49 protein-coding genes (2 of these 49 cut by a window edge) are annotated in these 57536 nt (G+C 65.1%); 19 read left to right on the forward strand and 30 right to left on the reverse strand.

Translation table 11 applies throughout. The features are described from left to right. The 7 genes from F8R15_RS00350 to F8R15_RS00380 form a co-directional block, all read right to left on the reverse strand. Positions 1-1376 carry the 5' portion of a DNA polymerase Y family protein gene (locus tag F8R15_RS00350; RefSeq protein ID WP_152842821.1) on the reverse strand. The gene continues 100 nt to the left of window position 1, outside the view, so the window shows 1376 of its 1476 coding nt (coding positions 1-1376); the start codon lies at positions 1374-1376; the stop codon falls past the left edge of the window. 96 nt (positions 1377-1472) lie between these two features. Beyond that, positions 1473-2699, reverse strand: a complete 1227-nt coding sequence (locus tag F8R15_RS00355) for a glycosyltransferase (RefSeq protein ID WP_152842823.1) — start codon at positions 2697-2699, stop codon at positions 1473-1475. Then, complete coding sequence (locus tag F8R15_RS00360; RefSeq protein ID WP_152842825.1) at positions 2696-4306, reverse strand: ABC transporter ATP-binding protein; 1611 nt, start codon at positions 4304-4306, stop codon at positions 2696-2698. The genes F8R15_RS00355 and F8R15_RS00360 overlap by 4 nt, the downstream gene beginning before the upstream one ends. Beyond that, positions 4303-5415: an ABC transporter permease gene (locus F8R15_RS00365; RefSeq protein ID WP_078569392.1), complete on the reverse strand. Its 1113-nt coding sequence runs from the start codon at positions 5413-5415 to the stop codon at positions 4303-4305. Before F8R15_RS00365 ends, F8R15_RS00360 begins: the two co-directional genes overlap by 4 nt. After that, complete coding sequence (locus F8R15_RS00370; protein WP_078539650.1) at positions 5415-6572, reverse strand: microcin C ABC transporter permease YejB; 1158 nt, start codon at positions 6570-6572, stop codon at positions 5415-5417. The genes F8R15_RS00365 and F8R15_RS00370 overlap by 1 nt, the downstream gene beginning before the upstream one ends. 32 nt (positions 6573-6604) lie before the next feature. Beyond that, the gene (locus F8R15_RS00375; RefSeq protein ID WP_152842827.1) at positions 6605-8521 is read right to left on the reverse strand and encodes an extracellular solute-binding protein; all 1917 of its coding nucleotides are present in this window, start codon (positions 8519-8521) and stop codon (positions 6605-6607) included. Positions 8522-8673: 152 nt separating this feature from the next. Further along, positions 8674-9222: a cytochrome c family protein gene (locus F8R15_RS00380; RefSeq protein WP_152842829.1), complete on the reverse strand. Its 549-nt coding sequence runs from the start codon at positions 9220-9222 to the stop codon at positions 8674-8676. 204 nt (positions 9223-9426) lie between these two features. Between F8R15_RS00380 and F8R15_RS00385 the strand changes: the two genes are divergently transcribed. After that, positions 9427-10284 (forward strand): prephenate dehydratase, encoded by an 858-nt coding sequence (locus F8R15_RS00385; protein ID WP_078539653.1) that lies wholly within the window; start codon positions 9427-9429, stop codon positions 10282-10284. An 11-nt stretch (positions 10285-10295) separates the two neighbouring features. On the opposite strand, the gene F8R15_RS00390 is transcribed toward F8R15_RS00385, so the two are convergent. Beyond that, entirely contained in the window at positions 10296-10763 is a 468-nt protein-coding gene (locus F8R15_RS00390) for an SRPBCC family protein (RefSeq protein WP_152842830.1), read from the reverse strand. Positions 10764-10827: 64 nt separating this feature from the next. Then, positions 10828-11859, reverse strand: coding sequence for an NAD(+) diphosphatase (nudC, locus tag F8R15_RS00395; RefSeq protein WP_152842832.1), 1032 nt, complete (start codon positions 11857-11859; stop codon positions 10828-10830). A 234-nt stretch (positions 11860-12093) separates the two neighbouring features. Here nudC and F8R15_RS00400 point away from each other — a divergent pair, with 234 nt between their 5' ends. From F8R15_RS00400 to F8R15_RS00415, 4 genes are all read left to right on the forward strand, one after another. Continuing rightward, positions 12094-14010, forward strand: coding sequence for a 5'-nucleotidase C-terminal domain-containing protein (locus tag F8R15_RS00400; RefSeq protein WP_152842833.1), 1917 nt, complete (start codon positions 12094-12096; stop codon positions 14008-14010). Positions 14011-14184: 174 nt separating this feature from the next. Further along, complete coding sequence (locus tag F8R15_RS00405) at positions 14185-15198, forward strand: ABC transporter substrate-binding protein (protein WP_152842834.1); 1014 nt, start codon at positions 14185-14187, stop codon at positions 15196-15198. 73 nt (positions 15199-15271) lie between these two features. After that, complete coding sequence (locus tag F8R15_RS00410; protein ID WP_078539658.1) at positions 15272-16060, forward strand: ABC transporter ATP-binding protein; 789 nt, start codon at positions 15272-15274, stop codon at positions 16058-16060. After that, entirely contained in the window at positions 16060-16821 is a 762-nt protein-coding gene (locus F8R15_RS00415; protein ID WP_078519584.1) for an ABC transporter permease, read from the forward strand. Before F8R15_RS00410 ends, F8R15_RS00415 begins: the two co-directional genes overlap by 1 nt. Before the next feature lie 194 nt (positions 16822-17015). On the opposite strand, the gene F8R15_RS00420 is transcribed toward F8R15_RS00415, so the two are convergent. Both F8R15_RS00420 and F8R15_RS00425 read right to left on the reverse strand, forming a co-directional pair. Next, positions 17016-20273 carry an efflux RND transporter permease subunit gene (locus tag F8R15_RS00420; protein WP_152842835.1) on the reverse strand — a complete coding sequence of 1086 codons (3258 nt, stop codon included), beginning with the start codon at positions 20271-20273 and terminating at the stop codon, positions 17016-17018. After that, positions 20263-21252, reverse strand: a complete 990-nt coding sequence (locus tag F8R15_RS00425) for an efflux RND transporter periplasmic adaptor subunit (protein ID WP_152842836.1) — start codon at positions 21250-21252, stop codon at positions 20263-20265. Before F8R15_RS00425 ends, F8R15_RS00420 begins: the two co-directional genes overlap by 11 nt. Before the next feature lie 199 nt (positions 21253-21451). Between F8R15_RS00425 and serS the strand changes: the two genes are divergently transcribed. Both serS and F8R15_RS21335 read left to right on the forward strand, forming a co-directional pair. Beyond that, the gene (gene serS / locus F8R15_RS00430) at positions 21452-22741 is read left to right on the forward strand and encodes a serine--tRNA ligase (RefSeq protein ID WP_152842838.1); all 1290 of its coding nucleotides are present in this window, start codon (positions 21452-21454) and stop codon (positions 22739-22741) included. A gap of 123 nt (positions 22742-22864) precedes the next feature. Then, entirely contained in the window at positions 22865-23038 is a 174-nt protein-coding gene (locus F8R15_RS21335; protein WP_172976133.1) for a hypothetical protein, read from the forward strand. A gap of 83 nt (positions 23039-23121) precedes the next feature. Here F8R15_RS21335 and der read toward each other — a convergent pair whose 3' ends face one another. From der to F8R15_RS00445, 3 genes are all read right to left on the reverse strand, one after another. After that, on the reverse strand, positions 23122-24636 hold the full coding sequence (gene der / locus F8R15_RS00435) for a ribosome biogenesis GTPase Der (RefSeq protein ID WP_078519589.1): 1515 nt from the start codon (positions 24634-24636) through the stop codon (positions 23122-23124). A 49-nt stretch (positions 24637-24685) separates the two neighbouring features. Then, entirely contained in the window at positions 24686-26008 is a 1323-nt protein-coding gene (locus F8R15_RS00440) for a PQQ-binding-like beta-propeller repeat protein (RefSeq protein WP_368730984.1), read from the reverse strand. A 73-nt stretch (positions 26009-26081) separates the two neighbouring features. Next, the gene (locus tag F8R15_RS00445) at positions 26082-26759 is read right to left on the reverse strand and encodes a hypothetical protein (RefSeq protein ID WP_152842840.1); all 678 of its coding nucleotides are present in this window, start codon (positions 26757-26759) and stop codon (positions 26082-26084) included. Positions 26760-26956: 197 nt separating this feature from the next. On the opposite strand from F8R15_RS00445, the gene F8R15_RS00450 reads away from it, so the two are divergent. Next, complete coding sequence (locus tag F8R15_RS00450; RefSeq protein WP_152842842.1) at positions 26957-28126, forward strand: efflux RND transporter periplasmic adaptor subunit; 1170 nt, start codon at positions 26957-26959, stop codon at positions 28124-28126. Beyond that, positions 28123-31677 carry an efflux RND transporter permease subunit gene (locus F8R15_RS00455; protein ID WP_152842844.1) on the forward strand — a complete coding sequence of 1185 codons (3555 nt, stop codon included), beginning with the start codon at positions 28123-28125 and terminating at the stop codon, positions 31675-31677. Before F8R15_RS00450 ends, F8R15_RS00455 begins: the two co-directional genes overlap by 4 nt. A 184-nt stretch (positions 31678-31861) precedes the next feature. On the opposite strand, the gene F8R15_RS00460 is transcribed toward F8R15_RS00455, so the two are convergent. Continuing rightward, entirely contained in the window at positions 31862-33709 is a 1848-nt protein-coding gene (locus F8R15_RS00460) for an ABC transporter ATP-binding protein/permease (RefSeq protein WP_152842846.1), read from the reverse strand. 137 nt (positions 33710-33846) lie between these two features. After that, positions 33847-35325 carry a LysM peptidoglycan-binding domain-containing protein gene (locus F8R15_RS00465; RefSeq protein ID WP_152842847.1) on the reverse strand — a complete coding sequence of 493 codons (1479 nt, stop codon included), beginning with the start codon at positions 35323-35325 and terminating at the stop codon, positions 33847-33849. 135 nt (positions 35326-35460) lie between these two features. On the opposite strand from F8R15_RS00465, the gene F8R15_RS00470 reads away from it, so the two are divergent. Then, positions 35461-36015 carry a TIGR00730 family Rossman fold protein gene (locus F8R15_RS00470; RefSeq protein ID WP_078519596.1) on the forward strand — a complete coding sequence of 185 codons (555 nt, stop codon included), beginning with the start codon at positions 35461-35463 and terminating at the stop codon, positions 36013-36015. On the opposite strand, the gene rarD is transcribed toward F8R15_RS00470, so the two are convergent. After that, positions 36001-36942: an EamA family transporter RarD gene (rarD, locus tag F8R15_RS00475; RefSeq protein ID WP_152842849.1), complete on the reverse strand. Its 942-nt coding sequence runs from the start codon at positions 36940-36942 to the stop codon at positions 36001-36003. The two genes, F8R15_RS00470 and rarD, sit on opposite strands and share 15 nt — an antisense overlap. Positions 36943-37075: 133 nt before the next feature. On the opposite strand from rarD, the gene F8R15_RS00480 reads away from it, so the two are divergent. Next, a complete protein-coding gene (locus tag F8R15_RS00480; RefSeq protein WP_152842851.1) occupies positions 37076-37921 on the forward strand; it encodes a DUF1206 domain-containing protein in 846 nt (281 codons plus the stop codon). Between the two features lie 210 nt (positions 37922-38131). Here F8R15_RS00480 and F8R15_RS00485 read toward each other — a convergent pair whose 3' ends face one another. The 5 genes from F8R15_RS00485 to F8R15_RS00505 all read right to left on the reverse strand — a co-directional run bounded on the left by F8R15_RS00485 (position 38132) and on the right by F8R15_RS00505 (position 41890). Continuing rightward, positions 38132-38587, reverse strand: coding sequence for a host attachment protein (locus F8R15_RS00485; protein WP_083074757.1), 456 nt, complete (start codon positions 38585-38587; stop codon positions 38132-38134). Beyond that, the gene (locus F8R15_RS00490; protein WP_152842853.1) at positions 38587-38814 is read right to left on the reverse strand and encodes a hypothetical protein; all 228 of its coding nucleotides are present in this window, start codon (positions 38812-38814) and stop codon (positions 38587-38589) included. The genes F8R15_RS00485 and F8R15_RS00490 overlap by 1 nt, the downstream gene beginning before the upstream one ends. A gap of 159 nt (positions 38815-38973) precedes the next feature. Continuing rightward, complete coding sequence (locus F8R15_RS00495) at positions 38974-39573, reverse strand: superoxide dismutase (protein WP_078546351.1); 600 nt, start codon at positions 39571-39573, stop codon at positions 38974-38976. A 102-nt stretch (positions 39574-39675) separates the two neighbouring features. Then, positions 39676-40521, reverse strand: a complete 846-nt coding sequence (locus tag F8R15_RS00500) for a DMT family transporter (RefSeq protein ID WP_152842855.1) — start codon at positions 40519-40521, stop codon at positions 39676-39678. A gap of 349 nt (positions 40522-40870) precedes the next feature. Beyond that, positions 40871-41890: a ribose-phosphate pyrophosphokinase gene (locus F8R15_RS00505; RefSeq protein ID WP_078519603.1), complete on the reverse strand. Its 1020-nt coding sequence runs from the start codon at positions 41888-41890 to the stop codon at positions 40871-40873. A 111-nt stretch (positions 41891-42001) separates the two neighbouring features. Between F8R15_RS00505 and F8R15_RS00510 the strand changes: the two genes are divergently transcribed. The 5 genes from F8R15_RS00510 to purF all read left to right on the forward strand — a co-directional run bounded on the left by F8R15_RS00510 (position 42002) and on the right by purF (position 47004). Continuing rightward, positions 42002-42601 carry a 2-hydroxychromene-2-carboxylate isomerase gene (locus tag F8R15_RS00510; protein WP_152842856.1) on the forward strand — a complete coding sequence of 200 codons (600 nt, stop codon included), beginning with the start codon at positions 42002-42004 and terminating at the stop codon, positions 42599-42601. Further along, complete coding sequence (locus F8R15_RS00515) at positions 42602-43417, forward strand: alpha/beta fold hydrolase (RefSeq protein WP_152842858.1); 816 nt, start codon at positions 42602-42604, stop codon at positions 43415-43417. Positions 43418-43421: 4 nt separating this feature from the next. Next, on the forward strand, positions 43422-44786 hold the full coding sequence (radA, locus tag F8R15_RS00520) for a DNA repair protein RadA (RefSeq protein ID WP_152842861.1): 1365 nt from the start codon (positions 43422-43424) through the stop codon (positions 44784-44786). A gap of 22 nt (positions 44787-44808) precedes the next feature. Further along, entirely contained in the window at positions 44809-45420 is a 612-nt protein-coding gene (locus F8R15_RS00525) for a CvpA family protein (protein ID WP_078519607.1), read from the forward strand. A 105-nt stretch (positions 45421-45525) separates the two neighbouring features. Continuing rightward, positions 45526-47004, forward strand: coding sequence for an amidophosphoribosyltransferase (gene purF / locus F8R15_RS00530; protein WP_152842863.1), 1479 nt, complete (start codon positions 45526-45528; stop codon positions 47002-47004). 68 nt (positions 47005-47072) lie between these two features. On the opposite strand, the gene F8R15_RS00535 is transcribed toward purF, so the two are convergent. Genes F8R15_RS00535 through F8R15_RS00545 form a run of 3 tightly spaced genes read right to left on the reverse strand, consistent with a single transcriptional unit; the run spans position 47073 to position 48434 of the window. Next, positions 47073-47483: an MliC family protein gene (locus tag F8R15_RS00535; RefSeq protein ID WP_152842865.1), complete on the reverse strand. Its 411-nt coding sequence runs from the start codon at positions 47481-47483 to the stop codon at positions 47073-47075. After that, on the reverse strand, positions 47480-47857 hold the full coding sequence (locus tag F8R15_RS00540) for a cell division protein ZapA (RefSeq protein WP_078569416.1): 378 nt from the start codon (positions 47855-47857) through the stop codon (positions 47480-47482). The genes F8R15_RS00535 and F8R15_RS00540 overlap by 4 nt, the downstream gene beginning before the upstream one ends. After that, positions 47850-48434 (reverse strand): hypothetical protein, encoded by a 585-nt coding sequence (locus F8R15_RS00545; RefSeq protein ID WP_152842867.1) that lies wholly within the window; start codon positions 48432-48434, stop codon positions 47850-47852. Before F8R15_RS00545 ends, F8R15_RS00540 begins: the two co-directional genes overlap by 8 nt. Before the next feature lie 200 nt (positions 48435-48634). On the opposite strand from F8R15_RS00545, the gene tkt reads away from it, so the two are divergent. From tkt to F8R15_RS00560, 3 genes are read left to right on the forward strand one after another with little or no spacing between them, the layout of a single operon-like run. Then, on the forward strand, positions 48635-50653 hold the full coding sequence (tkt, locus tag F8R15_RS00550; protein ID WP_152842869.1) for a transketolase: 2019 nt from the start codon (positions 48635-48637) through the stop codon (positions 50651-50653). A 41-nt stretch (positions 50654-50694) separates the two neighbouring features. After that, positions 50695-51582 (forward strand): DMT family transporter, encoded by an 888-nt coding sequence (locus F8R15_RS00555; RefSeq protein WP_172976134.1) that lies wholly within the window; start codon positions 50695-50697, stop codon positions 51580-51582. A gap of 11 nt (positions 51583-51593) precedes the next feature. Continuing rightward, a complete protein-coding gene (locus F8R15_RS00560; protein WP_078519614.1) occupies positions 51594-52469 on the forward strand; it encodes a lysophospholipid acyltransferase family protein in 876 nt (291 codons plus the stop codon). A 49-nt stretch (positions 52470-52518) separates the two neighbouring features. On the opposite strand, the gene F8R15_RS00565 is transcribed toward F8R15_RS00560, so the two are convergent. The 5 genes from F8R15_RS00565 to F8R15_RS00585 form a co-directional block, all read right to left on the reverse strand. Continuing rightward, the gene (locus F8R15_RS00565) at positions 52519-54120 is read right to left on the reverse strand and encodes an APC family permease (RefSeq protein ID WP_078603912.1); all 1602 of its coding nucleotides are present in this window, start codon (positions 54118-54120) and stop codon (positions 52519-52521) included. Between the two features lie 119 nt (positions 54121-54239). After that, positions 54240-55655 carry an aldehyde dehydrogenase family protein gene (locus F8R15_RS00570; RefSeq protein ID WP_152842873.1) on the reverse strand — a complete coding sequence of 472 codons (1416 nt, stop codon included), beginning with the start codon at positions 55653-55655 and terminating at the stop codon, positions 54240-54242. A 61-nt stretch (positions 55656-55716) separates the two neighbouring features. Next, positions 55717-56502 carry a metal ABC transporter permease gene (locus F8R15_RS00575; RefSeq protein WP_078519617.1) on the reverse strand — a complete coding sequence of 262 codons (786 nt, stop codon included), beginning with the start codon at positions 56500-56502 and terminating at the stop codon, positions 55717-55719. Continuing rightward, the gene (locus tag F8R15_RS00580) at positions 56495-57295 is read right to left on the reverse strand and encodes a metal ABC transporter ATP-binding protein (RefSeq protein ID WP_152842875.1); all 801 of its coding nucleotides are present in this window, start codon (positions 57293-57295) and stop codon (positions 56495-56497) included. The genes F8R15_RS00575 and F8R15_RS00580 overlap by 8 nt, the downstream gene beginning before the upstream one ends. Beyond that, positions 57292-57536, reverse strand: partial view of a Fur family transcriptional regulator gene (locus F8R15_RS00585; protein ID WP_368730985.1) — the 3' end only. Its footprint extends 265 nt past the window's final position; only the last 245 of its 510 coding nucleotides appear in the window; its start codon lies beyond the right edge, outside the window; it ends in the stop codon at positions 57292-57294. The genes F8R15_RS00580 and F8R15_RS00585 overlap by 4 nt, the downstream gene beginning before the upstream one ends.

Raw genomic sequence — 57536 nt, forward strand, 5'->3', positions numbered from 1 at the left:
ATGCCGCGCCGCCAGTTCGGATCGTCGAACCACCATTCCGGGGTCAGCCGCTCCGGCCCCTCGATACGTTCCGCGCTGAGCGACTGGCGGCGCCAGCGGAAGCGGCGGGGCGGATCGGGGGCGTCGGACATGAGCGGCTCGGGCGGGAACAGCCGCAGCGGGCGGGGATGCGGCTGGTGCCAGTTGCCCTCGGGGTCGGTGAAGGCGGCGGGCGCGATCAGGAAGCTGCGCTCGGGGATATGGCTGTCGGCGGGCAGGTAACGCTGGACGTTCTCCAGCCCGATGCGCAGCCCGATCCGGGTGATCAGATCGCCCAGCTTGTCGCGCCGCTCGGTGGCGATTGCGCCGATCTGGCGAACGGGCAGTGCCTCGACCTGCGTGGCGGCGAGGCGCATCTGGTCGATGCCGAAGCCCGCGTCGATATCCTCGATGCCGCGCGCGAAGAGGGCCGCGATCCGGGTGGGGTCGCGGAGCGGGGTGGCCAAGCGCAGCTCGACCTCCTGGCTGGCCTGATCGACGCGGCGCAGGGTGAGGCAGAGCACCCGCGCGCCGGTCTCGTTTTCCTTGAGTTTGACGCAGAGCCGGTCCAGCAGCCGCTCGATCCCCGCCATCACGTCGTCCTGCTCGCCGATCGGCTCGGGCAGGGTTAAGCGAGTGCCGTAATGGGGCGGATCGGCCACGGGCGAGACCTGTTCGGGCAGATCGCCCAAGGCCTGATCGAGCCGCGCCATCAGCCCCGCGCCGAAGCGGCGCACGAGGGGCGCGCGCGGTGTGCGGGTCAGATCACCGATCTCGCGCAGGCCTAGCCGCTGCAGCCCGGTGACCGTATCATGCGGCAGGCGCAGCGCGGCCACCGGCAGCTTGCCCAGTGCCGAGAGCCGCGCGCCCGGCGCAGCCCGGCCGGGGGCGAAATGCGCCAGCGCCCAGGCCGCACCGCGCGTGTCGGCGAGGCCCAGCCGCGCGGTGATCCGGGCGCGCTCCAGCCGGGCGGCCATCTCGGCCATCATCGGCTCCTCCCCGCCCCAGAGGTGATCCGAGCCGGTGATGTCGAGCACCAGCCCCTCGTCCTCCAGCCCCACCCAAGGGCAGTAGCGCGTGGCCCAGCGGCGCAAAGTTTCGAGAAACTGCGCCTCGCGGGCGGGATCGGCGGGCGCGGTCTGCAGCGCGGGGCAGAAGGCGCGGGCCTCGGACAGCGCCATGCCGCGGCCGAGCCCCTGCCCCTCGGCCGCGGCGTTCAGGCAGTGCAGCCGGTCGGTGTTGCCCTCGCGCAGGACCAGCGCGAAGGGCCCCTCAACGAGCCGCGCGCGAAGAACCCGGTCGCTCGCCAGCCGGGGAAACCAGAGGGTGAGAATACGCCGTGTGCGCCCGTCGAGCATGTCGCTGAGCCTAGGGTTCGAGTCATTTGTTCGTGCTTTGTTCTTTTTAGATCTCGCGGGATGCGGAGTCGAGTCCGTCTCGCGGAAGGGCGCGTATCAGGGGGTGGCGATCGCACCCTCGACGAAGGCGATCAGGCGCGGCAGGCAATGGGTGCGCAGATCGTAACGCTCGCACATATGGGCGCGGGCTGCCTCGCGCATCGGGGTGAATTTTTGCGGGGTCGCCAGCCCTTCGGTGAGCGCCTTCGACCAACCAGGGATATCGAAGAAATCCACCAGCCGCCCGGTCTGTCCGTCGGTGATCACCTCGCGCACCGGCGCGGTATCCGAGGCCACGATGGCGCAACCCGCGGCCATCGATTCCATCAGCGACCAGCTGAGCACGAAGGGATAGGTCAGATAGGCATGGGTGCGGCTGACATGGAGCATGTCGACGTAATCGCCGTAAGGGATGCGGCCCAGAAAATGCACGCGGCTCATGTCCAGTCGGTCGCGCACCTCGTCGAGGAATTTCTGCTTCCAGCTTTTGGCGTCCTTCGGCGGGGCGCCATAGCTTTGACCCTCCTCGCCCACGATCAGCACATGAGCCTCGGGCCGCGCGGCGAGCACATCTGGCAGCGCGCGCATGAAGGAGTGGTAGCCGCGATAGGGTTCGAGCGAGCGGTTCACGAAGGTCAGAACCTCGTCGCCGGGGCGGAAGGTGAGCGTCGTCTCCGGCACGGTGAAGCGCGCCTGCGGGTTCGGCGCGAGCCGCGCACAGTCCACCCCGTCATGGCAGATGGTGAGCTTGGCGCGCAGCTCCGGCGGGAAGGTTTCGGCCTGAAACTCGGTCGGGGCAAGCCCCGCATCGGCCTGCACCATCGACTGGATCAGATGGGCCGAACGTGCGGTGGTGGAGATCCGGGTCTCGAGGCCGGGGCGCTGGAACTCGGCATCGAAATCCGTGTCCATCCCGGTCGTGCGATACATCAGTTCGGCATAGACCAAGAGTTTCGCCTCGGGCCAGACCTCGCGCAGGAACAGCGTCTCGCCCCAGCCGGAATGGCCGAAAATCACATCCGGCACATAGCCGTGCCTGTCGCGCAGCTGCCGGGCGGCGAGCGCGACCTTTGCCCCGCGCGCCGCGCTTTCGGCGTAGAGGCGCGTGAGCCGCGAGGACATCTCGACCGGATCGGGCTTGCGGTATTTCACCACCTTCACCGGCGAGGGGCGCTGGTTCGTCTCGACCGTCAGGGCCAGAATGTCATGACCGCGTGCGGCCAGAGCCGGTGCCAGATGTACGAACTGGCCCGGGAAGTTCTGGTGAACGAAGAGGATCTTCATGCAATCTCGGGGGTCAGCGAACTCTCCCCCAAGGCGGCCACCATCAACTGGCGGGTATAGGCGGTCTGCGGATTGGCGAAGACCTCCGCCGCGTTGCCCGCCTCGACCACGTCGCCGCGCTTCATCACCATGATCTTGTGGCTGAGCGCGCGCACCACCCGAAGGTCGTGGCTGATGAACAGATAGGCGAGCCCGTGGCGTTTCTGCAGGTCGCGCAGCAGGTCCACGATCTGCACCTGCACCGTCATGTCGAGCGCGGAGGTCGGCTCGTCCAGCACCACCACCTTGGGGCGCAGGATCATCGCGCGGGCGATGGCGATCCGCTGGCGCTGGCCACCCGAGAATTCATGCGGGTAGCGCTCCATCATCGCAGGATCGAGCCCGGTCTCCTCCATGATCTCGGCCACCATCTCGCGACGGTTGCGGCCCGGATCGACCCCGTGGACGGTCAGCCCCTCGCCGATGATCTGCTCCACCGTCATGCGCGGGGAGAGCGAGCCGAACGGGTCCTGGAACACGATCTGCATGTCACGGCGCAGCGCGCGCAGCTTGTTCGCCTGCCAGCTGGAGATGTCCTGGTTCTCGTAGATGATCGGCCCTTCGGAGGCGATGAGCCGCATGATCGCGAGCGCGAGCGTGGTCTTGCCCGACCCGGATTCGCCCACGATGCCCAGCGTCTCCCCTGCCCTCACCGACAGCGAGGCGTCGTTGACCGCCTTCACGTGACCGATGGTCTTGCGCAGCAACCCGCGCTGGATCGGAAACCAGATTTTCAGATGCTCGGTGCGCACCAGTTCGGGCGCGTTCTCGGGCACCGGTTCGGCGCGGCCGGTGGGTTCGGCCTCCAGAAGTTTCTTCGTATAGGGGTGCTTGGGGTTGGCGAAGATGTCTTCGGTCTCCCCCTGCTCCACGATCTCGCCATGCTGCATGACGCAGACCCGGTCCGCGATGCGCCGCACCACGCCGAGGTCGTGGCTGATGAACAGCAGGCTCATCCCCATGTCGCGCTTCAGATCGGCCAGCAGTTCGAGGATCTGCGCCTGAATCGTCACGTCGAGCGCGGTCGTCGGCTCGTCCGCGATCAGTAGATCGGGCCCGTTCGCGAGCGCCATCGCGATCATCACGCGCTGGCGTTGCCCGCCAGAGAGCTGGTGCGGGTAGTCCTGCAGCCGGTCCGCCGGGTTCTGGATGCCGACCTTGTCGAGCAGGTCGATGATACGTTTCTTGGCCTCTTCGCCCGTCACGCCCTGGTGCAGCGCGAGGCTTTCGCCAATCTGTTTTTCCAGCGTGTGCAGCGGATTGAGCGAGGTCATCGGCTCTTGGAAGATGAAGCTGATATCGTTGCCGCGCACCTGCATCAGCTCGCGCTCGGTCGCGCCGACCATCTCGCGGCCCTCGTAGCGGATCGAGCCTTCGACCTTGGAATTGCCACCCACAAGCGTCACGGTCGAGAGCGCGGTCACGGATTTGCCCGAACCGGACTCGCCCACCAGCGCGACGGTCTCGCCCGCATTCACGGTAAAGCTCACGCCTTTCACGGCGGGGGTGAATTTGCCCTCGGAGCTGAAGGCGACCTTCAGATTTTCGACCTCGAGAACCGGTTTCATCGGAACACCTTTCTGGGATCGAACGCGTCACGGATGCCCTCGAAGACGAAGACCAGAAGCGAGAGCATGATGGCGAAGGTGAAGAAGGCCGAGAAGGCCAGCCACGGTGCTTGCAGGTGCTGCTTGCCCTGCAGTGCGAGTTCCCCAAGCGACGGCGCGGAGGACGGCAGCCCGTAGCCCAGATAATCGAGCGAGGCGAGCGCGCCGATCGCACCGGTGATCACGAAGGGCAGCATGGTCAGCGTCGCGACCATCGCATTGGGCAGGATGTGGCGGAACATGATCACCCGGTCCGACACGCCAAGCGCACGGGCGGCGCGGACATATTCGAAATTGCGCGCGCGCAGGAACTCGGCGCGGACGACGCCGACCAGCGCGGGCCAGCCGAAGAGGATCGAGACCATGACAAGCAGCCAGAAACTTCGGCCCAGGATCGCGAAGAGGATGATGATGACGTAGAGCGCGGGCGTGGAGGACCAGATCTCCAGAATACGCTGGAAGAACAGGTCCACCTTGCCGCCGAAATAGCCCTGTACGGCACCCGCCGCGATCCCGATGATCGAGCCGATCCCGGTCACGATCAGCGCGAACAGCACCGAGGTGCGGAAGCCGTAGATCACCCGCGCCAGCACGTCGCGCGCGGTGTCATCCGTGCCCAGCCAGTGATCGGCATCGGGGGCCGAGGGCGCGGTGCCCACATCGTTGATCGTGTTGAAGCTGTAGGGGATCGGCGGCCACAGGAGCCAGCCTTTCTCGATCTTCTCGCCATCGACCTCGCCCGCCTGCAGCGCCTCGTTCGCGAAGGCTTTCGGGTCGTCCGCGTCGAAGCAGCCCTCGGTGCCGCCCGTCTCGATCAGGCATTGCACGGTCGGGTCGCGATAGATCGCCTCGGTGCGGAAATCGCCGCCGAAGGCGGTCTCGGGGTAGAAGTTGTAGATCGGAAAATACAGCTCGCCGCGGTAGCTGACCACGATGGGTTTGTCGTTCGCGATGAACTCCGCGAACATCGCGAGGACGAAGAGCACGGCGAAGATGATCGCGGACCAGAAGGCACGGCGATTGGCCTTGAAGTTGCGCCAGCGGCGTTGGTTGAGAGGAGACAATGCCATCAGCCGGACCTCTTCTCGAAATCGATCCGCGGGTCAACGAAGACATACATCATGTCGGAGATAATGTTCACGACGAGCGAGATCAGCCCGAACATGTAGAGCGTGCCGAAGATCACCGGGTAGTCGCGCTCCACCGCCGCCTGGAAGCCCAGCAGGCCCAGACCGTCGAGCGAGAAGATCGTCTCCACGATGATCGACGCGCCGAAGAAGATGCCGAGGAACTGCGCCGGGAAGCCCGCGATCACGATCAGCATCGCATTGCGGAAGACGTGGCCATACAGGACCTTCTTCTCGGACAGGCCCTTGGCGCGGGCGGTCATCACGTATTGCTTGTTGATCTCGTCGAGGAAGGAGTTCTTCGTCAGCAGCGTCATCGTGGCGAAGCTCGCGATGGTCGTGGCCGTCACCGGCAGCGCGATGTGCCACAGGTAATCGAGCGCCTTGCCGATCATCGTCAGCTGATCGAAATTATCCGATGTCAGGCCGCGTAGCGGGAATATCTTGAAATAGCTGCCGCCAGCGAACAGCACCATCAGCATAACCGCGAACAGGAAGCCCGGGATCGCATAGCCCACGATGATCGCGCCGGAGGTCCAGGTGTCGAAGGGCGTGCCGTCGCGCACCGCTTTGCGGATGCCGAGCGGGATCGAGATGATATAGGCGAGGATCGTCGACCACAGACCCAGCGTGATCGAGACCGGCATCTTGTCGATCACGAGGTTCACGACGCTCTCGTTGCGGAAGAAGCTGTTGCCGAAATCGAAGGTCAGATAGCCCTTCATCATGATCGCGAAGCGCTGCCAGGCCGGGATCTTCTCCTTGTGGCAGGCCGGGTCCGCCAGATCGGGCGTGCCGGTGAAACCGTCGTCGCAGACGATCCGCGCGAAGCCCATCTGCACCTCGAGCTGGTTGAGCAGCTCCGGAGAGATACCGCGCGCGCCCTGATAGCCGCTATCCTCGACGCCGCCCTGGTTCTGCGTACCCGCATCCCCACCGCCCGAGATATTGCGCATCGAATCCGCCTCGCCCTGCACGCGGGCGATCACTTGCTCGATCGGCCCGCCGGGGACGAATTGCGTCAGCGTGAAGTTGATGATCATGATTCCCAACAAAGTGGGGATCACCATCAGCAATCGCCGCAGGATATAGGCGCCCATGTCCGGCCCTCTGCTCGTTTATCGGCGGTCGCTCAGAGTGCGCCGCTCGCTTTCAGTTTCTTGGCCTTGTCGGCGTCATACCACCAGAAATCCAGCTCTCCCAGAGCGTAAGGCGGCAAGTTTTTCGGGTGATCGTACATATCGTAGTAAGCGACCGTATAGGTGGGCTTGAACCATTGCGGCACCCAGAAGCGCAGGGCGCGCAGGCTGCGGTCCAGCGCATGGACGCGCGGCAACAGCTCTTCTTCGGTATTCGCCTCTTCGACCATCCGGATCATCTTGTCGATCGCCGGGTTCTTCAGCCCCATCGCGTTGAACACGTCATCGGTCGAGCCCGAGCCGAAATACTGCTGCAGGTTCGAGCCGGGGATTTCGTCCTGCCCCAGATGGGTGGTGATCATGTCGAAGTCGTGGCTGCGACGGCGGTTCTCATATTCGCTGTCGTCGACGCGGTCCATTCTGGCGTCGATGCCGAGCGCGCGCAGGTTCTGCACATAAGGGTTGATGACACGGTCGAAGGTCTGGCTGTCATTGAGGATCGCGACGGTCAGTTTCTCGCCCTTGTCGTTGCGGCGCATCCCGTCATCGCCGACGGTCCAGCCCGCATCTTCCAGCAGCTTCGCCGCCTTGCGCATATTCTTGCGGTCCAGCTGGCGCTTGCCCGAGACCGGCTGGATCACCGCATCGTCGGTCAGGATGCCATCGGGCAGGTCCTTGGCGAGCGGTTCGAGGATTTTCTTCTCCGCGTCCGAGGGCTTACCCTGCGCCTGCAGCTTGGAGTTTTCCCAGAAGCTCTCGACCCGGTCATAGAGCCCGTAGAAGAGCGTTTCGTTCGACCATTCGAAATTGAAGACGAGCCCCAGCGCCTCGCGCACGCGGACGTCGTCGAATTTCGGCTCGCGCAGATTGATCGCAAAGCCCTGCCCCGAGGCGATGTTGCCGTTGGGCAGTTCCGCCTTCACGACCTCGCCCGACTGCATCGCCGGGAAGTCGTAAGCGGTGGCCCAGATGATCGAACTGGCCTCGTTGCGGAAGGTGTAGGTGCCCGACTTGAAGCCCTCGAAAGCCGATTGGTAATCGCCGAAATACTCGACGCGGATCTTGTCGAAATTCGAGCGCCCCTTGTTGATCGGAAGATCCTTGCCCCAATAGTCGGGGTTACGCTTCCACGTGATCGCGCGATTGCTTTTGACGCTGTCGAACACGTACGGCCCCGAGCCGATGAAGGGCACCGGCGAGGTCTGCGACAGGTCGATGTTCTCCTTCTCGAACTGCGCCTTGGAGAAGATCGGCAGCGAGGCCACCGACTGGATGATATCGCGGCGCGGGTAATCGGGCTGGAACTCGAAACGGATGTGTGTGTCGTCGATCGCCTCGGCCGATTTGACCTGCTGGGCGATCACCGCGCGGAAGGAGCTCAGCCCTTTGTCGCGCAACTGTTCATAGGAGAAGACCACATCCTGCGCGGTCAGCGGCGTGCCGTCGGAGAACTTGATCCCGTCGCGCAGCGTGAAGACGACCCAATCCTTGCTCGGCGGATATTCGAGGCTCTTGCAGAGCAGGCAATACAGTTCCCCCACCGTATCGGCGGTGCCTTCCATCAACGATTCCAGCGGCACCGACGACAGCGCGGCGGCACGACCCTGGATCGAATAGGGATTGTAGTTGTCGAATCCGCCCGGCGCCCATTCCGAGATCTCGCCGCCCTTGGGCGCATCCGGATTGACGTAATCGAGATGGGTGTAGTCGGCGGGGTATTTCAGATGTCCGAGCGTCGCGATCCCGTAGGAGGTGATCGTATCGCCGCTTTGCGTGCTGTCTTGTGCATGTGCGCCGAAGGCCAGTCCCGCCCAGATCAGACCCGCTGCAACCAGCCCGCTCAGCGCGCGCGGCGCCACCTGCGTCCAATCCGTATCGATCGCTTTACTCGCCACTCGCGCTTTTGCCATGCACACCTGCTCCCTGCTCCAAAGCGTTTTCGCGTCCGCCTAGCTAAAAGCCTAAGTGCGCAGGGAGCAAGTTACGAATCTGTAAAGCAGGACGGGAAATGCAAAAGGCCGCCCAAAGAGGCGGCCTTGAGAAGATTCGAGAGGGATTTGCCTCAGTTCGAATTCTCTTGCAGATAGGCGATCACGTCGTTGCGGTCTTCGGGCTTCTTCAGACCGGCAAAGGACATCTTGTTGCCCGGGATGTAGTCTTTCGGGTTTTCCAGCCACGAGTTGAGCGCTTCGAGCGTCCATTCGCCACCGTGGCTCTTGAGGGCGTCCGAATAGGAGAAGTCCCCGACCGAGGCGACCGCGCGACCGACCACGCCGTCGAGATGCGGGCCAACGCCGTTCTTGCCTTCCATCGAGTGGCAGGCCTTGCACTTGCCGAAGATTTTCTCGCCCTTGGCCGCGTCGCCGGTGCCAAGCTCGATCTGTGCGACTTCCTCTTCCTGAGCCGCGCCATCGCCTGCGTTCTCAGTCGCCAGCAGATCGCCGGGGGCTGCGGACATCATGTCCTTCATCTCGTGCTCGCTGCCGCCCGAAGCGTCGTGGCTCTCGCCAACGGTATAGAGCGCGCTCGAGGCCCAGGCCGTGAGCAGGAAGAACAGCAACGCGCCCAGAAACGCGCCCGCCGCCTTGGTAAAGGTCATGGTATTGAACATGTCTCGTCCCTGATATGCGTCGTCGTCCCGCGCATCTATCCGCACAGGGCCTTTCAGATCAAGGGAACTTTACCAGATGTGATCGGATTTTCAGAGGGTGGATAATGAATGACGCAGCGTGAGCCTCCCGCGCCCCGGCCCTTCCCTTCCGCGCGGGCACGGGCTAGGCAGGGCGCAAGACAAGATCAGTGCGGGGGATTGCACATGAGCCGCCAAGGACAATCGCCGAAAACCGGTCGGATCGCCTTTCAGGGTGAGCTGGGCGCCTATTCGCATCAGGCTTGCCGCGACGCGCGCCCGGACCTCGAGCCGGTCCCCTGCCGCACCTTCGAGGACGTGATCGCCGCCGTGAAGAAAGGCGATGCCGATCTCGCGATGCTGCCGGTGGAGAACTCCACATACGGGCGGGTGGCCGACATTCACCGCCTGTTGCCGGAATCGGGGCTGCATATTCTCGATGAGGCCTTCGTGCGTGTGCATATCAGCCTGATGGCCCTGCCCGGCGTCGAGATCGAAGAGCTGGAAAAGGTCCGCGCGCATCTGGTGCTTCTGCCGCAGGCGGCGAGCTTCCTCGCGCGCTACGGCATTCGCGGCGAAGCCGCCGCCGACAGCGCGGGCGCCGCCGCCGAGCTCGTGCAGGCGCAGACCCGCAGCGTCGGCGTGCTGGCCTCGGACATGGCGGCCGAGACCTATGGCCTCAACATCCTCGCCCGCCACATCGAGGATCACGCGCATAACACCACGCGCTTCCTGATCATGGGCACCGAGCCCGACACCCGCCCGCGCGGCGAGAAGATGATGACCACCTTCGTCTTCCGGGTGCGCAACATCCCGGCCGCGCTCTACAAGGCGATGGGCGGCTTCGCGACCAATGGCGTGAACATGACCAAGCTGGAAAGCTACATGGTCGGCGGGCATTTCACCGCAACCCAGTTCTATGCCGATGTCGAAGGTCACCCGGACGATCCGGCGCTGGCGCGTGCGCTCGAAGAACTGGACTACTTCACCAGCTATCTGGAAATTCTGGGCGTCTATCCGGCCGCCCCCGAACGCGACGGCTAAGGATCAGGGCGTCAGGCGGACTTCTCGTGCTGACGCTCGATATCCTGGGCGAACTGGTCGATCCGCTCCTTGAAGCGGCGTTCCAGATTGCCCTTGCCGAGCTTGGCCGACTGGATCATCAGCCGCGCGCCGAGGCTGCGCGGCCTCAGGTCCAGCCCGACCTGCAAACGCGTGCGGGTCTTCGACAGATCGGTCAGATCGAAATCCATCACCGCCTCGAAGCTGTTCGACACTCCCTCGTAGATGATCAGTTCCGGCACCTCGAAATGCTTCACATCGGTGATCATCTGGCGCTGCTTGCCGCGAAAGCGGAAACCGATATCCCAGGACATGCCCGCGCCGGGTTCGCTCAGCGTGTCGAGCCGTTTCAGCGTGATCCCGCGCCGCATCGCCACCCGCTCGAAGCTGCCGAAATCCGCGAGCCGCTCGAAGACGAAACCGGCGGGCGCGGAAATATCGGTGCGGGTCGACAATTTCATCAGGCGAGTTCCTCAGGGCAGACCGGAGGCCGGGGAGTGGCGCACCGTGCGGGGCAAACTGGCCTCATTCCAGCCGATCTGCAAGCCACTCGCGCATCAGCCAGCCGGCAATCGCGCCTTGGCGTGGCGCAGATATCTCAGGATCGCGCCCCGCCACCACCTGCAGCAGCCGCTCGCGGCTGATCCAGCGCGCATCGGCGATCTCGACCGGGTCGATCGTGATCTCGGTGGTGGTCGCCACCCCGCGACAGCCCAGCATCAGGGAAGCCGGAAACGGCCAGGGCTGCGAGGCCACGAGAGAGACCTCACCCACCGCGACGCCGCTTTCCTCGAAGACCTCGCGGCGCACGGCTGCCTCCACCGTCTCGCCCGGCTCCATGAACCCCGCAAGGCAGGAATACATCGTCTCGGGCCAATGCGGGCCGCGTCCCAGCAACAACCGGTTGCCGTGGGTGATCAGCATGATGACCACCGGATCGGTGCGCGGGAAATGGTGCCGCTCGCAGACCGGGCAGCGCCGATGCCAGCCAGCCTGTTCGGCTTCGCTTTCGGCACCGCAGGTGGAGCAGAAGCGATGCGTCCGGTGCCATTCCACGAGCCCGCGCGCGGTGGCTGCGATCTCCGCCTCGACCGGGCTCAGAAACCCCATCCGCCCGCGCAGCTCGGCGAAGACGATATCGTCGGGCAGATCGGGATGGCGCTGCTCGGAGGCGTCGAAGAAGGCAGCCCCATCGGGTCGCTCGCCATCAGGCTCGAACGCAGACACATCGCGGGAAAACAGCGCAAACCCGTCGTGAAGCCCGAGGAAAATCTCCGGTCCCGGCATCGCATCGAGCGCCGCTTCGCCCGCGCGCAGAAGGTGCAGCCCTTCGGGCCCGAACAGCGGACGCCCGCGCCAAAGCGCAACCACCCGCGCAGTCTCGCTTGCGCGCAACTCCGCGAGCCGCCCTGCGTCGCCCCGCAGATGAGCCGCCCGCTCGAGCGCACCCGGCGCTTCGGCGAAGGCCAGCCCCCGCGGATCGAGCACGCGTCCTTGAGACAGTCGGGCGGGCTGCGAAATCGGTTGCTCGGTCTCGGCGAGGGAATCGGGCGGCATGAAAAACTCCTGCGGAACGCCCTACCCATGCCACGAGCCGCCGACCGGAGACCAGTGCCGATCAGGTGACGCGCATCGGCCACATTCGCCACCCGCCTTACCTCGCAAGTACGTTACGTCAATTTAAAACTTGGCAAATGACCGACCTCTACTCTAGGTTGCGTGTGGGGACACGCGACCGCCAAAAGGCGGCATTACAACGATAAAAGGTCAATTACAGGCCAAGGGGATCATATGGGAAAACTGTCTGACCGGGATTGGCCCGGCCAGTTTTCGGATCAGCGCGTCACACTCGCACTGAGGCTTCTCGAGACGACCGATTTGCATGGTCAAGCTCGGGGCTACGATTACTTCAACGACCGCCCCGCCCCGCGCAGAGGCTTGGCAGCGCTGGCCTCGGAAATTGCGCAGGCGCGCAGCGAAGCCCCGAACTGCCTTCTGTTCGATTGCGGCGATTTCCTTCAGGGCACGCCGTTGACGCAGCTCTGGAGCGAGCCATGCAAGATCGCAGGCAGCCACGACGGCGAAAATCCGATGATCGCAGCGATGAACGCGTTGGGCTACGACGCGGCGGCGCTTGGCAATCACGAGTTCGATTTCGGGATCGAGCCGCTCGCTCAAGCGTTGGAAGCGGCGAAATTTCCGATGCTCTGCGCCAATCTGAGCGCCTCCATCGGCACGCCGATCCGGCCTTGGGCGATGCTCGAACGCAGCCTGCTCGACAGTCACGGCATCGAGCGGACCCTGCGCATTGCGGTGATCGGCGTGCTGCCGCCCCCTAGCCTCGCTTGGCTCGAGACCCGCCCCGGGGCCGAGCTTTCGACCTCTTCGCTTCTGGAGGCCACGGAGGCGCAACTGCGCATGATCCACGCGTCAGGGGCCGATCTTGTCGTCGCCCTCGCCCATACCGGGATTTCGCCGCTGCCGCTGGAAGAGGGTACGCCGCAAGGCTCCGACACTTCCGCAGAACGCGCGGCGCTTGCGATCGCTCGGCTCGACGGGGTCGACATCGTACTGGCCGGGCATGACCATCACGGCTTTCCCGATGCCACACGGCCGGCCTTCGCGGGGATCGACCCCGTTCTCGGCACGCTTCACGGCAAGCCCGCGCTCAATGCGGGCGCGCGCGGGACACATCTGGGGGTGCTCGACCTCGTGCTGGAGCAGACGCAGGACGGCTGGAAACTCGCGGCGCATCGGGCGGAACTGCGCCCCGCGCAGCAGGAGACCGGACCGGACAGCGCAGCGGTGCCTGCCGCCTCCGATCGCGCCCATCGCCGCACGCTCGATCACATCCGCCGTCCCATCGGCACCACTGCTGACCCGCTGCACAGCTATTTCACACAAATTGCACCGGACCGGACGCTCGCGCTGATCAGTGCGGCGAAGCGGCGTTATGCCCGCGAACGGCTCGCCGGTCGCCCCGAGGCAGACTTGCCCCTCCTCGGGGCCGCGTCGAGCTTCAAATCGGGCGGCGCGGCGGGGTCTGCCCATTTCATCGACATCCCCCCCGGCCCGCTGCGGATGAGCCATGTCGATGATATCTACCTGTTCAACAATACCGTAGGCGCGGTGGAGCTGAACGGCGCGGAGCTACGCGACTGGCTCGAACAGGCGGCCTCGATCTACAATCAACAGCATCCCGACGGGCAGTTGCGGATGCTCTGCGACCTCACCTTCGCGAGCTACCATTTCGACGTGATCTCGGGGATCACCTACGAGATCGACCTCTCTCAACCCCCGCGTTTCCGCCCCGATGGCAGCCTGCGCCCCGCCGCGCCCGGGCGCATCCGCGACCTGCGCCATGAGGGCGCTCGGATCAGCAACACCGACCGCTTCATCGTCGTCAGCAATGATTTCCGCCTGTCGGGCGGCGGCGGCTTCAAGCGGCGGGGCCGCCCCGTTCCAATCGATCCGGAGCCGGTGCTGGTGCGCGATCTGCTGCTCGAAGAGATTGATGCGCAGGAGGGACCGCTCCATCTCGACGCCCCACCGATCTGGCGGTTCTCTCCGCTGTCCGGTGCGCGTGCGCTCTACCATACGGGTCCCGGTGCCGCGGCCTATCTCTGCGAACTGGAACAGGCGGGGCTGCGCGCGTCTTCCGGACCGGTCGACGCGAATGGGTTTCTGCCCCTCGAGATTTCGCTCTGAGCCCTCGCCGATGCCGCGCCTAATTTTCTTGCATTCTTACAGCACCCCGCCCAAAACTTAATCACGGAACCGTGAGCACCCCGCCTGTTCGCATGGCGCGCGCGGTTTGAGTTTACCCCCGCGCGCCGCCGGTCAGGATCGGGGCGAAAACGGATTAACGAAGTGAGGGATATCATGCTGCACATCAAACCGGGGCTTTTCGCGGCGCTCGCGCTCGGCCTCTCGGCCACGCTGGCTCAGGCCGAAACCAAGATGCCTTTCGCGCTGGACTGGAAATTCGAAGGCCCCTCGGCGCCCTATTTCCTCGCCGTGGACGAAGGCTATTACGGCGAGGCCGGGCTCGACGTCGAGATTGCAGAGGGCAAGGGTTCGCTCGACGCGATCCCGAAAGTGGCGACCGGCGCCTATCCGGTGGGCTTCGCCGATATCAACTCGCTGATGAAATTCCTCGACCAGAACCCCGGCGCGCCCGTCACCGCGGTGATGATGGTCTATGACAAGCCGCCCTTCGCCGTGGTCGGCCGCAAGTCGCTGGGCGTGAACGTGCCCAAAGACCTCGAAGGCAAGGTGCTGGGCGCACCGCCGCCGGATGGCGCATGGGCGCAATTCCCGATCTTCGCCAAGGAGACCGGCCTCGACATGGACAAGATCAAGGTCGAGCCCGTCGGCTTCCCCACGCGCGAGCCGATGCTGGCCGAGGGCAAGGTCGATGCGGTCACCGGCTTCTCCTTCTCCTCGACGCTCAACCTCAAGCGCCTCGGCGTCGGCATGGATGACCAGTCGATCCTGCTGATGGCCGATTACGGCGTGGCGCTTTACGGCAACGCGATCATCGTGAACACCGATTACGCGAAAGCCCATCCCGAAGAGATCACGGGCTTCATCAGAGCGACCGCCGAAGGCTGGAAAGCCGCCGTCGCCGATCCGGGCAAGGCCGTGGACGCTCTTCTCAAGCGCAACCCCGCCGCCGACAAGGATCTGGAGACCGAGCGCCTGCAGATGGCGATCGATGCCAACGTCCTGACCGATTACGTCAAGGAAAACGGCATGGGCGGGATCGACGCCGACCGCATGGCCACCGCGATCGAGCAGACGAAGACCGTCTACGAGTTCCAGAACACGCCGGACGCAGCGCTCTATTTCGACAGCGAATACCTGCCCGACGCGGCAGAGCTGAAGATCGACTGATCCGTCACCGTCTCGGGGGCGGGCGCCGCAGACGCGCCCGCCCCTTTTCTCTGCCTTCTCGCGCCGGACCCTCATGGAAAACCTCATCGACATTCGCGGCGTGACCCACGCCTATCAAACCAAGCATGGCCCGCTGCCCGTGCTCGACCATCTCGACATCCGCGTGCCGCAGGGCGAGTTCTGCGCCGTGGTCGGCCCGTCGGGCTGCGGGAAATCCACCCTCACCCGTCTGGTGGCGGGGCTGATGAAGCCCGATCAGGGCGAGGTCTGGCTGCATGGCGAGAAGGTCACCAGCCCGCGCAAGACCGTCGGCATGGCCTTCCAGAACCCGGTGATGCTGGAATGGCGCTCGATCATCGAGAACGTGATGCTGCCTCTGGAGATCGTGGCTCCGGGCATGGCGAAATCCGAGAAGGTCGCGCGCGCCGAGCATCTGCTGGAGATGGTGGGCCTGAAGGGGTTCGAGACCAAGCGCCCCTCCGAGCTGTCCGGCGGGATGCGCCAGCGCGCTTCGCTCTGCCGCGCCATCGTGCACAAGCCGGATGTGCTGATCATGGACGAACCCTTCGGCGCGCTCGACAATTTCACCCGCGAGGACCTGTGGCAGACGATGCGCGATCTGCGCGCCGCCGAGCCCTTCACCGCCGTGCTGATCACCCATGACCTGCGCGAGAGCGTCTTCCTCGGCGATCAGGTCATCGTGCTCTCGGGCCGCCCGGCGCATACGCAATATGTGCTGGATGTGGACCTGCCGAAGGATCGCACGATCGATGTTCTCTATGAGCCGAAAGCCGTCGACATGCTGCATCTGCTGCGCGACCAGATCCGGATCGCTCAGGGCCGCGACGAGGAGATGCACTGATGGACTTCAAGAAAATCCTAACCCCGATCCTGTCGATCATCGCTTTCCTCGCGATCTGGGAATTCATCGTCTGGGCGAACGGTTGGCCGAATTACGTCATGGCCTCGCCCTCGGACCTGCCCGCCGCCTATATGCGCTACTGGAACCTGTTCCTGATCGATAGCTGGCAGACGCTGTGGCGCACCGTGGCAGGCCTAGCGATCTCGATCGTCTTCGGGACGTTCCTCGGGATGGTGATGGGCTTCTCGCGCACCGCCCGCGATGCGCTCTATCCGCTTCTGGTGGGCTTCAACGCGGTGCCGAAGGCGACCGTGGTGCCGGTGCTCGCGCTGCTGTTCATCGGCGCGCATGACTTCAACACCGTGCTGATGGCCTTCATGATCTCCTTCTTCCCGATCGCCGTGTCGGTGGGGATCGGTCTGTCCACGCTCGAGCCCGAATATCGCGATATTCTCGGCGCACTGGGGGCCTCGAAATTCACCATCTTCCGCAAGATCGCCCTGCCGAAAACGCTGCCCGAATTCTTCGGGGCGCTGAAGGTCTCGGTGACGCTGGCCTTCATCGGCACCAACCTCGTCGAGATCATCTCGCCGCACGGCAAGGGCCTCGGCGCGCTGTTCCTGTCGGGTCAGACCAACGGGGATTACCCGCTGATGTTCGCGGTGCTGATCGCCTTGGCCTTCCTCGGCATCCTTCTCTATTACGCCGTTGTCGCGCTGGAGAAGATCTTCGCAGGCTGGGCTGAGCGGCAACCGGGTTAAGGGGCGCTGCCCCCCCGTCGCCGGAGGGCGACATTCAGCGGAGAATGAGGGGACTCTGCCCCCTCGGGCTTCGCCCTCACCCCCGGGATATTTTCGCCAAGGCGAAGGGGGGCGCCGCTCCGGGATCCGACGAAGAAAACCGCCCGCACGAGAGAGACGTGCGGGCGGTTTTGGGTTTCAGGTTGGTAACCGGATCAGGTCTTGAAGATCCGGTAGATCGCCGGGATCACGAGCACCGTCAGCAGGGTCGAGCTGAGCAGACCGAACAGCAGCGAGATCGCGAGCCCCTGGAAGATCGGGTCGGCCAAGATCACCACGGCACCGATCATCGCTGCGATCGCGGTCAGCAGGATCGGCTTGAAGCGGATGGCCCCCGCCTCGATCAGCACCTCGGTCGGCGATTTGCCCTCGTGGCTGCCGTGGCGGATGAAGTCCACCAGCAGGATCGAGTTGCGCACGATGATCCCCGCCAGCGCGATGAAACCGATCATCGACGTGGCCGAGAACGGCGCGTGGAAGATCCAGTGGCCGAGCATGATCCCGAGGAAGGTCAGCGGCACCGGGGTCAGGATCACCAGCGGCAGCCGGAACGAGCCGAACTGCGCGACGACGAGGATGTAGATCCCCAGAAGCGCCACGGCGAAGGCCGCGCCCATGTCGCGGAAGGTCACCCAGGTCACCTCCCATTCGCCGTCCCACAGAAGGGTCACATGGCTTTCGTCCTGCGGCTGGCCATGCAGCGACACGACCGGTTTCTCGCCCTTCGGCCAGTCCATGTTGTTGATCGCATCGTCGACGGCGAGCATCCCGTAAAGCGGCGCCTCGAACTTGCCGGCGAGCTCTGCGGTGACCATCTCGGCCTCGCGCCCGTTATGGCGGAAGATCGGATAGGACGCCTTCTCCTTGTCGACGCTGACCACGTCGCCCAGCTCCACCACGCCGCGCGCGCCGGGCAGGACATTGGCCGGGATCGGCGTCGAGAGCGTTTCCTCGTTCATCACCTTGTTCGACTTCGAGCGCTCCATAACGATCGGGATTGGCTGGCGCTCCTGCCCGCGATGGGAATAGCCCACCGTGGTCGAACCGTTCAGCATCCCCAGCGTGTCCCAGACATCGCCTTCGGAGACCGAGTAGAACTCCAGATCGTCGGAATTGACCGTGGCGCGCAGCTTGTCGGGCTGGATGCCAAAGCTGTTATCCACGTCGACGATATAAGGCACCTGTTTGAAGGCGTCCTCAATCCGGCGGGCCGCATCACGGCGCATCTCGGGCGTCGGGCCATAGACCTCGGCCAGAAGCGTCGCGATCACCGGCGGACCGGGCGGCGGTTCGACCGTCTTCAGGCTCGCGCCTTCGGGCAGCTTGATCGCCTTGATCTTGTCGCGGATCTCCAGCGCGATCTCGTGGCTGGTGCGATCCCGTTCCCCTTTCGGCGCGAGCTGAAGCTCGACATCGCCCTGATTGGGTTGCGCTCGCAGGTAGTAGTGGCGCACGAGCCCGTTGAAGTTGAACGGCGCGGAGGTGCCCGCATGGGTCTGCACCGAGAGCACTTCGGGCAGTTTGGTCACGATCTCGGCCACCTGCTGAGCGACCGCATCCGTGCCCTCGACCGAGGTGCCCGCAGGCATATCGACCACGACCGAGAGTTCGGATTTGTTGTCGAAGGGCAGCAGCTTCACCGTGACATGCTTGGTATAAAGCAGCCCCAGCGAGCCGAAGGACAGCACCGACACGACCAGCAGGAACAGACCCGAGCGGCCTTTGGTCTTCAGGATCGGACGCGCCACGGCGCTGTACATCCGGCCGAGCTTGCCGCCTGCATGTTCGCCGCCATAGGCGTCGTCATCGCCGTGATGGCCATGCAGCTGCGCCTTGCCCGCGACCTTCACCATCAGCCAGGGGGTGATGATCACCGCGACGAAGAAGGAGAAGATCATAGCCGCCGAGGCCACCGCCGGAATAGGCGACATGTAAGGCCCCATAAGGCCCGACACGAAGAGCATCGGCAGCAGCGCGGCGACAACGGTCAGGGTGGCTACGATGGTGGGGTTGCCCACCTCGGCCACAGCCTCGATCGCCTTGGTCACACGACTTCCGGGCGTCTTCATCGCCCAGTGTCGCGCGATATTCTCGATCACCACGATGGCGTCATCGACGAGAATACCGATCGCGAAGATCAGCGCGAAAAGTGACACGCGGTTCAGCGTGAAGCCCATGATATAGGCCGCAAACAGCGTCAGCAGGATCGTCACTGGAATGACGACTGCGACCACGATGGATTCGCGCCAGCCGATCGCGACCAGCACGAGGCCCACGATCGAGACCGTCGCGAGGCCAAGGTGGAACAGCAGTTCGTTCGCCTTCTCGTTCGCGGTTTCGCCATAGTCGCGGGTGACCTTCACCTCGACATTGTCGGGGATCAGCTGGCCGTGCAGCTCGTGCACGCGGTCGAGGATATGCTCGGCCACGACCACGGCGTTGGACCCCGCGCGCTTGGCGATGGCGAGGGTGACGGCAGGCGAGCGCTCGATATTGCCATTGGCGTCGCGCTGCACGTTGGAGACGATATGGTCCGAGGCGTCCGGCACATAGGAGACCTTCGCGACATCGGCCACATAGACGGGGCGGTTGTCGCGCGTGGTCAGCAGGAGGCCCGCGATCTCGGAGGGCGCGGTCAGCGTCTCCCCTGCCGAGAGGCTGATCTGCTTGCCCTCATGGCGGATATTGCCGGTGTTGAAGGCGCGGTTCGCCTGCGTGACCTTGTTCGAGAGCTGTTGCAGCGTGACGCCGTAGAGCGCGAGCTTGTCGGGCTCGGGTTCGATGCGGATCTCGCTCGTGGCGTCGCCCACCAGATAGGTCAGGCCGACGTTCTGGATCTTCGTGACCTCGGTCTGCAATTCGCGCGCGACACGGGTCAGCTCGTCGCTGTCCACCTGCGCGCCGTCCTTGCCGGTCAGCGTCAGCGAGACGATTGCCACATCGTCGATCCCGCGGCCCACGATCACCGGATCGGGGATGCCTTTCGGGATCTTGTCCATATTCGCGCGGACTTTTTCATGCACGCGCAGGATCGCGGCATCCGACGAGGTGCCGACCTTGAAGCGCGCCATCACCAGGGAATAATCGTCCTGCGTGCGCGAATAGACGTGCTCGACCTCGTTGATGCCCTGCACGATGGTTTCCATCGGCTCGGTCACCAGCTTCATCGCGTCCTGCGCCTTCAGACCCGGCGCCTGCAGGTGGATATCCACCATCGGCACGGAAATCTGCGGCTCTTCCTCGCGCGGCAGCGAGATCAGCGCGACCAGACCCACCGCGATCGCAGCGAGGATCATCAGCGGCGTCAGCGCCGAGCGGATGAAGGACTTCGTGAGCCCCCCCGCTATTCCCAGTTTGACGTGGATTTCGTCGTCTTCGGGCGTCTCGGGCCCGGTGCCTTGGTTATTGCTCATCGTTCGGCACCACCGTGTCGCCGGCGTTGAGACCGGTAAGAACTTCGACCATGTCCTGGCCGTCGATATTGACCTTAACGCCCGGCACGACCGTGCGCAGATAGGTGCCGTCCGCTTCCTTCACGCGGACGAAATCGAGCCCGGTGCGGTTGAAGACATAGTCCTGCGGGATGACAATCGCTTCACGCTCACCCATCGGCAGCTTCACCAGAAGCCGCGCGCCGACGAAGCGCGAATCCAGATCGGGCACTTCGACATCGGCCTGCACCCGGCCGCCCTCGATCTCGGGGTAAATCTTGGCCAGCTTGCCGTCGATCTCTTTGCCGTCGGGATCGGTGATCATGATCGTATCGCCCATGTGCAGCGTGTCGGCGTGGCGCTCGGGGATCGACAGACGCAGGAAGAACCCGCCGCCGCCGATCGTCGCGATCGTCTCGCCACCCATGATGACGGCGTCCTTGGTGACCGGAACGGTCACGACTTTGCCGTCGATCGGCGCGGTCACGGTGCCGAATTCCTGCTGCTGTTCATAGACCTTGCGCTGCGCTTTCTGCGCCGCGATCTGGCCCTCGTAGACATTCACCTGCGTCTGAAGCTGATCGACATTCTGCGAGGTCGAGACGCCGCGCGCCTGCAATTCCTGCCCGCGCTTGAGCTCGGTCTTCGCGTTTTCCAGCTGCGCTTCGAGCGCGTTGATCTGCGCATCGACCGCGCCGATCTGATAATCGAGCGTCTGGTCGGTGATCTTGCCGATCTCCTGACCGGCCTTGACCTCGTCGCCCTCGGTCACGTCAAGCGCGGTGATCGTGCCGGAAATCCGTGCACGCGCCGCAATCGTGTTCTTTGCCTCGACCTGCCCGTAGACAGACTTCCAATCGGTCACGACCTGCGGTTCGACGGTAATCGCCCCATCCTGCGCCAACGCGATTCCCGGCAGGATCAACGCGGCGAATGCCAACGGCAGAAGCTTCAACGTCATCTCGGGTTCCCTTCCCTTACCGGCGCGCCCCTGCGCCTGCAATTTATATTCCGGTTATTGAATATGTATTCGCCCGAGAGAATACAACCACTCCACAGGCTCGAATTCATTGACCTGTGTCATGGCCGCATCGCCGGGGGTTTTCGCTTTCACTTTCATGCGCTAAAGCCTTTCCCGCAACAGTCTTGGAGATGGTGAGATGCACGATATCCGCGCAATCCGCGAAAACCCCGAAGAATTCGACGCGCAGCTGGCGCGGCGGGGGCTCTCGCCGCTCTCGCCCGAGATTCTCGCGATGGACGAGGCGCGCCGCACGGCGATCCACGCTGCCGAGACCGCGAAAGCCGATCAGAACGCCGCGTCGAAGCAAGTCGGCGCCGCGAAGGCGAAAGGCGACGAGGCCGAATTCGAGCGCCTGCGCGCGCTGGTGACTGAGAAGAAAGCCGAGGTCGCACAGATGCAGACCGAGGCGGGCGAGCTGGATGGCAAGCTGCGCGATCTGCTGATGACGATCCCGAACCTGCCGCTGGCCGATGTGCCCGATGGTGCAGATGAGGACGAGAATGTCGAAGTGAGCCGCTGGGGCACGCCGCGCGAGTTCGCCTTTGATCCGAAAGAGCATTTCGAGCTGTCCGCCGTGGGTGGCGAGATGGATTTCGAGACGGCGGCGAAGCTGTCGGGTTCGCGTTTCGTGGTGCTCAAGGGCGGGGTCGCGCGCGTTCACCGGGCGCTCGCGCAATTCATGCTCGACCTGCATGTCGACAAACATGACCTGTCGGAAAACATCACCCCCGTGCTGGTGCGCGACGAGGCGATGATGGGCACCGGGCAACTCCCGAAATTCGCCGAGGACAGCTATCAGACCACGAATGGCTGGTGGCTGATCCCCACCGCCGAAGTGACGCTGACCAACTACGCCAATGGCGAGGTCATGGACGCCGCCGCCCTTCCCCAGCGCATGTGCGCCCATACCAATTGCTTCCGCTCGGAAGCGGGCTCCGCGGGCAAGGACACGTCGGGGATGCTGCGTCAGCACCAGTTCGAGAAGGTCGAGATGGTGACGCTCTGCACGCCCGAGACCGCGATCGACGAGCATGAGCGCATGACGAAATGCGCCGAGGCGGTGCTGGAGGCGCTGGAGCTGCCCTATCGTCGTATCGTGCTCTGCACCGGCGACATGGGCTTCGGCGCGCAGAAGACCTACGATCTCGAGGTTTGGCTGCCGGGTCAGAACACCTATCGCGAGATTTCCTCGGTCTCCACCTGCGGCAGCTTCCAGGCGCGGCGGATGAACGGGCGCTACAAGCCCGAGGGCGGCGGCAAGCCGGAATTCATCGCGACGCTGAACGGCTCGGGCCTCGCGGTCGGTCGCTGCCTGATCGCGGTGCTGGAGAACGGTCAGGAAGAGGACGGCTCGGTCACCCTGCCCGCCTGCCTGCATCCCTATCTCGGCGGCAAGACGCGGCTGGTCGACGGCAAGCTGACCTGACACTGCGACCCGGCGACGCAAGACTCCGGCCGGGAACGTTGTTAACGTTTCCGTGTTCGAAGTGAGTCGCCGGGAGAGCTGCACATGTCCGTAACAGTCACGCACAAGCGGGATAGCGTCTTGATGAGGCGCATTCTCGAGATCGGTGAGGACCAGATCCCCGCGCAGATCATCGCGATGCGCCGGGAAAAGACGCTGTCGAAACTGATGGCGGAGATCAATGCGAGCGTGCTTTCGGACTCGACCGAAGAGCGCGCACGCGCCCAAGTGGCCCTCGATCGGCTGGGCTTTCTGTAAAGCCGTCGGCCTCGCTGAAACGAAAAACGCCCGCCGGAGATTTCGACATCTTCCGGCGGGCGTTGTCTTTCAGGGTTAAAGGCTTACTCGCCCTTCTTCGCTTCGCGCGCTTTCCGCGCGGATTCCTTATGGGCGGAGCGCTTCTTCGCATCGACGTGCTTTTTCAGGCGCGACGGGATCGACTTCTTGCGATCCTTATAGGGGTTCGTTTTGCCCTGATCGCGCATGTAGAGGCGGATCGGCGTGCCCGGCATATCGAAGCTCTCGCGCAGACCGTTAACCAGATAGCGCTCGTAGCTTTCCGGGATCTTGTCGGTATGGGTGGATTTCACCACGAAGCCCGGCGGACGGGTCTTGGCCTGCGTGATGTAGCGCAGCTTGATCCGACGACCGCCGGGAGCCGGCGGCGGGTGCGCCTCGGTCATCGCGGTCAGCCAGTTGTTCAACTTCGCGGTCGGCACGCGGCGGTTCCAGACCTCATGGGCCTTCAGGATCGCATTATGCAGACGGTCGAGCCCCTTGCCGGTCTTGGCCGAGACGGTCACCAGCGGCGCGCCCTTGAGCTGCGGCAGCAGGCGCTCGAACGCCTCGCGCAGTTCCTTCAGCTTCTCGGGCTTGTCCTCTTCGAGGTCCCATTTGTTCGCGGCGACCACGACCGCGCGACCCTCGGTCTCGGCGAAATCGGCGATCCGGAGGTCCTGCGTCTCGAAGGGAATATTCACGTCGAGCAGCACCACGACCACTTCGGCGAAGCGCACCGCGCGCAGGCCATCGGCCACGCTCAGCTTCTCGACCTTGTCGGTGACGCGCGCCTTCTTGCGCATCCCGGCCGTATCCCAGATCCGCATCGGCGTGCCCATGAAATCGGCGGTGACCGAGATCGCATCGCGGGTGATGCCAGCCTCGGGGCCGGTCAGCAGGCGGTCTTCGTTCAGAATCTTGTTGATCAACGTCGACTTGCCCGCATTCGGGCGCCCGATCACGGCGAGCTGCAGCGGCTTCGTGGCGGAGGGCGGCTGGTAGGCGGGGATGTCGCCTTCCTCGAGCTCGTCCTCGATCACGATATCAGTGACGGGGGCGTTCGCGGCATTACGTTCGGCGAATTCGTCGGCCAGCGGCACCAGCGCGGTGTAGAGATCGTCGAGACCTTCGCCATGCTCAGCCGAAATCCGCAGCGGCTCGCCCAGACCAAGGCTCCATGCCTCCATCGCGCCCGCATCGCCTGCCGCCCCTTCGGCCTTGTTAGCCGCGAGGATGACGTTGGCGTTCTTCTTGCGCAGAATATCGGCGAAAATCTCGTCGGCGGGCGTCACCCCCACGCGCGCGTCGATCATGAAGAGGCAGATATCGGCCTCTTCCACGGCGCGCTCGGTCAGACGGCGCATCCGGCCCTGAAGGCTGTCGTCTTCGGCCAGTTCCAGACCGGCCGAGTCGATCACGATGAAACGCAGATCGCCCAGACGCGCATCGCCCTCGCGCAAGTCGCGCGTGACGCCGGGCATGTTATCGACAAGCGCGAGTCGCTTGCCGACAAGCCGGTTGAACAGCGTCGATTTTCCGACATTCGGGCGGCCCACGATGGCCAGGGTAAAGCTCATGATGCCCTCCTTGGGCGGTCGTAAGCGGCCCCCTTACACCCTAAAGGGCTCACTGAAAAGCGTGCAGTTTCCCATCGCCGCCGACGACGTAGAGGGTGCGCCCCGCCACGACCGGATCGGTCGCCGCCCCGCCCGGGATCTTCGCTTGCCCGATCAGGCTGCCGTCGATCGGGCTGAAGACGCGCAGCACGCCGTCGGAAGACGCGACGAACAGCTTGTTGCCTGCGAGAACCGGGCCGTAGCTCGCGACGATGTCGCGCTGCCGCTTCGGCTTGTCCTTGGTGTAATAGGGCAGGTCCTTGGACCAGATCTGATCGCCGGTCTTGGCATCGAGACGCACGATCTTGCCCTGATCCGAGACCAGGAAGATCGAGCCGCCCGCAACCTGCACCGGGCTGTTGGCCCCTTCGGTCGCGGTCCAGATCCGCTCGCCGGAATTCACGTCGAAAGAGGCCAGCTTGCCCGCCGAGGAGCCCGCATAGACGGTATCGCCCACCACGACCGGATCGCCGGTCAGGTCGACGATATTGGCATAGCCCACGCCCGGACGTGCGCCCGGCACTTTGGAGTTCCACATCTGCATCCCGCTTTGCGGCAGGACGCCGCTCAGGAAGCCAGAGGAGAACGGGAAGATCACCATGCGGTCGGTCACCGCAGGCGAGGAGACGCCGGTCATGCCCGAAGCCGACGGCGCACCCGGCACCTGCCAGATTTCCTTGCCGTCGCTGGCGCGGATCGCCCAGGCCGAGGAATCGCGTGCGACCACATAGACCACGCCGTCCTTCACAGTCGGCGCACCGCCGATGCCTGCGTCGAAATATTGCCGCCACTTGATGCCGCCGGTGGTCGCGTCGATCGCGACGAGCTCGGCGAAATCGGAAGTTACGTAGACCGTGCCGTTGGCATAGGCCACGCCGCCGCCCGAAGCATCGCCCTGACGGTCGCCCGGAGGCGTGATGTCGGTCTGCCAGACGCGCCCGCCATTCGTCGCGGTCGCGGTGACGCGGGCCTGACTGTCGAGCGTATAGACCTTGCCGCCACCCACGATCGGATCGGCGGTAATGCGGTAGCGGCGCGCATTGCCCGAACCGATATCGGCGGACCAGACCGGCGTCGTGCCGTTGCCGAGCGCTGCATTGAACAGGCTATGGGTCGCCGAGCCAGCCCGCTGCGGCCATTCGGCATTGCTCACCTGACGCGGCAGCGAGATCGGCAGCGACTGCTGGGCGGGCGCATCGGCCAGCGGCAGCCCCTCTTCGGCGCGCAGCGCGTCGCGGGGCGAGAGACGCTCGCCGGAAAGGATCGTTTCCTTGGTACAGCCTGCCACGAAAGCCGCCACACTCAGCACGCAGATCGTCTTGCTCAGCTTCACGCCCGTTCCCCCTGCCTGTCTCGGCTCTCTTGCAGTGCCCGTACGCCCGATAAAGGCGCGCCGGTTCAACCCTTTACTCTTGCGGTGCCGGAGCGGACTGCCCCGGCTGGATCGGCACTTCGCCACCCAGCGCCACAATCAACTCTGTCGCGCGTTGTTGCAAGCCCGGCGTGAGGCCGGCGTCCTGAAGAATTTGCTGGGCGATCGAGATCGCGCCGTCCGTGTCGCCGGATGCGACGGCTGCGGCCGCCTGCTGCTCCATCGCCAGAAGGCGGTAGGGCGCGCCGGGGGTCGCCAGTTCCTGCAGCGTCGCGTCGCGCTTGGCCGCATCCATCTTGTCGCCCGCCGCGATCACCGCCTTGAGCTTCGCGAGATCGCTGATCGAGCGCGGTAGGCCCTGCTCGGCGCTCACCGCGTCGAAGAACTTGATCGCCTCGTCGGGCTTGCCCGCTTCGATCGCGGCGTCGCCCTGCATGATCTTGAGAACCGCGGTGCGGCCGGGACCGTCGGGCGTGACCTTGGCGAGATCGGCGCTGGTGGCGTCACCGTTCACGGCCGCCATCACCTGATCGCCAAAGGCGCGCGCATCGGCCTCGGTCTTTTCCTTCTGCCACGCATTCCAAGCGGTGCCGCCGACGATCGCGAGGATGATCACCGCGCCGATCCAGCCCCATTTCTTGAACGCCGCCCAGAGCTTGTCCTGACGCACGGCATCGGTGACTTCGTCGATGAAACTGTCGGTATCACTCACGCGCGGGTCTCCTCGTAGCTTTGGCGCCCCTCTTACACGGCTCCCCCGGCGCTGCCAAGGGCCGCACGAACCGCCCTGTTCACGCGGGTCGTGGCGGAATGCAAGCCTTGAGATCACGCGCCGCTCTCGGTAAGTTGAACTCTGCGGTTCAGTCCCCATTTCGGCGGCATGCCGTGCCCACATACAGGAGCCCGCCGATGCGTCCGGTCCCGATCCTCAACGCGATCCTCGTTCTTGTCGCGCTCTACCTTCTGGTGTTCGAGCGCGACCGCCTGATGGGCTATCTCGGCGATGCCGCGACGCCTGCCGAGCAAGCGCAGCAGGTCGAGGAGACCGGCACCCCCGCCGTGCCGGTGCAGGCGATGGTCTCGACCGCGCAGCCGCTCGATCAGGGCGTTCTGACGCGCGGACAGACCGAGGCCGCGCGCCGCGTTGAGGTACGCTCCGAGACGACGGGCAAGGTGATTTCCGAGCCGCTCGGCAAGGGCGCGCAGGTGGAAAAGGGGCAACTGCTGTGCAAGCTCGATCCCGGCACGCGGCCCGCCGCACTGGCCGAAGCGCAGGCCCGGCTGGCGGAAGCGCGGCTCAACGCCACCGCCGCCGAGAAGCTGAAAGAGGGCGGCTACCGGTCGGAGACCTCCACCGCCTCGGCACAATCGGCCCTCGAAGCGGCCAGCGCCGCCGTCGGGGCCGCGCAGACGGAACTGGCGCGGCTCGAGATCACCGCGCCCTTTGCCGGGATGATCGAAGAAGACACCGCCGAACTCGGCGCGCTGCTCTCGGCGGGCGGGCTTTGCGCCACCGTGATCCAGCTCGATCCGATCAAACTGGTGGGATACGTCCCTGAGACCGAGATCGACCGGGTCAAGACCGGCGCGATGGTCGGCGCACGGCTTGCGACCGGGCGCGAGGTGATGGGCAAGGTCACCTTCGTCTCGCAATCGGCGGATGCCGCCACGCGCACCTTCCGCATCGAGGCCGAAGCGCCCAATGGCGACCATTCGATCCGCGAAGGGCAGACGGTCGAGATGATCATCGCCGCCGATGGGACCAAGGCACATTTCCTGCCCGCCTCCGCGATGACGCTGAACGATCAGGGCAAGCTCGGCGTGCGGCTGGCGGTGGACGGCGTGGCCCGTTTCGCCCCGGTCGACTTCCTGCGCGATACGCCGGAGGGCGTCTGGCTGGCGGGTCTGCCTGAAAGCGCGACGGTGATCGTGGTCGGGCAGGACTACGTCACTGAGGGCTCTCCCGTGGCCGTGACCCTCGTCGATCACGCGCCGGGCGATGCGGCCAAAGACACGCCTGCCCCCATGACGCCCGCCTCGCAAATGGATGGCGAAGCCTCCGACGGGTCCGCGCAATGACCGGCATCGTCGATTGGGCCGCAGCGCGCGCGCGGATGGTGATCGCCTTCGTGGCGATCTCGATCCTCGCGGGGCTGACCGCCTATCTGAGCCTACCCAAAGAGGGCGAGCCGGATATCGAGATTCCGATGCTGTTCATCTCGGTCCCCTTCCCCGGCATCTCGGCCACCGATTCCGAGAAGCTGCTGGTCAAGCCGATGGAGACCGAACTGGCCGGGCTCGACGGGCTCGACAAGATGACCGGCATCGCGAAGGAGAATTACGCGGGGCTGATGCTCGAATTCGACTTCGGCTGGGACAAGACGAAGATCATCGCCGATGTGCGCGACGCGATGAACACTGCCGAGGGCAAGTTCCCCGACGGGGCCGAGAAATATTCGATCAACGAGATCAATTTCTCGGAGTTTCCGATCGTCGTGGTGACGCTGTCGGGCAACGCGCCCGAGCGCACCCTGCAAAAGCTTGCCCGCGAATTGCAGGACGAGGTCGAGGGGCTGGAGCCGGTGCTGGAAGCCCAGATTGCGGGCCAGCGCGACGAGATGCTGGAAGTGGTGATCGATCCGCTGAAGCTGGAGGCCTATAACGTCACCGCCCCCGAGCTGATCAATGTCGTGCAAGCCAATAACCAGCTGATCGCGGCAGGCGAAGTCGAGACCGATGGCGGCGCCTTCTCGGTGAAGATTCCCGCCACCTTCGAGACCGCGCAGGATGTCTATGCGCTGCCGGTGAAGAAGAACGGCGAGAGCGTCGTGACGCTGGGCGATCTGGCCGATATCCGCCTGACCTTCGAGGACCGCACCGGCACCGCGCGCTTCAACGGCGAGCCGACGGTGGCGCTGCAGATCGTCAAGCGCAAAGGCTACAACGTCATCGACACGGTGGACCTGCTGCGCAAGACCGTGGCCGAGACCGAGAGCAAATGGCCCGAGCCGCTGCAGCGCGCGGTCGATGTGGGCATCTCGCTCGATCAGTCGAAAACCGTGGGCGCGATGGTCAGCCAGCTCGAAGGCTCGGTGCTGACCGCGATCGCGCTGGTGATGATTGTGGTGCTGGCGACGCTGGGCACGCGCTCGGCGCTGCTGGTGGGCTTCGCGATCCCGACGTCGTTTTTGCTGACCTTCCTGCTGCTGGGCGCGATGGGCGTGCCGATCTCGAATATCGTGATGTTCGGCCTGATCCTCGCGGTGGGGATGTTGGTCGATGGTGCGATCGTCGTGGTGGAATATGCCGACAAGCGGATCTCGGAGGGCTCCGGCCCGATGGCCGCCTACACCGAAGCCGCCAAGCGCATGTTCTGGCCGGTCGTGTCGTCGACTGCGACCACGCTCTGCGCCTTCTTGCCGATGCTGTTCTGGCCGGGCGTGCCGGGCGAGTTCATGGGGATGCTGCCGGTCACGATCATCTTCGTGCTCTCGGCCTCGCTGGTCGTGGCGCTGATCTACCTGCCCGTCGTGGGCGGCGTCGCGGGCCGGATGAGCCGTCGTCTCGACATGGGCGCGCGCGTCATCAAGGGCTGGCCTTACGGGCTGCGCCTGCTGCTTGCCGTAGCCTCGGCCGGACTCGTTTTCCTCGGCGCGCTGCTGACGCTCAACCCGGCCTTCTTCTCGGGCACGCATACCGCCTCGGGCAATCTTCTGGCCTCGCTGCCCGGCGTGATCCTCTTCGTGATAGCTACGCTGCTCAGCTCTATCACCTTCACGGCGGCCAAGCCCCAAGGCAAACCGAAGCCCATCGAGGCGGGCTATCGCCGCCGCCCCTTCGGCTTTTTCACCGCCGCTATCGCGGGCAATCCGATCATGCCGCTGATCGTGGTCGCGGTGATCGTGACCGGCGTCGTCATGACCTTCGGCTATTACGGCAAGAACAATAACGGCACCCAGTTCTTCACCGATAGCGAGGTCGAACAGGCGATCGTCTATATCCGGGGCCGCGGCAATCTCTCGCTGACCGAGAAGGACGCGCTGCTGCAGGAAGCCGAGAACATGGTGATCGGCACGCCCGGCGTCGGCGCGGTCTTCTCCTTCGCGGGCGAAGGCGGGCTGAACCAGAACAATGGCGGGGCCAGCGCGCCGCGCGACACGATCGGTCAGATTCAGGTCGAGATGATCCCCTGGGCCGAGCGCAAGGACGACCCGGCGCTCGATGGCGATGTGGTGATGGAGAAGATCATGGCGAAGATCGCCACGATCCCCGGCATCCAGTCCGAATATCTCGCCCAGGATCGCGGGCCGTCCTCCGGCAAGCCGATCCAGTTGCGGCTCGAGGGCGACGATTTCGCGGCACTCGACAAAGCCGTGCGGCAGGTCGAGGCGCATATGGCGGATATGAAGGGCGTCACCGCGATCGAGGATACGCGCCCCCTGCCCGGCATCGACTGGGTGATCGACGTGGACGTGACCCGCGCAGGTCGCTTTGGTGCCGATGTGGCGACGGTGGGCGGCATGGTGCAGCTGGTGACGCGCGGCATCCTGCTCGACACGATGCGCGTGCCCTCATCCGACGAGGAGATCGAGATCCGCGTGCGCCTGCCCGAGGAAGACCGGGTTCTGTCGACCCTCGACACGCTGAAGCTGCGCACCTCCGAGGGGCTGGTGCCGCTCGCGAATTTCATCACCCGCACGCCCGCCCCCAAGCTGGGCCAGATCGACCGGATCGACCAGACCCGCTATTACGACATCAAGGCGGGGGTCGAAGAGGGCCTCACCAATGACGACGGCCAGCCGATCACCGGCAACGAGCGGATCGCGGCACTGGGAGAGTGGCTCGATACTGAGGCCACCCTGCCGCCGGGCGTCAGCTACGAATGGTCCGGCGATCTGGTCGAGCAGAACGAGAGCCAGGATTTCCTGATGACTGCCTTCGGCGGTTCGCTCGCGCTGATGTTCGTGATCCTGCTCGCGCAGTTCAACAGCTTCTACAATTCGGTGCTGGTGCTGCTGGCGGTTGTGCTGTCCACGGCAGGCGTGCTGATCGGGATGCTGGTGATGGGCCAGCAATTCTCGATCATCATGACCGGCGTGGGCATCGTCGCGCTGGCCGGGATCGTGGTGAACAACAACATCATCCTGATCGACACCTATCAGGAATTCTCGCGCTACATGCCCGAGCTCGAGGCGATTATCCGCACCGCCGAGGCCCGTCTGCGCCCCGTGTTGCTGACCACGATCACCACGATGGCGGGGCTTGCGCCTATGATGTTCGGCCTGTCGCTCGATTTCTTCAATGGCGGCTATTCGATCGACAGCCCGACGGCGCTCTGGTGGAAGCAACTGGCGACGGCGGTGGTGTTCGGCCTTGGCACCGCGACCGTGCTGACGCTGGTTCTGACGCCCGCGCTGCTGGCGATCCGGGTCTGGTTCAAAACCGGCGCCTATCGCGGGACCAAGGCGCTTTCGGCGCTGATGCAGGGCATCGACAGCCGGGCCGCGCGCGACCTCGCGCTGGAACGTGCGATGCGCAAGATGAGTGGGCGCGAGATCATCTGGGAGGACGGCGAACCCGAAGGCGGCGTGAAGCCGCATCTGGTGACACGGCCCGACGCGGCGGAGTGAGTGCGAAGGGCCGCGCCCGGCCCTCGGGTGGGCGCGTCGCATCGTCGGTGGTGTGGCGCTTTATCGTGCAAGCCCGCAAGTCGGTCGTGCCCGCAATCTCCTCGCCAATGCGCCCTCCCGGGGGGAGGGACGGGCGCGGCCCGGGGCTGGTCGCCCCGCGCCTAGAAGGCTGACAACGGAAGACTTACGCCGCGCCCTGCTCCGCCTCGTCTTCCTCTTCCGCCGATTGCCGCGCCCACATCGAGGCATAGCGCCCGCGCTGTGCCAGCAACTCCTCGTGGCGTCCGCGCTCGATGATCTCGCCCTTGTCGAGCACGAGGATCTGATCGGCATCTGCAATGGTCGACAGACGGTGCGCGATGGTGATCACGGACCGCCCCTCGCCCATCGCCTTCAGGCTCATCTGGATATCGCGCTCGGTCTGCGTATCGAGCGCCGAGGTCGCCTCATCGAGCAACAGGATCGGCGGGTTCTTCAGGATCGTGCGCGCGATGCCCACCCGCTGTTTCTCGCCGCCCGAGAGCTTCAGACCGCGCTCGCCCACGGCCGTGTCATAGCCTTCGGGCAGGCTGAGCACGAAGTCATGGATGCGCGCCGCCTTCGCGGCCGCGACGATTTCCTCGTCCGTGGCATCGGCGCGGCCATAGGCGATGTTGTAGCGAATCGTGTCGTTGAAGAGCACGGTATCCTGCGGCACCACGCCGATCGACTGCTGCAGGCTCTCCTGCGTCACATCGCGCAGGTCCTGATCGTCGATGCGGATCGCGCCGCCGGTCACCTCGTAGAAACGGAACAGCAGGCGCCCGATCGTGGACTTGCCCGAGCCCGAGGGCCCGACCAGCGCCACCGTCTGTCCGGCCGGCACGTCGAAGGAAATCCCCTTCAGGATCGGCCGCGTCGGGTCATAGGCGAATTCAACATGGTCGAAGCTGATATGCCCGCCTTTCACTTTCAGAACATCTGCATCCTCTTTGTCCTGAATTTCGGCCGGTTGCTGCAACAGATCGAACATTTCGCCCATATCGACCAGCGCCTGACGGATCTCGCGATAGACCGTGCCGAGGAAGCCCAGCGGCATTGTGATCTGGATCATGTAGGCCTGCACCATGACGAAATCGCCGACCGTCAGCGTGCCCGCCTGCACTTGCATCGCGGCCATGACCATCACCGTCACAAGCCCGATCGTGATGATCAGCGTCTGGCCCGCATTGAGCGCCGCGAGCGACTGGCCGGTCTTCACCGCCATCGCCTCGTAGCCCTTCATCGAGTCGTCGTAACGTTCGGCCTCGCGTTTGGCCGCGCCGAAATATTTCACCGTCTCGAAGTTCAGCAGGCTGTCGATCGCCTTCTGGTTCGCCGCCGTATCGGCCTTGTTCATCTCGCGCCGGATGTTCACGCGCCATTCGGTGACCTTGAAGGTGAACTTGATATAGGCCGCGATGGTGACCAGCACGACCGCCGCGTAGCGCCAGTCGAAGACCACAGCGAAGATGATCGCCACCAGCGTCAGCTCGACGATCAGCGGGCCGACCGAGAACAGCATGAAGCGCAGCAGGAACTCGACGCCTTTCACCCCGCGTTCGATGATCCGGCTGAGGCCGCCGGTCTTGCGGGTGATGTGATAGCGCAGGCTCAGCTGGTGCATATGGGTGAAGGTCTGCAGCGCCAGATGGCGCAGCGCGCGTTGCGCCACCTTCACGAAGATCGCATCGCGCAGCTCGCCGAAGGCCACCGTCATCAGGCGCGCGACGCCGTAAGCCACGGTGATCGCCACCGCCCCCATGCCCAGCGCCCAGGCCGCCGAGGTGCCCTCGCCCGAGAGCGCGTTGACCGCCTCGCGATAGACGAAAGGCGTCGAGACCGAGATGATCTTGGCGATAACCAGCATCACCATCGCGAAGACGACGCGGCGCTTCACCCACGGGGCTTCATGCGCCCAGAGATAGGGCAGCACCGCGCGGATCGTGCGCCAGCCGCGGGCGCGTTCCTCGGCATTCATCTTGCCCTTGGTCGTGATCTGTGCCGGAGGCATCGCGCCCTCCTCTTCCTCTTGGCTAAAATATCCCGGGGGCTCCCGTCAGGGAGCGGGGCAGCGCCCCTCACCGGGCAAACCTGCGCGCAACCTACTCGGCGGCGCGCAGGAGTCCAGCCATGCAAGCGGTCTGTGCGCTACTGCGCAGCCTCGGCGGGCTGCGCATCGGGGGCGGGAATGTTGAAGACCTGCCCCGGATAGATCAGGTCGGGGTCGCGGATCTGGTCGCGATTGGCGTCGAAGACCCGCACATAAAGGAACCCGTCGCCATAGACCTCGCGCGCGATCGCCCAGAGCGTATTGCCCTTCACGATCTGCACCACTTTCACCGCGTCGCCGACCTCTCCGGTCGCGCGCACCGAAGCCGCCTGCGCACCGGTCGGATCGGCCGCGCTCGCCACGAGAATCTCGTCGGGCTGGTCGAAACCGGTCTCGGCCCGCGCGACCACCTTGCCGGACGCATCCTGCGCGTCGATCCGCAGCTTATGCTCGCCCGTGCCCAAGCCAGGCAGGCTGAGCGACCAGCGCCCATCCGCGCCCGGCTGCGCCTCGGCGACGAGCGTGTCGTCGAGATAGGCCGACAGCGTCGTGCCCTCGGGCGCGCCGCGCCCTTCGCTGCGCGCAACCTCGCCCGAGCCGAAGGAGATCGTGTCGATCACCAGATCGTCGCTTTTCGGAGCAAGGAGCCGCGCGCCATCGGCATCCGCGATGAGCGGCGCTGCCGGCGGCGTGGGTGTGGAGGGGGCCGCGTCGGTCCCGGTGGCGGCGGCGGCGGACGCGCCTGCGTCAGTGCCAGTCATCGCCGCACCATCGGTCGCCGGAGCCGTCGCCCCGCCGCTTCCATCTGTCGCACCATCCGCAGCCGTCCCGGAGGTCGCGCTCTCGCCTGCCGCGGCAAGGCGCTCCTGTTTCGGCTGTCCGCGCAGCACGAGCGTCTCGGCGCTGTCGCGCGCGTTACCATCCGCGCCGGTCACCCGCAGCGAGAGCGCGCGTGGACCATCGGAAGGCGGCAGATCGAAGAGCGAGGCGAAGCTGCCGCCGCCATCGGCCAGCGTGCTCGCCACGACCTTGCCGTCGACAAGTACATCGAGCTTGGCCCCCGGCTCGGCCCGACCGGCGAGCGTCACCGAACCGTCGGGCGCGGCGCGCAGCGCATCGAATTGCACTTGGGCGAGCGGCTTGCCGTCCGCTGCCGCCTTTGCAGTGGTGCTGTCAGCCCCCATCTCAGTCCCGGTGGCGGACTCCGCGGCCGTAGCCTCCGCGCCCTGACCGTCGACCGTTTCAACCAGCTTATCGGTGGGCTCCTCTGCCAGCGGAGCCACGGCACTCGCCGCCTCTTCCGCTTCCTGAGCCACGGTTTCCACGCTTTGCTTTTGCGGTGCGGCGGTGCCAGAGGCCGTCTCCGCGCCCCCCTCCTGTGTCGGTTGCGGCGCCCCTGCGGAACCGGTCGCGGCAGTCGTATCTGTCCCCGATGGCTGCGTCCCTTCGCGTTCCACCGGGCGCAGCACGCCCCAAAGCACCAGCCCCAAGACCACGAGGAGCAGCGCGACCGCCCCCCCTTTCACCGCCCCGAGCCCGGTGCTCTCGACTGGTTGATCCGTCACGTTTTCATTCATTTAAGTCCCGCCTTCACGTCATCCCTCGGGGCCTGCCGCCTGTTCTTATGTGCGGCTAGGTCACCCGGTCCCTTGAGGGAACTTAGCAACCCCGGTATCACCGCTCAATAACAATGCATTTTCGGAGACACCGTCATGACCCTTCCCCGTTCCGTCTGTGTCTATTGCGGCTCTCGTTCGGGCGCGAAGCCTGCTTATGCGGCAGCAGCGCAGGAAACCGGAGAGATGCTCGCCGCGCGCGACTGGCAGCTGGTCTACGGCGCGGGCGATGTCGGGCTGATGGGAGAGGTCGCGCGCGCGGCGCAAACCGCGGGTGGGCGCACCTTCGGCGTGATCCCCGAGCACCTCTTCCCGCGCGAGGTCGGCAAGCGCGACCTGACCACCTTCGTCGTCACCGAGACGATGCACGAGCGCAAGAAGGTGATGTTCATGAATGCCGATGCGGTGGTCGTGCTGCCGGGCGGCGCGGGCTCGCTCGACGAGCTGTTCGAAGTGCTGACCTGGCGCCAGATCGGCCTGCATGAGAAGCCGATCTATCTGCTCAATATCGAAGGCTACTGGGCCCCGCTCGAGGCGCTGATAGACCATATCATCGGCGAGGGCTTCGCGGATGCGTCGCTGCGCGAGCTGGTCGTGACGGTCGATAGCGTGGCGGAGCTGGAAAGCGCGCTCGTCTCAGCCTTCGCCTAAACCGCGCTGCGTGGCGGGCTGTGCCGCAGGCTGCGGGCGGCGCATCCGCAGGTTGGCGCTGGAATAGAGCGCGAGCGCCGTCCAGATCAGCCCCAGCGCGATCGCGTGCCAGATCGTGACCGTCTCGCCGAAGGCCAGCGTCGCCACCGCGAATTGCAGCGTCGGGTTGAGATATTGCACCAGCCCCACGGTCGCCATCCGCACGCGCTGCGCCGCATAGGCGAAGAGCAGCAAAGGCGTGCCGGTGAGCGGGCCAGAGAAGATCAGAAGCAGCGTCGTCTTCCAGTCGCCGCCGAAATGGCCCGCACCGGGCGCGCTGCCCCACCAGCCCGCGTGATAGCCCCAGAGCACGATCAGTGCCACAGGCGAGAGCAGCAGAACCTCGGCGCAGACCGAGACCATCGGACCTGCGCGCAGCCCCTTCTTGATCAGCCCATAGGTGCCGAAAGTCGCGGCAAGGATCAGCGAGACCCAAGGCGCGACGCCCAGCCCGATCGTCAGGACGATGACCGCCGTGGCGGCCAGCGCGACCGCCATCCACTGCCGCGTGCTCAGCGCCTCGCGATAGACGATCAGCCCGAGGACGACGGCCACGAGCGGGAAGATGTAATAGCCAAGCGACGCCTGCACCGCATGGCCGAAATGGACCGACCAGATGAAGGTGAACCAGTTGGCCGAGATCATAAACGCCGCCGTCGCGATCACCAGCGTTCCGCGCCCGCGACGTTCCGCCAGCGCGATCCAAAGCTCGCCAAGGCGGCCTTTCAGCCCGAGGATCACCGCGAAGAACAGGAAGGACCAGAGCGTGCGATGGGCAAGCACCTCGATCGGCGGCATCCCGTCGAGCATTTTGTAATAGAGGCCCGACAGCCCCCAGATGACGCAGGCCGTCACCATCGCCCAGAAGCCCTTGACCGCCTCGTTCATCGAAATTCCCTTCTCTCAACCGCGTGACCCTGACCGATTGACGGGCGAAAGGAAAGGCCGCGCCTCACGGGAACCTGTGCGCTTGTCCACGCATTGGGTCTGCGTCAATTCACAGTACCGAGAGAGACCGCCAATGTCCGCTTCAGACAGCCACGACCCCGACGATTTCGCTTGGGCAGTGCCCGTGATGCGCACGGGCTACGGAGGGCGCGGGCTGGTCTATCTCGTCGTCGCCGGAGTCTCGCTCTGGTCGCTTTTTCATGGCGGCAGCGCCGAGGGCACCAAGCAGGTGCTGCAGAAGCTGTCGAGCGGCTGGGGCGCCGTTGTGCTGGTCGCCATCGCCCTCGGCATGGCGGCATATGCGATCTGGCGCGTGGTCGATGCGGTCTGGGATCTTGAGGCCTATGGCTCCGAGATGAAGGGCTGGGTCGCGCGGATCGGCCTCGTGGTCAGCGGCCTCGTCCATCTGGGCATCGGCGGCATCGCGGTGACGACTCTGGCCGCACGCGCCAGCGGCGACAACGGGACGAGCAAACTGGTCTCCACGATCCTGAGCGCACCGATGGGACGTATCGCGCTTGGCGTCATCGGGCTGATCGTGATCGGCGCGGGCGGCTACTACCTCTACAAAGGGATCACCAAGGCTTACCTGAAACATCTGCAAGCCAACGAGGTCACGCGGCGGGCCAATATCGTGCTGCAGGCGGGGCTTGTGGCGCAGGGCGTGGTGATCGCGATCATGGGCGCGCTGATCGTCTATGCCGCCTATAGCTACGATCCCTCCAGCGCGGGCGGCCTCGGCAAGGTGTTCGACTGGCTGCGCGGACACCCGTTCGGGCAGTTCCTGACCGGGGCGATCTGCGTGGGCCTTCTCGGGTTCGCCGTGTTCTGCTTCGTCAACGCCGTCTATCGGATCGTACCGCGCGCCAGCGACCCCGATATCGAAACGCTCAAGCAGAGCCTCGAGAGCGACGACTGAGCCGTCTCGTTCCTTCTCATCCAACGAACGCCGCGCGGGCTTCGCGCGGCGTTTTTGCGTTGCGCGACAGACGACCGGAGACGCATGGCGGGTTGAACGATCGGTGGCGCTCGGACCATCAGCATCCCCCACTCCCCTTTCAGCCCAAATGAAAAAGCGCCGCGCGAAAACCCGCACGGCGCTTTTCCTGTCATCTTGGCGAGGCGCGGCTCAGGCGGTCGCGAGCTCTTCCTTCACCAGCTTCTCGATCTCGTCGCGCGGGTGATTGGTCAGCGTCTTGTCGATCTCGGCCACCACCACGTCGGAGACTTCCTTGTGCAGTGCAGAGCGGATTTCGCCCAAGACGCGCGGCGCCGCAACGATCACCAGCCGCTCGATCCGGCCTTTATGGACCATCTTGTAGAGCCGGTCGGCCAGATCGTCGGCGAAGCGCATCTTCGCCAGCTCGTGCCAGTCGGTCTCCTGGAAGGCCGAGCGATGGCCGGGGCCGTCATCGGCCATACGACCGGGGCTGTCGGTGCCCTGCTCGTGGTCCGGCGGGTTCTCCTGCTCGTCGATGCGGCGCACGACGAGGTTGGGATCCTGCTCGTCCATCATGTTTTCAAGAAACAGCGCCTTCTCGCCATCCGCGATCACAACCCAGGTGCCTTTGGAAAGCTTGGTCATCACATCTTCTCCTTTTCACCGCTGTCGCGCTCGTCGCCGCCCAACGGACGGGTCGCGCCTGCCGAAGTCTCATCCAAGCGTTTCTTCTCGTCGCGGGTGCCGACCTTGCGATTGAGGTTCCCGCCCGAGCTGCCTTGTCCCTCCGGCGTATCGATATTCTCGGGCTTCTCGCCGAGGACCTCTTCGGTTTCGCGCTTGCCGTCTTTCGAACGAATACGCTCTGCCATAATATCCTCCTCTTGGTTTCTGGTAGCTGTCAAGAAAACCGATATGGCAGGGGTGCGGTTCCAGCTTTGCAGGCTTTCCGTTCCGGCAATCATCACGGGAACAAAAACGAAAAAGGGCGCCCCGCAGGACGCCCTTCCAATTCGTATCGCGCGCGAAAATTACATGCGCGACGCGACGTTTTCCCAGTTCACCAGCTTGTCGAGGAAGTTCGACAGGTAGGCCGGGCGCTTGTTGCGGAAGTCGATGTAGTAGGAGTGCTCCCACACGTCGCAGCCCAGAAGCGCGGTCTGGCCGAAGCACAGCGGGTTCACGCCGTTCTCGGTCTTGGTCACTTTCAGCGACCCGTCGGTGTCCTTCACGAGCCATGCCCAGCCCGAGCCGAACTGGCCCGCGCCTGCAGCGGCGAAGTCTTCCTTGAACTTGTCGACCGAGCCGAAGCTTTCGGTCAGCGCTTTTTCCAGTTCGCTCGGCATCGCCGAGTTGCCCGGACCCATCATTTCCCAGAACTGGGTGTGGTTCCAATGCTGCGAGGCGTTGTTGAAGACGCCGCTCTGCGCAACCGCGTTCGGCTGGTAGGTGCCCTTCACGATCTCTTCGACCGACTTGCCTTCCCATTCGGTACCGGCAATCGCCTTGTTGCCGTTATCGACATAGGCCTTGTGGTGAATGTCGTGGTGGTATTCGAGGGTTTCCTTCGACATGCCGAGATCCGCGAGTGCGTCGTGGGCATAGGGAAGATCGGGAAGTTCAAAAGCCATGATGTCCTCTCATTAGTTCGAAGGTACGTGTGTCAAACACTAAAGAAGCGCTGGAGGTTCCGAGGTCAAGCCGTTTCCGGCCCCAAAATCCGAGAGATGCGCTCAGGTTTTTCGCCTCAGCGAGAGGGCGATCCCGCCGATCACCAGCGCCGCGGCCAGCCAGAAGCGTGCCGAAGGCGTCTCCGCGAGCAAAACCGCCCCGCCCAGCGCCGCGATCAAGGGCACGGAGAGTTGAGCGATGGCAGCGAGGCTCGCGGGGATTTGCGGTATCACGCGATACCACAGCGCATAGCCCAGCCCCGAGGTGACTGCGCCCGAGAGGATCGCAGGCGTCCAGCCCCAGCTTTCCCCCTGCCCCCAATCGCCCGCGCCCAGCATCCAGATCAGCGCAAGCGGCGTGGCGAGAGCGAAGTTGAGTGCGGTCGCGACCAGCGGATCGGTCGCGCGTCGTCCGTTGAGCGAATAGAGCCCCCAGCCGATCCCGGCCAGCGCCATCATCGCAAAGCCCCTCGGGTCTATATGGGCGGCACCCGAGGCGGGCAGCAGCAGGACAGCCAGCCCCGCGAAGGCCAGCCCCGCCCCGATCCAGCGCCAGAGCGAGATCGCCTCGCGCAGCCACAGCGCGCCCGCGAACATCGTGATCTGCACCATCCCGAACAGCGTCAGCGCGCCGACGCCCGCGTCGATCAGCCCGCTCGCGATGGAAAACCCGAAGATATAAAGCGCCAGCGTCGCAACCCCTGCCCCCAGCACCGCGCCCGGCAGCCGCAGCCCGCGCGCGCCCTTCGCCCGGATCGCGAGGATCAGCAGCACGAGCGCGCCCGAGGCGAGCCGCACGAAGCCCGTCGCGGCGGGCTCCCAGCCCGCATCATGCACCGCCATCCGGTTGAGCACCGAATTGGCCGCGAAGGCGACCATGACGAGGGCGGTGAGGGCGAAAAGGCGCATGCTCCAGTCATCGCCGCGCCACGCGACGCTGTCCAGCCCGACCTTTGTGCGACGCGAAAACAATGGCTTCGACGCCCGGCCCTATACATCGCGGAACCGTTGCCGCACGATGCAAAGGCTAGGGATTGACACGGAGGACCCGGATCATGGCGAAGAAAGCGAAGCTCAAGGAGCTGAAACAGGAAGTAAAGACGCGCAAGGCCAAGGTCGAGCGTCAGGAAAAGAAGCTGAAAGAGGCGAAGAAGGCGCTCAAGAGAGCCTCGTAACCCGGCGCTCGGGATCGGGCGCAATGAAAAAGGCCCGGATCGCTCAGATCCGGGCCTTTTTCTTGTCTCGGGCGAACCGCGGATCAGTCGCGGGTATACATGCCCTCGTAGATCGGGACGAGCGTGTCGGTTTCGAAGAGCGAGGATACGGACGTGCCCGACCAGGTGTTGAGTATCGCCTGCGCGAACATCGGCGCGGTCGGCACGATGCGGATATTGGGGCAGGCTTTCACCGCGTCGGTCGGCTCGATCGAGTCGGTGATGACCAGCGATTTCAGCGCCGAATTGGTCACGCGCTCGACCGCCGGGCCCGACAGGACGCCGTGGGAGATATAGGCGTGAACCTCGGTCGCGCCGTGCTCCATCAGCAGGTCGGCGGCCTTGCACAGCGTGCCTGCCGTGTCGACCATGTCGTCGACGATGATACATTTCTGGCCCTTCACGTCACCGATCACGGTCATGCCAGCCACTTCGCCCGCCTTCTCGCGGCGTTTGTCGACGATGGAGAGCGGCGCGTCGATCCGCTTGGCCAGCTCACGCGCGCGGGCCACGCCGCCCACGTCGGGGGAGACGACCATGATATCGTCGGTCTGGCCTTTAAAGTTGTGCAGGATATCGAGCGCGAAGACCGGCGAGGCGTAGAGGTTGTCCACCGGGATATCGAAGAAGCCCTGGATCTGGGCGGCGTGCAGGTCGAGCGTCAGGATGCGATCGACCCCGGCTTCGGTCAGCAGGTTCGCGACCAGCTTGGCCGAGATCGGCGTGCGGGCCTTGGTGCGGCGGTCCTGACGGGCATAGCCGAAATAGGGGATCACGGCGGTGATGCGATCGGCCGAGGAGCGTTTGAGTGCATCGGTGATGATCAGCAGCTCCATCAGGTTGTCATTGGCCGGGTTCGAGGTCGGCTGGATGATGAACATATCCTCGCCGCGGACGTTCTCGAAAACTTCGACGAAAATCTCGCCATCGTTGAAACGCTCGACCCGCGCATCCACCAAACCGACTGACATGCCGCGATGCATCGACATGCGCCGCGCGATGGATTGCGCGAGCGGTTTGTTGGAATTTCCGGAGATGAGCTTCGGTTCAGTGACGACGGACATGGGCCAGTTCCTTCGTGACGCCGGTCAGTGCCGGCGGGATTCGCTTGATTGCGCCTGCCTTAGCACCGGGGTAGCGTGGCGGCAATTTCGACTGTCAAGAAAGTGTTATGAATGGCACGCATCGACTACTATTTCGGCACGTTCAGCCCCTGGGCCTACCTCGGCGGCCCGCGATTCGAAGAGATCGCGGCGCGTCACGGCGCTGAAGTCACCTATAAGCCGCTCGACCTTCTGGGCCTGTTCGACCGCACTGGCGGGGTGCGCCCGGCGCAGCGTCACCAGAGCCGGATGGAATACCGGATGCAGGAGCTCAAGCGCTGGTCGAAGCGGCTCGGGATGGAGATGAACACCACGCCTCCCGGCTATCCGCCGAACCCCGCGCCCTCCTCTTACGCTATCATCGCAGCGCAAAAAGCCGGTGGCGGCGATGTGGGCGGTCTGGTCAACGCGATCCTGCGGGCCTGCTGGGCCGAGGATAAGGACATCGCCTCGGACGAGGTGATCCGTGAAGCGCTGGAAGCCAATGGCTTTGACGGCAATCTGGCGACCACGGGCCTCTTCGACGGCGCGGTCACCTATGAGAAGAATCTCGAGGAGGCGGTCGAGGCCGGGGTCTTCGGCTCGCCCTTCTATATCGTGACCGATACCGACGAGCGGTTCTGGGGTCAGGATCATCTGGAGCTGCTCGACGACTATCTGGGGACGCTCTGAATGCCTCGTGATCAACGACAAGGGGCGGAAGTTTTCTGGCAGAGCTTCGGTCAGGGCGAGCGTCCCGCCATCGCGATCCATTGCACGCTCGGCAGTTCGAACCTCTGGGCGAAGGCGCTGATACCGCTGGGCCAGCAGATCCACGCCGTCGCCTTCGATCAGCCGAGCCACGGGCAATCCGCCCCTTGGCGCGGCGACACGAGCGAGCCGGGCAGCTTCCAGACGCTGGTGACGCGCATAGCGGCGAGCTTCATCGAGCGGCCCGTGGACCTGATCGGCCATAGTTTCGGCGCCTCGGTCGCGCTGCGCATCGCGGTGGGCGCCCCCGAGGCCGTCCGCTCGCTGACCTTGATCGAGCCAGTGCTGTTCGCGGCACTCCCCGAGGACGACCCGGATTGGCAGGACCTGCGCGCCAAGCAAGACCATTTCGAGCAGTTGATGGAAGCGGGCGACTATGAACCGGCGGCGCGCGGCTTCATGCGCGACTGGGGCACCGGTCAGCCGTGGGACAGCTATTCCGAGACGCAGCGCGAGCGCTTCACCGCGTGTATGCCGATGGTCGAGAATATCTCTCGCGCCAATTTCGAGGATCCGGCGCAGATCGTGCGACCCGATGGGATCGAGCAGATCGACGCGCCCGCGATGATCATCCATGGCGACCGCTCGCCCGCGACGATGCCGAAGGTTGCCGAGGCGATCGCCGCGCGTCTTCCGGACGTGGGCGTGGCCTGCGTCGAGGGCGCGGGTCATATGCTGCCCGCCACCCATCCCGAGCAATGCGCGAGCCTGATCGCCGCCAATCTGGAACGTAGCTGACCTTATGGCCAAGCAATCCGCGATCTTCCGCTGTGCCGAATGCGGCGCGACGCACGCCAAATGGTCCGGGCGCTGCGATGCCTGCGGCGCATGGAACTCGATCCACGAGGAAGCGCCGATCTCGACCACGCCCGGCTCGGGGATGAAAGGCGCGAAGGGCAAGGTGATCCCGCTCACCGCGCTCGACACCAAGGAAACCCCGCCGGCCCGTGTGAAATCGGGCATGGAGGAGTTGGACCGGGTCTTGGGCGGCGGTCTCGTGGCGGCCTCTGCCGTTCTGGTCGGCGGCGATCCGGGCATCGGGAAATCGACGCTTCTGCTGCAAGCGACGGCCAGCTTCGCCCGCAAAGGGGTGAAGGCGCTTTATATCTCGGGCGAGGAAGCGGCGAGCCAGGTGCGGATGCGCGCGCGACGCCTTGGGCTTGCGGATGCGCCGGTCGGTCTGGGCGCGGAAACGTCCCTGCGCGACATCCTGACGACGCTGGAAACCGAGCGCCCCGACCTCGTCATCATCGATTCGATTCAGACCATGTGGTCGGACAATGTCGACAGCGCGCCGGGATCGGTGAGCCAGTTGCGCGCCGCCGCACACGAATTGGTGAGCTTCGCCAAAAAGCGTGGCACCGCCGTGATCCTCGTCGGGCACGTGACCAAGGAAGGCCAGATCGCAGGCCCGCGCGTGATCGAACATATGGTCGACACGGTGCTCTATTTTGAAGGCGAGCGCGGCCACCAGTTCCGCATCCTGCGCGCGGTAAAGAACCGCTTCGGCCCGGCCTCCGAGATCGGCGTCTTCGAGATGACCGGCGCGGGTCTGGCGGAAGTCGCCAACCCCTCGGCTCTGTTCCTGTCCGAGCGCGGTCAACCCGCACCGGGCTCGGCGGTTTTCGCAGGAATTGAAGGCACGCGACCGGTGCTGACCGAGATTCAAGCACTGGTTGCGCCGTCCACGCTCGCTTCACCGCGCCGCACCGTGGTCGGGCTCGACAGCGGACGGATTTCGACCATTCTCGCGGTGCTGGAATCGCGCTGTGGCATCCCCTTTGCGGGGCTCGACGTGTTTCTCAATGTGGCGGGCGGCATGAAAGTGGTGGAGCCAGCAGCGGACCTCGCCGCGGCCGCCGCGCTTCTCAGCGCGCGCGAAGATGTGGCACTGCCTGCAGACATGGTGATTTTCGGGGAAATCAGCCTGTCGGGCGCTCTGCGTCCCGTGGGTCAAGCGGAAAACAGGTTGAAAGAAGCGGCGAAACTTGGTTTTTCACAAGCGATCGCACCCTCGGGAACGAAAGCCGAAGGGTCGAGCGGGATGTCCCTGCGCAAGCTGGGCGATCTCGTGACATTTACCGGGGAGATGTTCGGCGCCGGTTAACGCCGAGAACATAGGAGCGCAAATGGACGGGTTCACCATTGTCGATGCCATCGTGGCGGTCGTCATCATTCTTTCGGCGATCCTCGCCTATTCGCGGGGTTTCGTGCGTGAGGCGCTGGCCATCGTCGGCTGGATCGCAGCGGCGATCGTCGCCTATATCTTCGCCAACGAGGCCCGCCCTCTGGTGCAGCAGATCCCCGGCCTCGACAAGTTCATCGGCCAAAGCTGCGAGCTGGGCATGATCGGCGGCTTCGCAGTGGTCTTCGCCGTCGCGCTGGTCGTCTTCTCGATCCTCACGCCGCTCTTCGCCTCGGCTGTGCAACGCTCGGCGCTTGGCGGGATCGACCAGGGTCTGGGCTTCCTGTTCGGCGTGCTGCGCGGGGTGGTCCTCGTGGCGGTGGCCTTCGTGGTCTATGACCGCGTGATGAGCAACGACCCCGTACCGGTGGTCGACGACTCGCGTTCGGCCAAAGTGTTCTCGCGCGCATCCGGCCAACTCGACGAATCGATGCCCGCCGATGCACCCGGCTGGATCGTTCAGCGTTACGAACAACTTGTGGCCGCCTGCCCCGCCCCTCCGGGCGCGGATGCCCCGGCCCGGACGGACGAACTGCCTCCGGCGACCGACAATTGATGTCAGTCACATGACGGTTTTACAGGCGCGAGGGGTTAACACCTCTCGCGTTTGTCTATAAATGGGCCAAAGCGCCCTCCCCTTGCGTCATTCGGAGCTGATGCCATGTCCTGCCCCGCCGCCCAGAAGACCCACTACGCCCACCCTTTCGACGACGACAAACTTAAGGAAGAATGCGGCGTCTTCGGTGTTGTCGGCATTTCCGACGCCGCGAATTTCGTGGCCCTCGGTCTTCACGCCCTCCAACACCGCGGTCAGGAAGCGGGCGGCATCGTCGCCCATGACGCCGCCACCGGCTTCAACTCGGCCCACCGTTTCGGCTATGTCCGCGACAACTTCACCAAATCGAGCCTGATGGAAACGCTGCCGGGCGATGTCGCCATCGGCCATGTGCGCTACTCCACCGCCGGCTCCAAAGGTGCGGTGATCCGCGACATCCAGCCCTTCTTCGGCGAGTTCTCGATGGGCGGCTGCGCGGTCGCGCATAACGGCAACCTCACCAATGCCGACGCGCTGCGCCGCGAGTTGATCGAACGTGGTGCGATCTTCCAGTCGTCTTCCGACAGCGAATGCATCATCCACCTGATGGCCCGCTCGATCCAACGCAAGCATGCGGACCGGATCGCTGACGCGCTGCGCCGCGTGGAAGGCGCCTTCTCGATCGTCGCGATGACGCGGACCAAGCTGATCGGTGTGCGCGACCCGCTGGGCGTGCGTCCGCTGGTGCTGGGCAAGCTGGGCGAGCATGGCTATGTGCTGAGCTCGGAGACCTGCGCGCTCGACATCATCGGCGCGGACTTCGTCCGTGAGATCGATCCGGGCGAGATGGTCGTCATTCAGGACGGCCATGTCGAGAGTTCGCGCCCCTTCGGCCCCTCCACCGGTCGCTTCTGCATCTTCGAGCATGTCTATTTCTCGCGCCCCGACAGCATGATCGGTGGCCGCTCGGTCTATGAGACCCGCCGCGCGATCGGCGTCGAGCTGGCCCGCGAAGCCCCGGTCGAAGCCGATCTGGTCTGCCCGGTGCCCGACAGCGGCACCCCGGCGGCGATCGGCTACAGTCAGGAAAGCGGCATCCCCTTCGCGCTCGGGATCACGCGCAACCAGTATATGGGCCGCACCTTCATCGAGCCGACCGAGCAGATCCGTAACATGGGCGTGCGCCTCAAGCTCAACGTCAACAAGTCGCTCATTCGCGGCAAGCGGGTGGTCCTTGTCGACGACTCGGTCGTGCGCGGCACCACATCGCGCAAGATCAAGGATATGATCCTCGATGCGGGTGCGAAGTCGGTACATTTCCGGATCGCCTCGCCGCCGACCGCATGGCCGTGCTTCTACGGCGTCGACACGCCCAACCGCGACAAGCTGCTGGCTGCTCAGATGACTGAAGAAGAGATGCGCGAATGGGTCGGCGTGGACAGCCTGAAATTCATCTCGCTTGACGGTCTGTATCGCGCCGTGGGCGAGGCCGAGGGCCGCGACAATTCCTGCCCGCAATATTGCGACGCCTGCTTCTCGGGCGAGTATCCGATCACACCGTCGGATCAGCTTGAAAAGGGCTTCGAGATGAAGGCCGCCGAGTAAGCGCGCGGCGCTTCAGGTTTTCCGAACCAGCAAGACGAGGGCCGCCGCGCTGATCCGCGTTGCGGCCCTTATTCTTGGCGGCAGGCCCTGAGCAGCGGTTGCACCTCGCCATCCTCGGCGATCCAGTCGAGCATCGCCTGCGCGCCGCGCGTCCACCAGACATAGCCGGCTTCGCCCTCGCCATCCTCGGCATATTTTGCCCCATCGGCAGAGCGGATATGGCTCATCACAACCTGCCGCCCCTGTAGAAACACGACGACGCGCTGCGGATCGGTGTCGTTGAGATAGGCCGCGTGCACTTCCGCGCCGCGCTCGCAATGATAGGTGGCGTTCACCACCGCCGAGGGGCCGTCGCCGACAATCGGATTGAGAGGCTCCAACCGCTCGACCGATCCGTCATCCGGGGCCGCGCCCTGCGCTGCGACCGGTCCCGCCAGCGCGACACTTGCGAGCGCCGCGCCAAAGAGCGCCCGCCTCACGCGTCGTCCTCGACCCGATCGGCAAGCGACTCCGCGCGTGCGGCGATCTCGGCCAGCGTTTCGGTCACTTCGGGCGGCACGATCGGCACCTCGACATGCGCCGGGTTCGACTGCAGCTCGTCGATCTTCGCCTGCAATTCGCCCAGACGGTTCATCGCGTCGCGCAGCTGGTCCTCGATGCCCGCCGCCTTGTCGGCCAGCATCAGCCCCGACATCAGCAGCATCCGGTTCTCGGGCACCCGCCCGATCTGCCCCAGAAGCACCTGCGCCTCGCTGTCGAGCATCCCGGCAGCCGAGCGCAGGAAATGTTCTTCACCTTCTTGGCAGGCGACCTGAAAATCGCGGCCGCCGATGGAAATCGTCACCTCAGGCATCGGTCTCCTCCTCGCGGTTCGCCGCTTCGATGATCGGGTCGAGACCCGCGATGATCTGCTCCAGCTCGGCGCTCTCGCCATCGCGCGCGGCGCGCAGGCTTTGCAGCTCGGCCATCAGCGCCTCCTCGGAGAAGGCCACGCCCTCGTCCATCAGCTTGCGATTGGCCGCGACCAGCGCCGCGTTGGCTTGCTTGAGGGCTGCGACTTCCTTGAAAGCGGCTTCCTGCGCGCGCACGGCCGCGCCGTATTTGCGCTCCATCGCGCCCAGCGTGGTGTCCTGTTTCTCGCGGATCGCGCGGACGCGTTCGGAGAGTTGCGCATTGGCTTCCTGCTCGGCGGCGAGCGCGGCTTTCAGCTCGGCCACTTCGGCGGGATCGGCAACAACTTCGGGCGGTGCCTCCGGCACGTGGGGCAGTTCCGCCTCGGCAGGCGCTGCGGTCTCCGGCTCGGGCTGGTGCGTGGCATCCTGCGCCGCTTGCGCCTGCAATGCCTCGCGCTGCTTGAGCGCTTCGACCCCGCGCCCGATCCGTTCGAGCGCGAAAGCGATGCGGCGTTCGTATTCGGCTATGTCACTCATACGCGCCTCCTCGTCCTCATGTTTTTCGCTTGCCATGACCGAATCGCGGCCGACTGCGAGTTTCGCTAAGTCTAACCTTTTGCGACAGGGCAAGCCCACCCTTTTGCCCCAAGCACTTGTGGGCCGCGCTTGATCTTGGGCCGATCCCTGCTATCAGGGGCGCGGACCCATCCAACTGCTGCCCTGCGAAAGGACGTTTCATGGAAATCGAAGAGCTGCGCGCCGCCCATCCTGAGCATTGGAAACTTGCTTCCGCGATCCGCGCACTGGCGATGGATGCGGTACAGGCCGCAAATTCCGGTCACCCCGGCATGCCGATGGGCATGGCCGATGTGGCGACCGTTCTGTTCCAGAACCACCTGAAATTCGACGTGAAGAACCCGAAATGGGCTGACCGTGACCGCTTCATCCTGTCGGCGGGTCACGGCTCGATGCTGATCTACTCGCTGCTCTATCTTTGCGGCGACGAGCAGGTGACGCTCGACCAGATCAAGAACTTCCGCCAGTCGGGCGCTCTGACCGCCGGCCACCCGGAGAATTTCCTGCTCGACGCGGTGGAGACCACGACCGGCCCGCTCGGCCAGGGCCTCGCGACTTCGGTCGGCATGGCCATCGCCGAAGAGGCACTGCGCGCCCAATGGGGCAAGAAGCTCGTCGATCACCGCACCTGGGTCATCGCAGGCGACGGCTGCCTGATGGAAGGCATCTCCCAGGAGGCCATCGGCCTTGCCGGGATGCAGGAACTGTCGAACCTGATCGTGCTGTGGGACAATAACGACATCACCATCGACGGCCGCGTGTCGATGTCCGACAAGACCGACCAGCGCAAGCGCTTCGAGGCGTCGGGCTGGACGGTGTTTGCCTGCGACGGTCACGATCCGGCCTCCATCGACGAAGCGCTGACCAAGGCGAAGAAAGCCAAGGGTCCGGTTCTGGTCGACTGCAAGACCATCATCGGCTTCGGCGCACCGACCAAGGCCGACAGCTACTCGGCCCACGGCTCGCCGCTGGGCGACGAGGAAATCGCGCGCACCAAGGCGATCTACGGCTGGGATCACGGCCCGTTCGAAATCCCCGCCGACGTGAAGTCGCAATGGGAGGCCATCGGCACCCGCGGCGCGGCAGAGCGTGGCGAATGGGAAGAGCGCTTCGGCAAGCTCTCGGCAGCCAAGCAGGCCGAGTTCACCCGCATCATGGAAGGCGGCGTCTCGAAGAAGCTCACCGGCGCGATCCGCAAGTTCAAGAAAGAGCAGGCCGAAGCCGCGCCGAAAGTCGCGACCCGCAAGGCGTCTGAGATGGTTCTGGGCACGATCAACGCCGCCTGCCCCGAGACCATCGGCGGCTCGGCCGACCTGACCGGCTCGAACCTCACGAAGTCGAAGGACATGACGGTCTTCAACCCGGAGAACCGCAAGGGCCGCTACATCCATTACGGCATCCGTGAGCACGGCATGGCGGCTGCGATGAACGGCCAATGGCTGCATGGTGGCGTGCGCCCCTATGGCGGTACGTTCTTCTGCTTCACCGACTACGCGCGCGGCGCGATGCGTCTCTCGGCGCTGATGAAAGTGCCGACCGTCTATGTCATGACCCATGACTCCATCGGTCTGGGCGAAGACGGCCCGACCCACCAGCCGGTCGAGCATCTGGCGATCTGCCGCGCGACGCCGAACACGCTGACCTTCCGCCCAGCCGATGTCATCGAGACCGCCGAGGCGTGGGAAATCGCGATGAACCAGGAGGGCACGCCCTCGGTTCTGGCACTGTCGCGTCAGGGGCTGCCGACGCTGCGCACCGAGTACAAGCCGCAGAACCTCACCGCGCGCGGCGCCTATGTTCTGGCCGAGGCCGATGGCAAGCGTCAGGTGATCCTGATGGCGACCGGCTCGGAAGTGGAAATCGCGATCAAAGCCCGCGAGCTGCTGCAGAAGGAAGCGATCGGCACCCGTGTCGTGTCGATGCCCTGCATGGAGCTGTTCGCCGAGCAGGATGAGGCCTACCGCAAGCGCGTGCTGCCGCCGAACTCGGTCCGCGTGGCCGTCGAGGCCGCCGTGCGCCAGCCGTGGGACCGTTGGCTTCTGGGCGAGCGTGGCCGCGAGGCGAAAGCCGGCTTCGTGGGCATGGAGGGCTTCGGCGCTTCCGCCCCCGCAGGCGAGCTTTACGAGAAGTTCGGGATCACCCCCGAGGCTGTGGCCGAGAAGGTCAAGAGCCTCCTCTGATGGCTCTGCCCGGCTTGAAAGCGACTGCGAGGGGGCCCGGCGTGGCCCCCTCTTCACATCCCGAGGGCGATCGTCCCGGGATGGGGATCGCGCTGATGCTCGGCGCATTCTCGATGCTGACGCTGATGGACGCTTTCGCGAAGCTTCTCGGGCAAGGCTATCACCCGCTCTTGATCGTCTGGGCGCGCTTCGCGGTGAATGCCGCCGTGCTGGCCTTCATCTATCGCGGCAGCCTGCCCCGCCGCATCCGCAGCGCACAGCCGAAGTTCCAGCTGGGCCGGGCGCTGTTCCAGATGGGCGCGATCGTGGCCTTCTTCTACGCGCTGAAACATGTGCCGCTGGCCACCGCCACCGCGCTTGGCGATCTCAACCCGGTGATCGTGACGCTGGGCACGGCGCTGTTTTTGGGCGAGCGGCCGGGCCCGCACCGCATCTTCGGCATTCTGGCGGCCTTCATGGGCGCGATGATCATCCTGCGTCCGGGTTTCGGCGGGCTGCATCCGGCGGCGTTTCTCGCGCTGCTAGCCGCGTTCAGCTTCGCCGGCGCGGTGCTGCTGACGCGCTACCTGCGCGGCGATAGCGCGGCCACCTCGCAGCTGTGGTCGGCGTTCACCGGGCTTGCGCTTTCCTCGCTCGCCCTGCCCTTCATCTGGCAACCGATCGCGCTGTCCGATCTGTGGATTTTCCTCGGTCTCGGGCTGGCGGGAAGCCTGTCGCAATTCCTGCTCATCCGCGCCTTCGCACTGGCCGAAGCCTCGACGCTCGCGCCCTTCGGCTATTCGGGCCTGCTGTTCGCCTCGTTCTGGGGATGGCTGATGTTCGGCCAGTTTCCCGACGGGTTCACCATTGCCGGGGCGCTTGTGATCGTGGGGGCTGGCCTCTATGTCTGGTCGCGTGAGCGCCGTGCCGCGCGCCAAGCCAGAGCCTGACACCCGACACGATGAAGAACCGCGAACCCACCCTGTCCGACCGTGCCTCGAATGCCCTTTTCGTGGCGGTGATGCGGCTGGTCCAGCGCCTGCCCTACGAGCGGCGCATCCCGGCGGCGGGACGGATGGTGGCGCGGCTCGCCCCGATCCTCGGCTTCACCCGCAAGATCCGCGAGAACCTGCGTATCGCCTGCCCGGACCTGTCGGAAGACGAGATCAAGCGGCTGCAGCGCGAGATGCCCGACAATCTGGGCCGGATGCTGGCGGAGATTTACTCGGGCGAGGAATTCGTGGCGCGCGTGCGCGATCTGCCGATCGAGGGCCCCGGCGCCGAGACGCTGGAGGCCGCCCATCGCGAGGGCCGCCCCGTCGTTCTGGCTGCAGGCCATTTCGGCAATTACGACGCGTGGCGCGCAGCACTTGCGGGCCGCGGCTACCGGGTCGGCGCAATCTATCGCCCAATGAACAACCCGCTCTTCAACGAGCAATATGTCTCGACCATCTCCGCCATCGCCGAGCCATTGTTCTCGCGCTCGCGCCGGGGCTTGGGCGACATGATGAAATTCCTGCGCGACGGCGGGATGGTCGCCTTCGGCTTCGATCAGCATTTCAACAAGGGCGCGGAATTGAGCTTCTTCGGCCTGCCCGCGCGCACGCCGCTGTCGGCTGCGGAAATGGCGCTGAAGATGAAAGCCGATCTGGTGCCGATCTACGCGATCCGCCAGCCCGACGGGCTCAACTTCAAGATCTATGCCGACAAGCCCGTCCCGCACAGCACCCCCGAGGCGATGACGCAGACGCTCAATGACGGGCTGGAGGAGATGATCCTCAAGCACATGGAGCAATGGCTCTGGATCCATCGCCGCTGGAAGGTGAAGCGGACATAAGAAAGGCGCGCGAGTATCCCCGCGCGCCCTTTTGTCATCTCGCAAAGGCTCAGTTGCCGCGCTGGATACGCTCCATCAGCGCGCCGGTCTCCTCGGCGGGCAGAGCCGCGCGCAGCGCGAACCAGATTACCACCAGCGACCACACCGCGACGAGGCCCATCCCGCTCCAGAAGTTCAGCACATTGAGCGCGTGATCCGAGGTGCCGAGTCCGGTGATCACCCAAAGCCCGCCGAACCACAGCGCCAGCCAGCCGATATGCCCCCAGCCGAACTCGGAGGCGGATTTCTTCTGCACGACGTGGAAGACGACCGCATAGACCGCGAAACCCCCGAGCAGCATCCCGAACAGGATCGAGTCGGTGTAGAAACCCGTCCAGTAGATCACGAGGTTCGACGCGATGAAGGCCAGCGGCGCGAGGATTTCCGCCCCTTTCAGGCGGAAGGCGCGCTCGGCATCGGGTTGGCTGCGGCGCAGCACCATCAGGACGATCGGACCGAGGCCGTAGGTCAGAACCGTGATCGAGCTGATATAGCCCACCAGCAGCTGCCATGCCGGGAAGGGCAGCAGGAAGAACACGCCCACGGCCCACATCACCGCGACCGCCAGCCACGGCACGCCGTGGCGGGTCGTATGGGTCAGTGCGCTCGGCCCGCTCTCGGTGTCACCCACCGCATAGAGGATACGCGAGCCGCCGGTGACGTAGATCAGCCCCGTCCCGCCGGGAGAGACATAAGCGTCGACGTAAAGGAGCAGCGCCAGCCATCCCATGCCCAGCGTCGCCGCGAGACCGGCGAAGGGACCAGCGGAGCCTTTGAAGCTCAACGACGCCCAGCCATTCGCCAGATCGCCCTGCGAGAGCGCCATGATGAAGGCCACCTGCAGCAGGATATAAACGATCGCGGCGAGAATGACCGACCCGATCACCGCCATCGGGATATTGCGGCCCGGATTGGCGCTCTCGCCGCCCAGGTCGATCGCGGTGCGGAAGCCAAGGAAGGAGAACACGATCCCTGCGGCGGGAATGGCGGTGAACATGCCCTGCGCCTTGTAGGTGCCCGGTGCCGCATGCCAGACGCCCCAATGGGACGAGGCCGCGATCAGCCCGACCACGGTGATCAGCGGCACGGCGATCTTCCACCACGTGACGGTGTTGTTCACCTTTAGCAGCGCCTTGATCGCGAGCAGGTTCAGCAGCGCCAGCACGCTCAGGAGCAGCGCGGAGGTGATGAAGCCCACCAGCGTCAGCGTGCCCGACCCGTCCCCGCGCAGGAAATACGGCAGGTAGTTATTGGCATAGGTGACGATCCCCTCGGCCTCGACCGCAGGCACCGGCGCATAGCTGAGAAACAGCATCCAACCCCAGAGCCGGCCCAGCGTCGCGCCGTGGCTCGCATGGCTCATATGGACGAGCGCGCCGGATTTGGAGAACATCGTGGAGAGTTCGGCAAAGCACAGCGCGATCAGCATGATGATCGCGGCCCCGATCACCCAGGACCAGACCGAGAGCGGCCCTGCGATTTTCGAGGCGTGATAGGCGCCGAACAACCAGCCCGAGCCGATCATCGACGTCGTTGAGGCAAAGAGCAGCCCGATGACCCCGGCGTCTCGCCGCAGTTTGCCTCCTCCGGCCATCGTTTCTGTTGATGCCATTGGTTAATCCCCTGTTTCTTATTAATCACAAGGGTTCAACTAGGGCGCGATTTAGCCAACCGGAGCGATTACACGGGCTTGTGGCGGAACGCGATCACGCGTGAAATCTGCAGTCGGACTTAGCGCAGGAATTTCTGGGCAAGCTTCGCCATGCGTCCGCTGCGATAGGGCGGCATCAGCATCGAAAGCGGCGCGAAACGGTTCTCGAGCACGGGCTTGAGATGGGTGAAGGCCTCGAAGCCCCAATGGCCATGCGCCGCCCCGACACCCGAATTGCCGATCCCGCCGAAGGGAAGGTTCTGGTGCAGGTAATGGACCAGCGCGACATTGACGCCCACCGCGCCCGAACTGGTCGCGCGGCGCAGCCGGTCAATCAGACCACGGTCGCGCTCGAAGATATAAAGGGCGAGCGGCTTCGGCCCGGCCTCGATCCGCGCCACGACATCGGCCGCATCGTCGAAGGGGATGACCGGCAGAACGGGGCCGAAAATCTCCTCCTGTTCGACACGCATCGACGGGTCGGTGCCCATCAGGACGGTGGGCGCGATATAGCGGCTCTCGGCCTCGCTGGTGGCCCCGGTCAGCGCCTTTGCGCCAGCGGATTGCGCGCTCTCGATCATGCCCATCAGGCGGGCGAAATGGTCCGGGTTGATGATCCGCGCGAGGTCGCGCGAGGCCGCCTGCGCCTCTTCCGTCTTGCCATACATCCGCGCGATCGCGGCTTTCAGCTCGGCCAGAAAGGGCGCTTCGATCTGCTTGGCGACATAGACGTGATCGGGGGCGATGCAGGTCTGACCGGCATTCGCGAACTTGCCCCAGGCGATCATCCGCGCGGCCTTTTTCAGATCCGCGCCGGGGCCGACGATGACCGGGGATTTGCCGCCCAGCTCCAGCGTCACAGAGGTGAGATGCTTCGCCGCCGCCGCCATCACGATCTTGCCCACGCGCGGCGAGCCGGTGAAGAAGATATGATCGAACGGCTGCTCGAGCAGTTCCTGACTGACCTCGACCCCGCCCTGTACAACGCGCACGAGATCGGCAGGCAGCGCCTCCTCCACGATCTGCGCGATCACGGCGGCGCTGGCCGGGGCCAGCTCGGACGGTTTGACGATCGCGGCACAGCCCGCCGCGATGGCCGAAACCAGCGGCCCGAGCGACAGCGCCAGCGGGTAATTCCACGGCGCGATGATCAGCGCGGTGCCCTTCGGCTCGGGCACGATCCGCGCGCGGGTGCCCAGCATCGCGCGGGTCGGGCGGACCCGGCGGACCTTCGTCCACGTCTTCAGGTGGCGCAGCGCGTGCGAAATCTCGGCCTGAACGGGCAGAATTTCGGTCAGGCGGATCTCGGCCTCGGGCTTGGCGAAATCCTCGGCCAGCGCCGCGAGGATCTCCGCCTCGCAATCGTGGATCGCGCGCGAGAGCGCCTGCAGCGCCGCGCGCCGCTGCGCGGGATCAAAAGCCATGCGGCGCTGCGGATTGCCTGCGGCAAGGTCGACGAAAATCTGCGCCGGGGTCTTGAAACTGCGGTGATCCATCGGGGCTCCTTTGCCGCGCATCTCAACGCGCGGGCGGGGAAATGGCAAGCGGCAGCGCGGCTTAGCGCGCGCGACGCAGCGGCAAGGACAGCACGAAGAGCACGGTCGAGGCCGCCACGATCGACGGACCGGCGGGGGTGTCGAACTGCAACGACCCCCAGAGCCCCAGCAGCACCGAGGCGATTCCCACCCCGGTCGCGCCCGCCGCCATCGCCTCCGGCCCGCGCGCGAACTGCCGCGCGGTGGCCGCCGGGATGATCAGCAGCGCCGCGATCAGCAACGCGCCGACGATCTTGATCGCCACGGCCACGGTCAGCGCCAGCGCGATGGTCAGCGCCATCTGCTCGCGCCGCGGATCGAGCCCAGAGGACATCGCCAGCTCGTCATTGATCGTCGCGGTCAGCAGCCCCTGCCAGCGCCATGCCAACAGCGCCACGACCACAGCCGAGCCGCCCCAGACCACGGCCAGATCGCTGCGCGACACGGCGAGAATATCGCCGAACAGCCATGCCGACAGATCGACCCGCAACCCCGATTGCAGTGAGGCCGCAACGAGGCCGAAGGCCAGCGCGGAATGGGCGAGCACCCCCAAGAGCGTGTCCATCGCATGGCCGCGCCCAGAAAGCCGCGCGACGGTCAGCGCCATCGCCAGCGCCACGCCGAGCGTGCCGAGATAGACCGAAATACCGAAAGCGAAGCTCAGCGCCACGCCGAGGATCGCCGCATGGGCCGTCGCATCGCCGAAATAGGCCATCCGCCGCCACACCACGAAAGAGCCAAGCGGCCCGGTCGCGAAGGTCAGGCCGATCCCGGCCAGCGCCGCACGGAATAGAAAATCGTCAAACATGCGCCTGCCCGTGGGTTTGAGTGCCGTCCTGCGCCGCGTCATGGGCGTGGTCGTGATCGTGGCTGCAGGTCGCGTGATCCGCATGTTCGCCATGATCGTGGCTGTGCTGGTAGAGCGCGAAGGCCCCTTGCGTTCCCATCCCGAACAGCGCGCGATATTCCGGCGCCTCGGCCACCACCTTCGGCGTGCCCTGACAGCAGACATGGCCGTTGAGGCAGATCACCCGATCCGAGGCCGACATCACCACGTGCAGATCGTGGCTCACCATCAGCACCGCGCAGCCGGTTTCCTGACGGACCTCTTCGATCAGCTTGTAGAACCCCGCCGTGCCGGGCTGGTCGAGCCCCTGCGTCGGCTCGTCGAGGATCAGGATCTGCGGCTCGGACAGCAAGGCGCGCGCCAGAAGCACACGTTGAAACTGCCCGCCCGAGAGCCGCGAAATCTGCCGCGCGCCCAGATGCGGCACGCCGGTGCGCTCCAGGGCGGCCTCGGCGCGCGCGTTCGAGACGCGCTTGGGCAGCGACAGGAAGCGGCGCACCGTCAACGGCAGGCTCGCATCGACATGCAGCTTTTGCGGGACGTAACCGATCCGCAGCCCGGCCTGACGGTTCACCTTGCCGCGCGCTGCGCGTTCCAGCCCGATCAGGGCGCGGATCAGCGTCGATTTGCCCGACCCGTTCGGCCCGACGACGGTAACGATCTCGCCCGGGGAAATCGTGAAGTCGACGCCGTGAAGCACCTCGACCTCGCCATGGCGCACGCTCAGGCCCTGCGCCGTGATCAACTCGCTCATTGCGCCTCCTCGGCGGCGCAGTTCGGGCAGAGCCCCAGCGCCTCGACGGTCGCCCGCTCGACATGGAAATTCAGCCGCTCGGCCGCGCCCTGCAGCGCGCGGCGCACCTCTTCGGCCCCCTCGTCGGGGCCGGCCTCGGCGACCTCGCCACAGTTCCGGCAAATCAGGAAGACCGGCGCATGTTCCTCGCCCGGACTCATGCAGGCGGCGAAGGCATTCAGGCGGCGCACGCGATGTGCAA

The sequence above is a fragment of the Thioclava sp. JE_KL1 genome (assembly GCF_009296265.1).
GTDB lineage: Bacteria > Pseudomonadota > Alphaproteobacteria > Rhodobacterales > Rhodobacteraceae > Thioclava.

Coding starts and splice junctions, on each gene's coding strand:
- F8R15_RS00355 (WP_152842823.1), bottom strand. CDS start 2,699: ATGAAGATCCTCTTCGTTCACCAGAACTTCCCGGGCCAGTTCGTACAT.
- F8R15_RS00360 (WP_152842825.1), bottom strand. CDS start 4,306: ATGAAACCGGTTCTCGAGGTCGAAAATCTGAAGGTCGCCTTCAGCTCC.
- F8R15_RS00365 (WP_078569392.1), bottom strand. CDS start 5,415: ATGGCATTGTCTCCTCTCAACCAACGCCGCTGGCGCAACTTCAAGGCC.
- F8R15_RS00370 (WP_078539650.1), bottom strand. CDS start 6,572: ATGGGCGCCTATATCCTGCGGCGATTGCTGATGGTGATCCCCACTTTG.
- F8R15_RS00375 (WP_152842827.1), bottom strand. CDS start 8,521: ATGGCAAAAGCGCGAGTGGCGAGTAAAGCGATCGATACGGATTGGACG.
- F8R15_RS00380 (WP_152842829.1), bottom strand. CDS start 9,222: ATGTTCAATACCATGACCTTTACCAAGGCGGCGGGCGCGTTTCTGGGC.
- F8R15_RS00385 (WP_078539653.1), top strand. CDS start 9,427: ATGAGCCGCCAAGGACAATCGCCGAAAACCGGTCGGATCGCCTTTCAG.
- F8R15_RS00390 (WP_152842830.1), bottom strand. CDS start 10,763: ATGAAATTGTCGACCCGCACCGATATTTCCGCGCCCGCCGGTTTCGTC.
- nudC (WP_152842832.1), bottom strand. CDS start 11,859: ATGCCGCCCGATTCCCTCGCCGAGACCGAGCAACCGATTTCGCAGCCC.
- F8R15_RS00400 (WP_152842833.1), top strand. CDS start 12,094: ATGGGAAAACTGTCTGACCGGGATTGGCCCGGCCAGTTTTCGGATCAG.
- F8R15_RS00405 (WP_152842834.1), top strand. CDS start 14,185: ATGCTGCACATCAAACCGGGGCTTTTCGCGGCGCTCGCGCTCGGCCTC.
- F8R15_RS00410 (WP_078539658.1), top strand. CDS start 15,272: ATGGAAAACCTCATCGACATTCGCGGCGTGACCCACGCCTATCAAACC.
- F8R15_RS00415 (WP_078519584.1), top strand. CDS start 16,060: ATGGACTTCAAGAAAATCCTAACCCCGATCCTGTCGATCATCGCTTTC.
- F8R15_RS00420 (WP_152842835.1), bottom strand. CDS start 20,273: ATGAGCAATAACCAAGGCACCGGGCCCGAGACGCCCGAAGACGACGAA.
- F8R15_RS00425 (WP_152842836.1), bottom strand. CDS start 21,252: ATGACGTTGAAGCTTCTGCCGTTGGCATTCGCCGCGTTGATCCTGCCG.
- serS (WP_152842838.1), top strand. CDS start 21,452: ATGCACGATATCCGCGCAATCCGCGAAAACCCCGAAGAATTCGACGCG.
- F8R15_RS21335 (WP_172976133.1), top strand. CDS start 22,865: ATGAGGCGCATTCTCGAGATCGGTGAGGACCAGATCCCCGCGCAGATC.
- der (WP_078519589.1), bottom strand. CDS start 24,636: ATGAGCTTTACCCTGGCCATCGTGGGCCGCCCGAATGTCGGAAAATCG.
- F8R15_RS00450 (WP_152842842.1), top strand. CDS start 26,957: ATGCGTCCGGTCCCGATCCTCAACGCGATCCTCGTTCTTGTCGCGCTC.
- F8R15_RS00455 (WP_152842844.1), top strand. CDS start 28,123: ATGACCGGCATCGTCGATTGGGCCGCAGCGCGCGCGCGGATGGTGATC.
- F8R15_RS00460 (WP_152842846.1), bottom strand. CDS start 33,709: ATGCCTCCGGCACAGATCACGACCAAGGGCAAGATGAATGCCGAGGAA.
- F8R15_RS00465 (WP_152842847.1), bottom strand. CDS start 35,325: ATGAATGAAAACGTGACGGATCAACCAGTCGAGAGCACCGGGCTCGGG.
- F8R15_RS00470 (WP_078519596.1), top strand. CDS start 35,461: ATGACCCTTCCCCGTTCCGTCTGTGTCTATTGCGGCTCTCGTTCGGGC.
- rarD (WP_152842849.1), bottom strand. CDS start 36,942: ATGAACGAGGCGGTCAAGGGCTTCTGGGCGATGGTGACGGCCTGCGTC.
- F8R15_RS00480 (WP_152842851.1), top strand. CDS start 37,076: ATGTCCGCTTCAGACAGCCACGACCCCGACGATTTCGCTTGGGCAGTG.
- F8R15_RS00485 (WP_083074757.1), bottom strand. CDS start 38,587: ATGACCAAGCTTTCCAAAGGCACCTGGGTTGTGATCGCGGATGGCGAG.
- F8R15_RS00490 (WP_152842853.1), bottom strand. CDS start 38,814: ATGGCAGAGCGTATTCGTTCGAAAGACGGCAAGCGCGAAACCGAAGAG.
- F8R15_RS00495 (WP_078546351.1), bottom strand. CDS start 39,573: ATGGCTTTTGAACTTCCCGATCTTCCCTATGCCCACGACGCACTCGCG.
- F8R15_RS00500 (WP_152842855.1), bottom strand. CDS start 40,521: ATGCGCCTTTTCGCCCTCACCGCCCTCGTCATGGTCGCCTTCGCGGCC.
- F8R15_RS00505 (WP_078519603.1), bottom strand. CDS start 41,890: ATGTCCGTCGTCACTGAACCGAAGCTCATCTCCGGAAATTCCAACAAA.
- F8R15_RS00510 (WP_152842856.1), top strand. CDS start 42,002: ATGGCACGCATCGACTACTATTTCGGCACGTTCAGCCCCTGGGCCTAC.
- F8R15_RS00515 (WP_152842858.1), top strand. CDS start 42,602: ATGCCTCGTGATCAACGACAAGGGGCGGAAGTTTTCTGGCAGAGCTTC.
- radA (WP_152842861.1), top strand. CDS start 43,422: ATGGCCAAGCAATCCGCGATCTTCCGCTGTGCCGAATGCGGCGCGACG.
- F8R15_RS00525 (WP_078519607.1), top strand. CDS start 44,809: ATGGACGGGTTCACCATTGTCGATGCCATCGTGGCGGTCGTCATCATT.
- purF (WP_152842863.1), top strand. CDS start 45,526: ATGTCCTGCCCCGCCGCCCAGAAGACCCACTACGCCCACCCTTTCGAC.
- F8R15_RS00540 (WP_078569416.1), bottom strand. CDS start 47,857: ATGCCTGAGGTGACGATTTCCATCGGCGGCCGCGATTTTCAGGTCGCC.
- F8R15_RS00545 (WP_152842867.1), bottom strand. CDS start 48,434: ATGAGTGACATAGCCGAATACGAACGCCGCATCGCTTTCGCGCTCGAA.
- tkt (WP_152842869.1), top strand. CDS start 48,635: ATGGAAATCGAAGAGCTGCGCGCCGCCCATCCTGAGCATTGGAAACTT.
- F8R15_RS00560 (WP_078519614.1), top strand. CDS start 51,594: ATGAAGAACCGCGAACCCACCCTGTCCGACCGTGCCTCGAATGCCCTT.
- F8R15_RS00565 (WP_078603912.1), bottom strand. CDS start 54,120: ATGGCATCAACAGAAACGATGGCCGGAGGAGGCAAACTGCGGCGAGAC.
- F8R15_RS00570 (WP_152842873.1), bottom strand. CDS start 55,655: ATGGATCACCGCAGTTTCAAGACCCCGGCGCAGATTTTCGTCGACCTT.
- F8R15_RS00575 (WP_078519617.1), bottom strand. CDS start 56,502: ATGTTTGACGATTTTCTATTCCGTGCGGCGCTGGCCGGGATCGGCCTG.
- F8R15_RS00580 (WP_152842875.1), bottom strand. CDS start 57,295: ATGAGCGAGTTGATCACGGCGCAGGGCCTGAGCGTGCGCCATGGCGAG.